55 protein-coding genes, 1 tRNA gene and 1 other RNA gene (2 of these 57 cut by a window edge) are annotated in these 55135 nt (G+C 67.4%); 32 read left to right on the top strand and 25 right to left on the bottom strand.

Annotated features, from left to right (window positions below; genetic code table 11):
* From HF680_RS06000 to HF680_RS05985, 4 genes are all read left to right on the top strand, one after another.
* A protein-coding gene (locus HF680_RS06000) for a DcaP family trimeric outer membrane transporter (protein WP_185224421.1) crosses the window boundary here: on the top strand, positions 1 to 1266 show its 3' portion. Its footprint begins 90 nt before the window's first position; 1266 of the gene's 1356 nt are visible here — the last part of the coding sequence; its start codon lies beyond the left edge, outside the window; it ends in the stop codon at positions 1264 to 1266.
* Positions 1267 to 1270: 4 nt separating this feature from the next.
* Positions 1271 to 3226: an acetate--CoA ligase gene (gene acs, locus HF680_RS05995; protein ID WP_185224420.1), complete on the top strand. Its 1956-nt coding sequence runs from the start codon at positions 1271 to 1273 to the stop codon at positions 3224 to 3226.
* A 68-nt stretch (positions 3227 to 3294) separates the two neighbouring features.
* Positions 3295 to 4290 (top strand): bile acid:sodium symporter family protein, encoded by a 996-nt coding sequence (locus HF680_RS05990; protein ID WP_185224419.1) that lies wholly within the window; start codon positions 3295 to 3297, stop codon positions 4288 to 4290.
* A gap of 39 nt (positions 4291 to 4329) precedes the next feature.
* Positions 4330 to 4403: transfer RNA gene (locus tag HF680_RS05985), tRNA-Gly, on the top strand.
* Between the two features lie 44 nt (positions 4404 to 4447).
* Here the strand turns inward: HF680_RS05985 and HF680_RS05980 are convergent.
* The 5 genes from HF680_RS05980 to HF680_RS05960 all read right to left on the bottom strand — a co-directional run bounded on the left by HF680_RS05980 (position 4448) and on the right by HF680_RS05960 (position 8073).
* The gene (locus HF680_RS05980; protein ID WP_185224418.1) at positions 4448 to 5410 is read right to left on the bottom strand and encodes a TraB/GumN family protein; all 963 of its coding nucleotides are present in this window, start codon (positions 5408 to 5410) and stop codon (positions 4448 to 4450) included.
* Positions 5411 to 5454: 44 nt separating this feature from the next.
* Positions 5455 to 6105, bottom strand: a complete 651-nt coding sequence (locus HF680_RS05975) for a hypothetical protein (RefSeq protein WP_045809575.1) — start codon at positions 6103 to 6105, stop codon at positions 5455 to 5457.
* Complete coding sequence (locus HF680_RS05970) at positions 6102 to 6308, bottom strand: helix-turn-helix transcriptional regulator (protein ID WP_039244055.1); 207 nt, start codon at positions 6306 to 6308, stop codon at positions 6102 to 6104. Before HF680_RS05970 ends, HF680_RS05975 begins: the two co-directional genes overlap by 4 nt.
* A 3-nt stretch (positions 6309 to 6311) precedes the next feature.
* Positions 6312 to 6770: a hypothetical protein gene (locus HF680_RS05965; protein ID WP_052689435.1), complete on the bottom strand. Its 459-nt coding sequence runs from the start codon at positions 6768 to 6770 to the stop codon at positions 6312 to 6314.
* A gap of 85 nt (positions 6771 to 6855) precedes the next feature.
* A complete protein-coding gene (locus tag HF680_RS05960; protein WP_045809574.1) occupies positions 6856 to 8073 on the bottom strand; it encodes a DNA recombination protein RmuC in 1218 nt (405 codons plus the stop codon).
* A gap of 120 nt (positions 8074 to 8193) precedes the next feature.
* Here HF680_RS05960 and HF680_RS05955 point away from each other — a divergent pair, with 120 nt between their 5' ends.
* Positions 8194 to 8556: a hypothetical protein gene (locus tag HF680_RS05955; protein WP_052689434.1), complete on the top strand. Its 363-nt coding sequence runs from the start codon at positions 8194 to 8196 to the stop codon at positions 8554 to 8556.
* Positions 8557 to 8561: 5 nt separating this feature from the next.
* On the opposite strand, the gene recR is transcribed toward HF680_RS05955, so the two are convergent.
* Positions 8562 to 9164 (bottom strand): recombination mediator RecR, encoded by a 603-nt coding sequence (gene recR, locus HF680_RS05950; protein WP_045809573.1) that lies wholly within the window; start codon positions 9162 to 9164, stop codon positions 8562 to 8564.
* Entirely contained in the window at positions 9164 to 9493 is a 330-nt protein-coding gene (locus tag HF680_RS05945) for a YbaB/EbfC family nucleoid-associated protein (protein WP_045809572.1), read from the bottom strand. Before HF680_RS05945 ends, recR begins: the two co-directional genes overlap by 1 nt.
* A gap of 155 nt (positions 9494 to 9648) precedes the next feature.
* Here HF680_RS05945 and HF680_RS05940 point away from each other — a divergent pair, with 155 nt between their 5' ends.
* Positions 9649 to 10263, top strand: a complete 615-nt coding sequence (locus tag HF680_RS05940; protein ID WP_185224417.1) for a malonic semialdehyde reductase — start codon at positions 9649 to 9651, stop codon at positions 10261 to 10263.
* A gap of 72 nt (positions 10264 to 10335) precedes the next feature.
* Here the strand turns inward: HF680_RS05940 and HF680_RS05935 are convergent, their stop codons facing one another.
* Positions 10336 to 11070, bottom strand: a complete 735-nt coding sequence (locus HF680_RS05935) for a c-type cytochrome (protein ID WP_045809570.1) — start codon at positions 11068 to 11070, stop codon at positions 10336 to 10338.
* Positions 11071 to 11212: 142 nt separating this feature from the next.
* On the opposite strand from HF680_RS05935, the gene HF680_RS05930 reads away from it, so the two are divergent.
* Positions 11213 to 11935, top strand: coding sequence for a 3-deoxy-manno-octulosonate cytidylyltransferase (locus HF680_RS05930; protein WP_082064316.1), 723 nt, complete (start codon positions 11213 to 11215; stop codon positions 11933 to 11935).
* Between the two features lie 293 nt (positions 11936 to 12228).
* On the opposite strand, the gene nudC is transcribed toward HF680_RS05930, so the two are convergent.
* On the bottom strand, positions 12229 to 13149 hold the full coding sequence (gene nudC / locus HF680_RS05925; RefSeq protein ID WP_185224416.1) for an NAD(+) diphosphatase: 921 nt from the start codon (positions 13147 to 13149) through the stop codon (positions 12229 to 12231).
* Between the two features lie 47 nt (positions 13150 to 13196).
* On the opposite strand from nudC, the gene ffs reads away from it, so the two are divergent.
* Together ffs and HF680_RS05915 are read left to right on the top strand one after the other, a co-directional pair.
* Positions 13197 to 13292: signal recognition particle sRNA small type (gene ffs, locus HF680_RS05920), an RNA gene on the top strand.
* A gap of 340 nt (positions 13293 to 13632) precedes the next feature.
* Positions 13633 to 15465, top strand: a complete 1833-nt coding sequence (locus tag HF680_RS05915; RefSeq protein ID WP_185224415.1) for a DNA polymerase III subunit gamma/tau — start codon at positions 13633 to 13635, stop codon at positions 15463 to 15465.
* Between the two features lie 9 nt (positions 15466 to 15474).
* On the opposite strand, the gene HF680_RS05910 is transcribed toward HF680_RS05915, so the two are convergent.
* Both HF680_RS05910 and HF680_RS05905 read right to left on the bottom strand, forming a co-directional pair.
* The gene (locus HF680_RS05910; RefSeq protein ID WP_045809566.1) at positions 15475 to 16029 is read right to left on the bottom strand and encodes an ActR/PrrA/RegA family redox response regulator transcription factor; all 555 of its coding nucleotides are present in this window, start codon (positions 16027 to 16029) and stop codon (positions 15475 to 15477) included.
* Positions 16030 to 16118: 89 nt separating this feature from the next.
* Positions 16119 to 17573 carry an ActS/PrrB/RegB family redox-sensitive histidine kinase gene (locus HF680_RS05905; protein WP_231576538.1) on the bottom strand — a complete coding sequence of 485 codons (1455 nt, stop codon included), beginning with the start codon at positions 17571 to 17573 and terminating at the stop codon, positions 16119 to 16121.
* 44 nt (positions 17574 to 17617) lie between these two features.
* On the opposite strand from HF680_RS05905, the gene HF680_RS05900 reads away from it, so the two are divergent.
* The 4 genes from HF680_RS05900 to HF680_RS05885 all read left to right on the top strand — a co-directional run bounded on the left by HF680_RS05900 (position 17618) and on the right by HF680_RS05885 (position 20726).
* Complete coding sequence (locus HF680_RS05900) at positions 17618 to 18241, top strand: SCO family protein (RefSeq protein ID WP_045809564.1); 624 nt, start codon at positions 17618 to 17620, stop codon at positions 18239 to 18241.
* 80 nt (positions 18242 to 18321) lie between these two features.
* Positions 18322 to 19602, top strand: coding sequence for a polyhydroxyalkanoate depolymerase (locus HF680_RS05895; protein WP_045809592.1), 1281 nt, complete (start codon positions 18322 to 18324; stop codon positions 19600 to 19602).
* A complete protein-coding gene (locus HF680_RS05890; protein ID WP_045809563.1) occupies positions 19568 to 20290 on the top strand; it encodes a M48 family metallopeptidase in 723 nt (240 codons plus the stop codon). Before HF680_RS05895 ends, HF680_RS05890 begins: the two co-directional genes overlap by 35 nt.
* 58 nt (positions 20291 to 20348) lie before the next feature.
* Positions 20349 to 20726: a lysozyme inhibitor LprI family protein gene (locus HF680_RS05885; protein WP_205196071.1), complete on the top strand. Its 378-nt coding sequence runs from the start codon at positions 20349 to 20351 to the stop codon at positions 20724 to 20726.
* 72 nt (positions 20727 to 20798) lie between these two features.
* Here the strand turns inward: HF680_RS05885 and HF680_RS05880 are convergent, their stop codons facing one another.
* The 3 genes from HF680_RS05880 to HF680_RS05870 all read right to left on the bottom strand — a co-directional run bounded on the left by HF680_RS05880 (position 20799) and on the right by HF680_RS05870 (position 24612).
* Positions 20799 to 22892 (bottom strand): transglycosylase domain-containing protein, encoded by a 2094-nt coding sequence (locus HF680_RS05880; RefSeq protein WP_185224414.1) that lies wholly within the window; start codon positions 22890 to 22892, stop codon positions 20799 to 20801.
* 106 nt (positions 22893 to 22998) lie between these two features.
* Positions 22999 to 23622 (bottom strand): class I SAM-dependent methyltransferase, encoded by a 624-nt coding sequence (locus HF680_RS05875; protein ID WP_185224413.1) that lies wholly within the window; start codon positions 23620 to 23622, stop codon positions 22999 to 23001.
* A gap of 6 nt (positions 23623 to 23628) precedes the next feature.
* Positions 23629 to 24612 (bottom strand): alpha/beta fold hydrolase, encoded by a 984-nt coding sequence (locus tag HF680_RS05870; protein ID WP_185224412.1) that lies wholly within the window; start codon positions 24610 to 24612, stop codon positions 23629 to 23631.
* A 108-nt stretch (positions 24613 to 24720) separates the two neighbouring features.
* Between HF680_RS05870 and HF680_RS05865 the strand changes: the two genes are divergently transcribed.
* Positions 24721 to 25851: an aromatic ring-hydroxylating oxygenase subunit alpha gene (locus HF680_RS05865; protein WP_185224411.1), complete on the top strand. Its 1131-nt coding sequence runs from the start codon at positions 24721 to 24723 to the stop codon at positions 25849 to 25851.
* 46 nt (positions 25852 to 25897) lie between these two features.
* On the opposite strand, the gene HF680_RS05860 is transcribed toward HF680_RS05865, so the two are convergent.
* Positions 25898 to 26914 (bottom strand): adenosine kinase, encoded by a 1017-nt coding sequence (locus tag HF680_RS05860; RefSeq protein WP_185224410.1) that lies wholly within the window; start codon positions 26912 to 26914, stop codon positions 25898 to 25900.
* A gap of 92 nt (positions 26915 to 27006) precedes the next feature.
* Here HF680_RS05860 and HF680_RS05855 point away from each other — a divergent pair, with 92 nt between their 5' ends.
* Positions 27007 to 27888 (top strand): ATP-grasp domain-containing protein, encoded by an 882-nt coding sequence (locus tag HF680_RS05855; protein ID WP_185224409.1) that lies wholly within the window; start codon positions 27007 to 27009, stop codon positions 27886 to 27888.
* A 25-nt stretch (positions 27889 to 27913) separates the two neighbouring features.
* Here HF680_RS05855 and HF680_RS05850 read toward each other — a convergent pair whose 3' ends face one another.
* Positions 27914 to 29377: a methyl-accepting chemotaxis protein gene (locus HF680_RS05850; RefSeq protein ID WP_185224408.1), complete on the bottom strand. Its 1464-nt coding sequence runs from the start codon at positions 29375 to 29377 to the stop codon at positions 27914 to 27916.
* A gap of 225 nt (positions 29378 to 29602) precedes the next feature.
* On the opposite strand from HF680_RS05850, the gene HF680_RS05845 reads away from it, so the two are divergent.
* Positions 29603 to 30091 carry a MarR family winged helix-turn-helix transcriptional regulator gene (locus HF680_RS05845; RefSeq protein ID WP_185224407.1) on the top strand — a complete coding sequence of 163 codons (489 nt, stop codon included), beginning with the start codon at positions 29603 to 29605 and terminating at the stop codon, positions 30089 to 30091.
* On the opposite strand, the gene nth is transcribed toward HF680_RS05845, so the two are convergent.
* A complete protein-coding gene (nth, locus tag HF680_RS05840) occupies positions 30088 to 30834 on the bottom strand; it encodes an endonuclease III (RefSeq protein ID WP_045809554.1) in 747 nt (248 codons plus the stop codon). The two genes, HF680_RS05845 and nth, sit on opposite strands and share 4 nt — an antisense overlap.
* Entirely contained in the window at positions 30831 to 32147 is a 1317-nt protein-coding gene (locus tag HF680_RS05835; protein ID WP_185224406.1) for a flavin monoamine oxidase family protein, read from the bottom strand. Before HF680_RS05835 ends, nth begins: the two co-directional genes overlap by 4 nt.
* A gap of 121 nt (positions 32148 to 32268) precedes the next feature.
* On the opposite strand from HF680_RS05835, the gene HF680_RS05830 reads away from it, so the two are divergent.
* The 5 genes from HF680_RS05830 (at position 32269) to HF680_RS05810 (ending at position 36865) form a co-directional block, all read left to right on the top strand.
* Entirely contained in the window at positions 32269 to 33354 is a 1086-nt protein-coding gene (locus tag HF680_RS05830) for an HlyD family secretion protein (RefSeq protein WP_045809552.1), read from the top strand.
* On the top strand, positions 33351 to 34961 hold the full coding sequence (locus HF680_RS05825) for a DHA2 family efflux MFS transporter permease subunit (protein ID WP_045809551.1): 1611 nt from the start codon (positions 33351 to 33353) through the stop codon (positions 34959 to 34961). Before HF680_RS05830 ends, HF680_RS05825 begins: the two co-directional genes overlap by 4 nt.
* A complete protein-coding gene (locus tag HF680_RS05820; protein ID WP_045809550.1) occupies positions 34961 to 35578 on the top strand; it encodes a TetR/AcrR family transcriptional regulator in 618 nt (205 codons plus the stop codon). The genes HF680_RS05825 and HF680_RS05820 overlap by 1 nt, the downstream gene beginning before the upstream one ends.
* 46 nt (positions 35579 to 35624) lie before the next feature.
* On the top strand, positions 35625 to 36398 hold the full coding sequence (locus HF680_RS05815; RefSeq protein WP_045809549.1) for a creatininase family protein: 774 nt from the start codon (positions 35625 to 35627) through the stop codon (positions 36396 to 36398).
* A gap of 68 nt (positions 36399 to 36466) precedes the next feature.
* Positions 36467 to 36865 (top strand): phasin family protein, encoded by a 399-nt coding sequence (locus HF680_RS05810; RefSeq protein WP_052689433.1) that lies wholly within the window; start codon positions 36467 to 36469, stop codon positions 36863 to 36865.
* On the opposite strand, the gene HF680_RS05805 is transcribed toward HF680_RS05810, so the two are convergent.
* From HF680_RS05805 to ftsY, 3 genes are all read right to left on the bottom strand, one after another.
* Positions 36862 to 37467, bottom strand: coding sequence for a MarR family winged helix-turn-helix transcriptional regulator (locus HF680_RS05805; RefSeq protein WP_185224405.1), 606 nt, complete (start codon positions 37465 to 37467; stop codon positions 36862 to 36864). The two genes, HF680_RS05810 and HF680_RS05805, sit on opposite strands and share 4 nt — an antisense overlap.
* Positions 37468 to 37565: 98 nt before the next feature.
* Positions 37566 to 38186, bottom strand: coding sequence for an inner membrane-spanning protein YciB (locus HF680_RS05800; protein WP_045809546.1), 621 nt, complete (start codon positions 38184 to 38186; stop codon positions 37566 to 37568).
* A 1-nt stretch (position 38187) separates the two neighbouring features.
* Positions 38188 to 39123, bottom strand: a complete 936-nt coding sequence (gene ftsY, locus HF680_RS05795) for a signal recognition particle-docking protein FtsY (protein ID WP_045809545.1) — start codon at positions 39121 to 39123, stop codon at positions 38188 to 38190.
* Between the two features lie 523 nt (positions 39124 to 39646).
* On the opposite strand from ftsY, the gene HF680_RS05790 reads away from it, so the two are divergent.
* The 3 genes from HF680_RS05790 to HF680_RS05780 are packed head-to-tail and all read left to right on the top strand — an operon-like array spanning position 39647 to position 43131.
* A complete protein-coding gene (locus HF680_RS05790; protein ID WP_045809590.1) occupies positions 39647 to 41686 on the top strand; it encodes an NAD(+) synthase in 2040 nt (679 codons plus the stop codon).
* A 51-nt stretch (positions 41687 to 41737) separates the two neighbouring features.
* Positions 41738 to 41962, top strand: coding sequence for an alkylphosphonate utilization protein (locus tag HF680_RS05785; RefSeq protein ID WP_185224404.1), 225 nt, complete (start codon positions 41738 to 41740; stop codon positions 41960 to 41962).
* Positions 41963 to 42003: 41 nt separating this feature from the next.
* Entirely contained in the window at positions 42004 to 43131 is a 1128-nt protein-coding gene (locus HF680_RS05780; RefSeq protein WP_185224403.1) for a CobW family GTP-binding protein, read from the top strand.
* Between the two features lie 314 nt (positions 43132 to 43445).
* On the opposite strand, the gene HF680_RS05775 is transcribed toward HF680_RS05780, so the two are convergent.
* A complete protein-coding gene (locus HF680_RS05775) occupies positions 43446 to 44498 on the bottom strand; it encodes a 1,9-bis(guanidino)-5-aza-nonane synthase (RefSeq protein WP_185224402.1) in 1053 nt (350 codons plus the stop codon).
* 213 nt (positions 44499 to 44711) lie between these two features.
* Positions 44712 to 45977 (bottom strand): type III PLP-dependent enzyme, encoded by a 1266-nt coding sequence (locus tag HF680_RS05770; RefSeq protein ID WP_039245976.1) that lies wholly within the window; start codon positions 45975 to 45977, stop codon positions 44712 to 44714.
* 204 nt (positions 45978 to 46181) lie between these two features.
* On the opposite strand from HF680_RS05770, the gene HF680_RS05765 reads away from it, so the two are divergent.
* The 8 genes from HF680_RS05765 to HF680_RS05730 all read left to right on the top strand — a co-directional run bounded on the left by HF680_RS05765 (position 46182) and on the right by HF680_RS05730 (position 54427).
* On the top strand, positions 46182 to 47405 hold the full coding sequence (locus tag HF680_RS05765; RefSeq protein WP_185224401.1) for a DUF2254 domain-containing protein: 1224 nt from the start codon (positions 46182 to 46184) through the stop codon (positions 47403 to 47405).
* 91 nt (positions 47406 to 47496) lie between these two features.
* Entirely contained in the window at positions 47497 to 48306 is an 810-nt protein-coding gene (gene phnC / locus HF680_RS05760; protein ID WP_017506638.1) for a phosphonate ABC transporter ATP-binding protein, read from the top strand.
* Positions 48303 to 49331: a phosphate/phosphite/phosphonate ABC transporter substrate-binding protein gene (gene phnD / locus HF680_RS05755; RefSeq protein WP_185224400.1), complete on the top strand. Its 1029-nt coding sequence runs from the start codon at positions 48303 to 48305 to the stop codon at positions 49329 to 49331. The genes phnC and phnD overlap by 4 nt, the downstream gene beginning before the upstream one ends.
* The gene (gene phnE / locus HF680_RS05750) at positions 49328 to 50140 is read left to right on the top strand and encodes a phosphonate ABC transporter, permease protein PhnE (protein WP_185224399.1); all 813 of its coding nucleotides are present in this window, start codon (positions 49328 to 49330) and stop codon (positions 50138 to 50140) included. Before phnD ends, phnE begins: the two co-directional genes overlap by 4 nt.
* Before the next feature lie 79 nt (positions 50141 to 50219).
* Positions 50220 to 51287 carry a substrate-binding domain-containing protein gene (locus HF680_RS05745; protein WP_185224398.1) on the top strand — a complete coding sequence of 356 codons (1068 nt, stop codon included), beginning with the start codon at positions 50220 to 50222 and terminating at the stop codon, positions 51285 to 51287.
* Between the two features lie 120 nt (positions 51288 to 51407).
* The gene (gene galU / locus HF680_RS05740) at positions 51408 to 52286 is read left to right on the top strand and encodes a UTP--glucose-1-phosphate uridylyltransferase GalU (protein WP_017506634.1); all 879 of its coding nucleotides are present in this window, start codon (positions 51408 to 51410) and stop codon (positions 52284 to 52286) included.
* 101 nt (positions 52287 to 52387) lie between these two features.
* Positions 52388 to 53185 (top strand): enoyl-ACP reductase FabI, encoded by a 798-nt coding sequence (locus HF680_RS05735; protein WP_162237597.1) that lies wholly within the window; start codon positions 52388 to 52390, stop codon positions 53183 to 53185.
* Positions 53186 to 53242: 57 nt separating this feature from the next.
* On the top strand, positions 53243 to 54427 hold the full coding sequence (locus tag HF680_RS05730; RefSeq protein ID WP_235968872.1) for a benzoate/H(+) symporter BenE family transporter: 1185 nt from the start codon (positions 53243 to 53245) through the stop codon (positions 54425 to 54427).
* Positions 54428 to 54441: 14 nt separating this feature from the next.
* On the opposite strand, the gene HF680_RS05725 is transcribed toward HF680_RS05730, so the two are convergent.
* Together HF680_RS05725 and HF680_RS05720 are read right to left on the bottom strand one after the other, a co-directional pair.
* Positions 54442 to 54837: a DUF3597 family protein gene (locus HF680_RS05725; protein WP_039245841.1), complete on the bottom strand. Its 396-nt coding sequence runs from the start codon at positions 54835 to 54837 to the stop codon at positions 54442 to 54444.
* Positions 54838 to 54894: 57 nt separating this feature from the next.
* Positions 54895 to 55135 carry the 3' end of a glutathione S-transferase N-terminal domain-containing protein gene (locus HF680_RS05720; RefSeq protein ID WP_185224397.1) on the bottom strand. Its footprint extends 461 nt past the window's final position, so 241 of the gene's 702 nt are visible here — the last part of the coding sequence; its start codon lies off the right edge, out of view; the stop codon is at positions 54895 to 54897.

The following is a 55135-nucleotide window of genomic DNA, read 5'->3' as shown; positions in this document are numbered from 1 at the left end:
GAGGCGCGCATCGCTCAGCTAGAAGCCCAGTTGAACGCCCTGAAGTCCGAGATCGTCGCCGCCCGAACCCAGCAGGCGGCGCAACAGCAGGACATCATCCGCCTGGAGACCCGCCCCGCCGCGCCCGCCCCGGTCCAGCAGTCGTCGGCGCTGGCGGCGCCCGGCGAAGGGTTCCGCATCGGCGACCACACGGTCAAGTTCGGCGGCTTCGTCAAGGTGGACGCCTACGCCACCCGCTATTCCGGCGGCGATCCGGTCAATGGCGACGCGCTGCGTGAATTCCACATTCCCGGCTCCATTCCCATCGGCGGCGCCGATGAGGATACGGCGACCGACTTCAACGCCCGCCAGACCCGGTTCTGGCTGACCACCGACGGCATGGTCGGCGGTCACAAGATCGGCACGCGGATGGAGATGGACTTCCAGACCCTGCCCGGCGCCGGCGACCAGCGCACCACCAGCCCGGCCAACCCGGCCCTACGCCGCGCCTTCATCACCATCGACAACTGGCTGATCGGCCAGGAGTGGACCAACTTCCAGAACACCGCCGTCCTGCCTGAATCCGCCGACTTCATCGGCGCGGCCGAGGGCACGGTCTTCGCCCGTCAGGTCCAGGTCCGCTACACCCGCGGGCCCTTCTCGGTCTCGGCCGAGAACCCCGAGACGACGGTGACCCCCTTCGGCGGCGGCGGCGCGCGCATCGTCGCCGACGACAACAGCATCCCGGACTTCACCGCCCGCTATGCGGTGTCCAGGCCCTGGGGCGACTTCCAGTTCGCCAGCCTGCTGCGTCAGCTGAAATACCAGAACCCCGCGACGAACATCGATTCCACCGCGACCGGCTGGGGTCTGTCGGCCTCGACCAAGATCAAGGTCGGCGCCAAGGACGATCTGCGCCTGATGGTGACGGGCGGCGAGGGCATCGGCCGCTATGTCGGTCTGAACTTCTCCAACGACGCCGTGCTGAACGGCTCGGGCGATCTGGATGCGATCGGCGTGGTCGCCGGCTTCGCCGCCTATCGCCACGTCTGGGCGCCCGGCTGGCGTTCCAGCCTGATCTGGTCGGCGCAGAAGGTGGACAACGACCTGGCCTTCACGGGCCTGGCCGCCAACCGTTCGGCCCAGAGCTTCCACGCCAACTTGATCTGGTCGCCGGTTACGGCGTTTGATGTCGGGGCCGAGCTGATGTTCGCAGACCGCGAGATCGAAACCGGCGCCAGCGGCGACATGACCCGTCTGATCCTGTTCGCCAAATACGGATTCTGATTTGATGCCGGAGACGTCTCGCGTGCCTGATCCCGCCCTCTATCCCGTCCCCGCCGACTGGGCCGCCAAGGCCCATATGGACCGGGAGGCGTATGAGGCGGCGCGGATCGCCGCGCGCGAGACGCCTGACGCCTTCTGGGCCAAACAGGCAAAGCGTCTGGACTGGATCACTCCGCCGACCCGGATCAAGGACGTCTCCTTCAACAAGGAAGACTTCCGCATCCGATGGTTCGAGGACGGCGTCCTGAACGTCTCGGCCAACTGCATCGACCGTCACCTGCCCCACCGCAAGGACGAGACGGCGATCATCTGGGAAGGCGACGATCCCGCCGACAGCCGCCACATCACCTTCGGGGAACTGCACGCCGAGGTGTGCCGCATGGCCAATGTGCTGAAGGCGCATGGGGCCAGGAAGGGCGACCGGATCACCCTGTATCTGACCATGATCCCCGAGGCCGCCTACGCCATGCTGGCCTGTGCGCGGATCGGCGCGGTGCATTCGGTCGTCTTCGGCGGCTTCTCGCCCGACAGCCTGTGCGGCCGGATCGAGGACTGCGGCTCAAACCTGGTCATCACCGCCGACGAGGGCCTGCGCGGCGGCAAGCGCATTCCGCTGAAGGCCAATGTCGACGAGGCCCTGACGAAGGTGAAGGTCGACGCCGTCCTGGTCATTCGCCGCACCGGCGCGGACGTGCCGATGATCGAGGGTCGCGACTTCGATTACGGCCTGGAAGCCGCCAAGGTTGACGCCGACTGCCCGCCCGAGCCGATGAATGCCGAGGATCCGCTGTTCATCCTCTACACCTCCGGCTCGACGGGTAAGCCCAAGGGCGTGCTGCACACCACGGGCGGCTATCTGTTCTGGGCCGCCTGGACGCACGAGATCGTCTTCGACTATCGCCCGGGCGAGGTGTTCTGGTGCACCGCCGACGTGGGCTGGGTCACGGGCCATTCCTACATGGTCTATGGCCCCCTCGCGAATGCGGCGACGACCCTGATGTTCGAGGGCGTGCCCAACTATCCCGACGCCGGACGTTTCTGGCAGGTGGTGGACAAGCACAAGGTCGAGATCTTCTACACCGCCCCCACGGCCCTGCGCGCCCTGATGCGCGAGGGCGACGGCCCGGTGAAGGCCGCCTCGCGCGCCTCGCTGCGGCTGCTCGGCACGGTGGGCGAACCGATCAACCCCGAGGCCTGGCGCTGGTATCACGAGGTGGTCGGCGACGGCCGTTGCCCCATCGTAGACACCTGGTGGCAGACCGAGACGGGCGGCCATCTGATCACCCCCCTGCCCGGCGCCACCGACCTGAAGCCCGGATCGGCGACCCTGCCCCTGCCCGGCGTCGAGCTTCAGATCGTGGACGCCGAGGGTCAGCCGCTGGAGGGCGCCGTCTCCGGCAATCTGTGCATCACCGACAGCTGGCCGGGCCAGATGCGCACCGTCTATGGCGACGATCAACGCTTCTTCGACACCTATTTCTCCACCTATCCGGGCCGCTACTTCACCGGCGACGGCTGCCGCCGGGACGAGGACGGCTACTACTGGATCACCGGCCGGGTGGACGACGTCATCAATGTGTCCGGCCACCGGATGGGCACGGCCGAGGTCGAGAGCGCGCTCGTTCTGCACGACGATGTCGCCGAGGCGGCGGTCGTCGGCTATCCCCACGACATCAAGGGCCAGGGCATCTACGCCTATGTCACCCTGAACAACGGGGTCGAGGCGACCGAGGATCTGAGAAAGGCGCTGGTCGCCCACGTTCGACACGAGATCGGCCCCATCGCCGCCCCCGATGTCATCCAGTGGGCGCCGGGTCTGCCCAAGACTCGGTCGGGCAAGATCATGCGCCGCATCCTGCGCAAGATCGCCGAGAACGAAATCGGCGCGCTGGGCGACACCTCGACCCTGGCGGATCCGTCGGTCGTGGACGATCTGGTCAAGAACCGCGCCGGGGCCTGAAGACGCGGGTTCAATGCGCAGGCTGATGCGCCTATCTGTGCGTCACCCCGCCGCCGCCTGAGCCGTCCATGCCTCGTTTCCTGTCCCGCCTGCCGATCGACGGCTATCTTCTGGCCCTGATCGGCATGGTGATCCTGGCGGCGCTGTTTCCCGCCAGCGGACAGGCGGCCGTCGTCATGGACGGGGTAGTCAAGGCCGCCATCGCCCTGCTGTTCTTCCTGTATGGCGCGCGGATGTCGCCGGCGGCCATCGGCGCGGGGCTGCTGCACTGGCGGCTTCAGGGCACGGTCTTCCTGTCGACCTTCCTGCTGTTTCCGCTGCTGGGGCTGGGCCTGGTCTTTCTGATGCGGGGGTCGCTTCAGCCCGATCTGCTGACTGGGATGCTGTATCTGTGCCTGCTGCCGTCCACGGTGCAGTCGTCCATCGCCTTCACCTCCATCGCCGGCGGCAATGTCGCGGGCGCCCTGACCAGCGCCAGCCTGTCGAACCTGCTGGGCGTGATCGTGACGCCGCTGCTGGTCGCCCTGCTGATCGGCGGCGCCAATGGCGGCATCCATCTGCAGTCCATTTTCGACATCGGCCTGCAAATCCTGGCCCCCTTCGCCGTGGGCCAGCTGTGCCGCCCCCTGCTGAAGGACTGGCTGACCCGCCACGCCAAGCTGACAGGGCTGGTGGACCGCGGCTCCATCCTGCTGATCGTCTACGCCGCCTTCAGCGAGGGCGTCGTCGCCGGCGTCTGGTCCCAGGTCGCTCCGCTGGATCTGGCCAAGGTCATCGGCCTGAACATCGCCCTGCTGGCCATCGTCCTGGCCCTGACCCTTTTCGCCGGGCGCGCGCTGAAGTTCGACCGCCCCGACCGGATCGTCATTCTGTTCTGCGGCTCCAAGAAGAGCATGGCCACCGGCATCCCCATGGCCGGCATCCTTTTCGCCGGTCACGCCGTCCCGCTGATCGTCCTGCCGATCATGCTGTTCCACCAGATCCAGCTGTTCGCCTGCACGATCATCGCCCAACGCTATGCCCGCGAGAATGAAGCACGCGCCCAGGGTCCGGTCTTACCTTGAGCGCCGTTCAGCCTTGAGATAGACCGGCCTCAGGCCATCGCGGGCATGATGTAGTGGTAGCCTGAAAGCTTCCCAAGCTTTTCGTGCGGGTTCGATTCCCGCTGCCCGCTCCAGCCGATCGGCGAAGGCGCGACGACGCCGCCGCGCCTCCTTTCATTCAGTTCGCCGCTTCGACCGTCACGCCGCGCTTTTGCAGGATGGCCTGGACGCTGTCGTCGCCGGTCAGGTGGGCGGCGCCGACGGCGATGAAGGCGGTTCCGGAGCCTTCGAGCAGGGTCTGGATCTGGTTGGCCCAGTCGGTGTTCCGATCGACCAGAACGGCTTGATACAATGCCGGCGAGGCCGCTTTCATTTCCGTGATCGTGACGCGGTCCAGCGTGGCGACATCGCCCCGGGCCCAGGCCTCGACCATTTCATCCAGCTTGGTGGCGGCGTTCTCATAGTCCTTCAGGGTCTCGCGCAGGAAAGCCAGCTGCACATCGTCGGGCAGGCCGGCCAGGATGCCGATCTGTTTGTCGATGGTCTCGAAGCCGTGGATCGGCTTGCCCGCCGCCTCGGCCCGCGCCTTCAGCACCAGCTCGACGCCGGACTTTGGGTCGTAGCCGGCCTTGATCAGCGGCGCGACCGACAGGCTGAGCGCCGCCAGCCAGGGCTTCATCGGTTGAAGCTGGGCGGCCGAGGCGCCCATGACCTGGGCGGCCGCGTCCAGTTCGGCGTTTTCTTGCGGCGTCAGGCGGCTGGACAGGGGCGTCTCGGGCGACAGACCATGCTGCTGGATCAGCGGCATGATGGCGGCCTGGTCGTCGGGGTTGCTGATCTCGAACCAGATGTCCGAGGCGCTGTCGAAGGCGGCCTCGACACGGGGGCTGGACCAGCCGGTCGTCGGGCGAAGCACATGGACCGAGCCGAACAGATACAGGGTCGAATCCGCATCCCTGACCACCCACAGGGCAGGGCCTTCGCCCTGGATCGGCGCTGGCGCGGCGGGCGCGGCGGTCTGGGCCAGGGCGTCGGCCGGGACGCCGGCGATGGCGACGAACAGGGCCAGGCCGCCGGCGACGCCCACGGCGCCGCGCGCCAGGCTGGAAACGGACGACAGAAGACGATCGGTGAAGGTCATGAGAGGTCTCGCTGTTTTCGAAAGGGAAGGAGAAGAAGGACCGATCAGGCCAGGCCGCGACGCACGCTGATCCACACGGAGCAGCCCAGATAGAGCGCCATCAGCACGGCGTAGATGTCCCAGGCCGTGATGGCGGGCGCGGCGCCCAGACGCTCGGCGGCGGCCCAGAAGAACAGGACCAGCTGGCCCGCAAAGAAGGTGACGGCCGCCGCCTCGATCACCGCCCGACGCAGAAGCTCGTCGGCCTGGCGATAGACGCGCACATTCATTACTGTGTGGAGCACCAGCAGAAGGCCGATGGCACTGAGGCCGAGCAGAGGATTGACGCCCGCCAGGCTGAAGACGACCGGCAGGGTCAGGATGACGCCGGAAAAGCCCATGACCAGCGCCTGAAACCGGGCCAGAGCCGTCTCATCCGGCGAGGCGGGACCGTCCAGATTATACATCCGGCCGAGGCGGTCGGGGTTCAAACTGACGTAAAGCGCCCACAGCGATCCCGCGACCAGGGCCAGACCGACCAGCATCGCCAGGCCATCCGACCAGCGCAAGTCCATGTCGGTCGGTCCGAATCCGCCGGGCGCGATCCTGGCCAGCCAGGCGCCGACGCCGTAACCGATCACCCCGAAGACGGCGCCGAAAACAAAGGCGCGAACCCAGCGCGGCCAGGATGCGGGAGAGAGGGTGGAAGGCTTCATTTCGTCGGCTCCTGATCGTCCGAGAAGATGGATTCGATGGGCTGGCCGAAGACGCGGGCGATCTTGAAGGCCAGCGGCAGGGAGGGGTCGTAACGGCCGGTCTCCAGCGCGTTCACGGTCTGGCGCGACACGCCCAGATGTTCGGCCAGCTGCGCCTGGCTCCAGTCGCGCTCGGCGCGCAGGACCTTGAGACGATTGTTCATGGCTCAGCCCCGCATCCGCGCCAGCCACCACCACACCCAGACGACGGTGTAGCCGATCAGGATGGGAGCGATCATCAAGGCGGCGCCGGCGGACACATAGTCGATGGGCGCACCGCCCGAGCCGATCTGGCGCGCGATGATGTCGCGCCACGGTCCGGCCGAGGACAAAATCAGGCCGACGCCGCTGACGCACATGCCCGCCGTGCCGCCCCAGTACCAGGCCGCCTTGTGCGCCTCCCGCGCAGCCTCATCGATCACGCGCATCCATTCGGCGCCGATCCACAGGGCGCCGGCCATGATGGCGGCGGCGAAGACTGCGGTCACGATCAGTTCGCCCATCTCGGGCGCGATCCATCCCGAACTGGAGGCGTAGCCGACCGCGATGCCGCCGAGGAAGGCGAACAGCAGGCCGCCGCCGAACGTGATCACCGTCGCCTTGATTACCGGCCGCCACTTGCGCATCCGTCAACACCCCTTGTCCTATTGACAAGCTACATTGACATTCCTGCTCGGACGCTGTCAAGCGCCCTTTCCACGCCGAGCCTTTTTATTCGACCTTGGCGGCGGCGATCAGTTCGGGACGGGCGATGGCGCGGGGCGCGGTTTCGACCGGCGTCAGATCCGGCAAGGCCTTGCCCTCGTGATCGACCTGCAGATCCTCGAACCGGCGGGCGGAGACCATGACCTGGCTTTCCAGCGAACCGACGAACTGATTGTACTTGCCGACGGCCGTATCCAGGGCGCGTCCGACGGCTGAGGCATGACCGCCCATGACCGACAGCCGCTTGTAGAGTTCGCGGCCCAGGGCGGCGACCTTGTCGGCATTGGCCGCCTGCTCTTCCGCGCGCCAGCCATAGGCCACGGCCTTGCACAGGGCGAACAGGGTCGAAGGGGTGACGATGACGACGCGGGAGGCCATGGCCTGGGTCATCAGGTCCGGCTCGTGGTCCAGAGCCGTGACCAGGAAGGCATCGCCGGGCACGAACAGGACGACGAAATCCGGGCTAGGCTTGAACTGGTCCTGATAGGCCTTGGACGACAGCTGGCGCACGTGGGTCTTCAGGCTGGCGGCGGTGCGCAGGCCGACCGAGCGGGCGCGCGCCTCCTCGTCGCCCTCTCCGTCGTCGAAGGCCAGCGGGACCTTGGCGTCGATCACGAACATGCCGCCGCCGGGCAGGCGGACGATGAAGTCGGGGCGGTTCTGGCGGCCCTCGTCGTCGGCGCTGGAGGTCTGTTCGGTGAAATCGAACCGCCCCGCCATGCCGGCGGCCTCCAGGACGTTACGGCACGTCTGCTCGCCCCAGCGGCCGCGACGGCCCGTATTGCCGCGCAGGGCCTCGGTCAGCTTGCGCGCCTCGTCGCGCGTGGCGGACGAGGCCGTCATCAGCTGGGCTAGTTGTTCACGCAGCCCCCCGGTCTCCTCAGAGCGCGTCTTCTCCAGCGCGGCGACATGCTCCTGAAACTTGGTCAGGGTGTCGGCGACGGGTTTCAGCTGGGCGGCCATCCGCTCGCGCGCCAGCTGATCCTGGGCGCGAAAGGTTTCGGTCGCGCGGCTGACCATCTGATCCGCCACGACCTGGGCCGACTGCGCGGCCTGGGCCTTGAGCAGTTCGCCCATGGTCACACGGCTTTCCTCGACCAGATCGATGCGGGCCTCCGCCGCCGCAAGCGCGCCGCTTGTCCTCTGCCAGCCCATATAGGCCCACAGAAAACCGCCCGCGAAGGCGGCGGCCAGGACAGCGAGGATCGGCACAAGCATGTTCATGCTCCGTTCCTAGCGGGAGTCGCCATCAATGAGAAGCGGGGCCCTTCCGGCGCCGCTTGCCCGGAACGTCGCCGTTGCGATGACGTTGGTGTCTCAGCCATTTGCACGAAGGACCCGCTCATGACCCCGGAAAAGCCCCACCGCCACGACACCGCCGCCGATGCGGTGCACGACGGCCGGCCGGTCGACGCCGAACTGGCGCGCAGCGGCCGCAAGAACCCGCGCATCGCCGTCATCCTGGCGATCTCGACGCTGGCGGCGGCCATTCTGCTGCTGGGCCTGTGGTTCGTGACCAACGGGGCGTTCGATTCAAAGAACGCGGAGACCGGGCCCGAGGCGGCCGCCGCCGAAACCCAAGCCTTCGCCGGCGACAGCCAGACGCCGCCGGCCGCCGATGCGCCGACGGATGAAACGGGCCGCGCCGTGCCGACCCCGACGGGCGAAGCGCCGAACGTCAACGCCCCGACGGTTCCTTCGAACTAACTCGGTCAGGCCGGGCGGCGGGCGCGAAGGGCCTGGACGATGGTGCCGTCGTCCAGCCAGTCCAATTCTCCGCCGACCGGCACCCCGCGCGCCAGCGAGGTGATCTCCACATCCGGACCGGCGATCCGCTCGGCGACATAGTGGGCGGTCGTCTGGCCATCGACCGTGGCCGGCAGGGCCAGCACGACCTCCCGCACGCCCCCGCCCCTGACGCGCCCGACCAGTTCCGTGACCCGCAGATGCTCGGGCCCGACACCGTCGAGAGCGGACAGCAGTCCGCCCAGCACATGATATTTGCCGCGAAAGGCGCCGGATCGCTCCATCGCCCACAGGGCCCCGGCCTCCTCGACCACGCAGATCAGACTGTTGTCTCGCGCTCCATCCGAACAGATGGCGCAGGGGTCGCGCGTATCCGGCGCGCCGCAAACCGAGCACGACACGACCTTTTCCGCCGTCTCGGCCAGCGACGCCGCCAGCGGGACCAGCAACTGCTCGCGTCGCTTCAACAGCGCCAGCGCCGCGCGCCGCGCCGAGCGCGGACCCAGGCCCGGCAGTTTGGCGAGAAGGGAGATCAGCCGTTCGATCTCCGGCCCGGCGGAGGCGGCCATCAGAACAGTTTCGGCATTCCGGGAATGTTCATCCCGGCCATTGGGCCTGCGGCCTCGCGCATCAGGGCGTTGTTCTGCTCATCCAGCTTTCGCTTGGCGTCGGCATGGGCGGCGACGATCAGATCCGCCAGGATCTCGCCCTCGCCCGGGCTCAGCAGGCTGTCGTCGATCTTGATGGCTGTAATCTCGCCAGGGCCCTTGAGGGACACCGAGACGAGGCCGCCGCCGGAAGAACCCTCGGCGATCGTTTCGGCCATCCTGGCCTGGGCGTCCTGCAGCTTTTGCTGCATCGCCTGGGCCTGCTGCATCAGTTGGGTCAGATCTTTCATGCCCTCTAGATAGGGCGAACAAAGCCCGGGCGACAGAGGGGTTGTGCGCGGTGCGCGATATCGAAACCCAGCCTTTCGGGATTGGCGCTTGCGGCTGTTGCAAAACGCCCTAATTGGCACCTGTACTCGTTGCTATTTGAGTCAGGACGCATCCCATGGCCTATGACGCTACTCACCAACGCGACGTCCCGCTGTCGGACGCCGCCCTGTCGCAACTGTTCACCGAGGCGCGCACGCGCAACGGCTGGACCGACCGCCCCGTCGCGCCGGAACTGCTGCACAAGCTGTATGACCTGACCAAGTTCGGGCCCACGGCGGTCAACGGATCGCCCGCCCGCTTCGTCTTCATCACCTCGCCCGAGGCCAAGGCCCGCCTGATTCCGCTGATGAGCGAAGGCAATCGCGACAAGACGAAGCAGGCCCCGGTGACGGTGATCGTCGGTCAGGACATGGACTTCCACGACCACCTCGACGCCCTGTTCCCTCACGCGCCGGGCGCCAAGGCCTGGTTCGCAGACGAGGCCGGCCGGCGAGAGACCGCCTTCCGCAACGCCTCGCTGCAGGGCGGCTATCTGACCATCGCCGCCCGCGCCCTGGGCCTGGATGTCGGCCCGATGTCCGGCTTCGACGCCGCCGGCGTGAAGGCCGAGTTCTTCCCCGACAGCCATGTCGAGCCGAACTATATCCTCAACCTCGGCTATGGCTCGGACGAGAACCTGTTTCCACGCTCGCCGCGCCTGTCGTTCGACGAGGCCGCGCAGATCCTCTGAGCCGAGCGCTCAGCCCGAAATGAAGAAGGGCGGCCCGTCGGGCCGCCCTTTTGTCGTTCATCGCCGCAGCGATCAGGTGTTGGGCGGCGCAGACGCCGTCGCAGCGGGCGGGGCCGCCGGGGTCGCCTGAGACGCGGCGGGGGCGCCGGCGGCCGGGGTGGTCCCGGTCGCTTCGGTCGCCGCAGCGCCTTCGGTCACCGGAGCCTCGCCCGTCGCAGGCGCGCCTGCGGCCGGCGCGGCCGCGCCAGGCTGACGGGTGGGATCCGGCGCCGGAATGGCGAAGCCGCCCGAGCCCTGGGTGCGCAGCCAGGCGATCAGATTGATGCGCGTCTGGGTGTCGCGGATGCCGGCGAAGGACATCTTGGTGCCGGGCACATATTTGGCCGGGGCCGTGATGAAGCTGTTGATCTGGTCATAGCCCCAGGTCGGCGCCTCGGCCTTGTGCTTGGCCATGGCGTCGGAATAGGCGAAGCCCGGACGGTGCATGACCGGACCGCCGATCACGCCCCACAGGTTCGGACCGATCTTGTCTGCGCCGCCCTGGTGCGCGTCATGGCAGGCCTGGCAGCGGGCGAAGGCGGCCTCGCCGGCGGCCAGATCGGCGGTCGGCAGCACCGTGCCCCAGTCGGGCGCCAGTTCGGCGGCTTCACCGCCGGCGGCCTCTTCCGGCGCATCGACGAAATAGCCCATCTTTTCGGGGGCTTCCGAATGATAGACGAGGCCCGAGGCCTGCTGGACGACCAGGATGACGAACGCCGTCCCCAGAGCCGCGCCGAAAATCTTGTTCCACTTAAGATCGCCGCTCATACGCCTGGTCGTTTCCCTCTGCCGGCCGGGCCCCTCGAAAACACGCCCCGGACATAATCTTGCTTTGGCGTCTCTGGCACGGTAGCGCCGCCTTCGCAACCGGCCCAACGCGCGACGGGCCACACAGGCGTCAGGGAAGTCGATGAATCCGTTGATAATGATACCGGCTCGCATGGCCGCCACCCGGCTGCCGAACAAGCCGCTGGCCCTGATCGGGGACACGCCGATGATCGTGCGCGCCTATCGTCAAGCCGAGGCCTCGGGCCTGCCGGTCGTGGTCGCCGCCGGAGATCCCGAGATCGTCGAGGCGGTGGAAGCCGCAGGCGGCCGCGCCGTCCTGACCGACCCGGCCCTGCCCTCGGGCTCGGACCGCATTCGCGCCGCCGTGGACGCCATCGACCCCGAGGGCGATTTCGACGCCGTCATCAACGTTCAGGGCGACATGCCCTTCGCCAGCCCCGGTCTGGCCGTCGCCTGCGCCGCCATTCTGCACGGCGAGCCGACCTGCGACATCGCCACCCTGGTCGCCGCCGAGGCCGACGGGTCGGACCGGACCAATCCCGACGTGGTCAAGGCGGTGCTGGCCCTAGGCGAAGGCGAACGCCAGGCGCGCGCCCTCTATTTCACGCGCTCAACCCTGTATGGCGACGCGCCCGTCTGGCGCCACATCGGCGTCTATGGCTATCGCCGAGAGGCGCTGAAACGTTTTTGCGCCGCGCCGCCGTCGCCGCTGGAGAAGCGCGAGAAGCTGGAGCAGCTGCGTGCGCTCGAAATGGGCATGCAGATCTGGGCCGCCGTCATCGATGAAGCCCCCCTCTCCGTCGACAATCCGGCAGACCTGGAGGCGGCGCGGGCGCTGGCCTGACGCCGGAATTGCACCCGGCGAAAACGGTGCAATGGCGTGCAATTTCGGCGGATAGAACTGTTTTTACTCAGGAATAGTTTGCGCCGAGTTGCACCGGTGCAATTCCGTCTGCGATGCTGGTCGCGCGACGATGTCAAAGACCCGTCGGCATCATAGGCCGGGCCGGGACCCTGTATGGCAGACGGTCGATGCGAAGCCGTAAACCCCTGAAACGACGCCGATTCGTTCTCTGGGTTAGGATGGAAAGTCATTAAATGCCCTCCCTCCCCGTTGCGGGAAGGGTGAGGCGGTCGTCAGGGCTCCTCGACCCAGGCCTGGATCAGGCTGTGGGCGATGGCGAAGGGCGGCGGGGCCTGGATGCTCGGATGCTCGCCCGCCAGCACGGCGCGCGCCTCGGCCCGCGTCAGCCAGGCGACGGCTTCCAGCTCGGTCTGGTCAGGTTGCGCCTGATCGTCCGACACCTCCGCGATCAGGCCGATCATCAGCTGAGACGGGAAGGGCCAGGGCTGGCTGGAGTGATAGGCCGTGGCGATCACGGTCAGGCCGGCCTCCTCCTTCACCTCGCGGGCGCAGGCCTCCTCGATGGATTCGCCCGGCTCCAGAAATCCGGCAAGCGCCGACATTCGTCCGGCAGGCCAGGCCGCCTGGCGTCCCAGCAGGCAGATGGGCTCGGCCCCGCCCTTATAGACCGGCAGCATGATGGTGACCGGATCGACGCGCGGGAAATGCTCGGTCCCGCAGGCCGGACAGACCCGCTTCCAGCCGCCCGACGCCGTCTCGCCCAGCGTGCCGCAGTTGGCGCAGAAACCGTGTTTGCGTCGCCAGTCGAACAGGCTCTTGGCGCCGCCGGCCATGGCCGCATCCGCCGCCGGCAGGATCGCCGCCGCCGCACGCATCTCCTGAAAGGCGCCCAGCCCGGCCAGCGGCCCGTCGGTCGGATCGATGGAGCCTTCGAACTCGATGGCGAAGACGGGTTCGTCGTTCCACAGGCCCAAAAACGCCTCGCGGTCCCGCACCAAGGTGCGCGCATGACGCATCTGCAGCCATGCCAGCCTCGGCCCCTCGCCCGTCTCCTCGATCAGCGGCCGCCCTTCCCAGAGCGCCAGGGCCTGGGCGTAGGGTTTGGCGGCCTGCTTGGCCAGCCAGTCGGGATCATTCCTCAGGTCGCCGGCCCGATCGAGCGGATTGCCGGCGAAGGTGTTCTGATGGGCCATGCGGGTTTGTAGCTCTTGATTCCGGCGTCCGCACCCGTCATATCTCCGCTTGGAGATCGCGGGCGAAGGCTTCGCCAATCTGGTCAGGGCCGGAAGGCAGCAGCCACAACGAATTCCCCTTCGGGTCGCGGTCTCTACTTCCTCTTTTTTTGGCGCTACCGCTCGCCTTTTGGCGCTACCGCTCGCCGCACGGCGGCTCGCTGCTTGAGCGCGTTTGGTGCGCTAACGCCATTTTCCTTTCGTCATTCCGGGCGTAGGGCCTCTTGGCCCGAAGACTGGGAACCCAGCGGCGCGCGTGAGCGCGAACCTGTCGCGCACTCCGCTTTCAAACCTATGCGGCGGAGAGATTTCGCCTTCGGCGCCGCTGGGTTCCGGGTCTCCGCTTCGCTGCGCCCGGAATGACGAAAGAGAAGATGAACCTGCGCTTGAACCGACGCTGGAATCGCTTCTTCCCGCCCGTCACCCGCTGTAAGACTTCCTCCCATGACGGACAGCGATACGAATCTCGACGGCCCGCCCTGGGAAGAGGATGACGTCGCCCCGCGCGACGAGAACACCGACGACATGTTCGGCGGGCCCGCCGCGGCGGCGCCTGAGCCTGTCGTCGCGCCTGCTCCCGCTCCCGTCGAAGTCGAAGCTCACGCCGATGACGGCGCCGCCTATCAGGTGCTGGCGCGCAAATACCGGCCGCGCACCTTCGAGGATCTGATCGGGCAGGAGGCGATGGTGCGCACCCTGACCAACGCCTTCGCCACGGGCCGCATCGCCCACGCCTTCATGCTGACGGGCGTGCGCGGCGTCGGCAAGACGACCACCGCCCGCCTTCTGGCCCGCGCCCTGAACAACGAGACCGACGTCATCGACAAGCCGTCGCTGACCCTGAGCGCCCACGGCCGGCACGACGCCGCCATCATGGCCGGCCAGCACATGGATGTGATGGAGATGGACGCGGCGTCGCACACCGGCGTCAACGACATCCGCGACATTCTGGAAAGCGTCCGCTATGCGCCCGTCGAGGCGCGCTACAAGGTCTATGTGCTGGACGAGGTCCACATGCTGTCGACGCAGGCGTTCAACGCCCTGCTGAAGACGCTGGAAGAGCCGCCGCCCCACGCCAAATTCATCTTCGCCACCACCGAAATCCGCAAGGTGCCGGTGACGACCCTGAGCCGTTGCCAGCGCTTCGACCTGCGTCGGGTCGAGCCGGAAATCCTGGTCGAGCATCTGGGCCGGATCGCCGACCGAGAAGGCATGAAGATCGAGACCGACGCCCTGGCTCTGATCTCGCGCGCGGCCGAGGGGTCGGTGCGCGACGGCCTGTCGCTGCTGGATCAGGCCCTGGTGCAGGCCGAGCGGGGCGAGACGGTCAAGACCGAGACGGTGCGCGACATGCTGGGTCTGGCCGACCGGACCCAGACCATCGCCCTGTTCGAAAGCGTCATGGCCGGCCGTACGCCCGAGGCGCTGGAGAGTTTCCGCACCCTATATGGCTTCGGCGCCGATCCGGTGCAGGTGACCAACGACCTGTTGGAACATTGCCACGCCGCCTCGGTCGCCAAGATGCTGGGCCCGAACGCGACCCGCCTGCCCAATGATCAGGCGCAGAAGCTGGCGGCCCTGGGCGCGGCCATTCCGGCGGCGACATTGTCGCGCACCTGGCAGATGCTGCTGAAGGCGCTGGACGAGGTGCGGCGCGCGCCCAATCCGGCCGATGCGGTGGAAATGGCCATCGTGCGCCTAGCCTACGCCGCCGACCTGCCGGGACCGGAGGAGGCGCTGAAGCGGCTGCAGTCCGGCGAACTTATCGGCGGCGGCTCGGCCCCGCGTGGCGGCGGCGGAGGCGGCGGCGGAGGAACCTCGGCGCAACTGGCCGCTCGCCCGGTGATGGCGCCCGCCCTGCCCGATCCTCAGACTTTCGAACAGGTCGTCGCCCTGATCGGCGAGAAGCGCGAGGTCGGGCTTCAGATGGATGTCGAGCGGTATGTGAAGCCGGTCTCGTTCAAGCCCGGCGCCATCGTTTATGAAAGCGTCCAGGGCGCGCCCATCGAACTGGCGCGCAAGCTGTCGGCCCGCCTGCGCGAATGGACCGGCCGCACCTGGCTGATCGCCGCCAACGGCCAGGGCGGGGCCGAGACGGTCATTGAGATCCAGAAAAAGGCCCGCGCCGCCGAACGGGCCGAGGTCGAGGCCAATCCCTTCGTCCAGGCGGTGCTCCAGGCCTTCCCCGGCGCCAAGCTGGGCGAGATCAAGACCATCGCCCCGACCGTGGTCACTCCTGAAATCCCCGACGTGGTCGAGGACGACGACGAGGATTGAGGGTTCGGCCTACCGCGGCGCGCGCTTGGCCAGGATGCGTTGCAGGGTGCGGCGGTGCATGCCCAGGCGGCGCGCCGTCTCCGAGACATTGTGGTCGCAAAGCTCATAGACGCGCTGGATATGTTCCCAGCGCACGCGGTCGGCGCTCATCGGGTTTTCGGGCGGTTCGGGCGAATCGCCGGTGGCGAGCAGGGCCTTGACCACGTCGTCGGCGTCGGCAGGCTTGGACAGATAGTCGACGGCGCCGGCCTTGACCGCCACGACCGCCGTGGCGATGGCGCCGTAGCCGGTCACCATGACGATGCGGGCGTCCTCGCGCTTCTCGCGCACCGCCTCGACGATCTTCAGGCCGTTGCCGTCCTCAAGCCGCATGTCCAGCACGGCGAAGGCCGGCGCCTTGTCGCGCAGCAGCTGCATCGCCTCGGCGACGGATTCGGCGGTCGTCACCTGAAAGCCGCGCGCCTCCAGCGCCCGCCCCATGCGGGTGCGCAGGGCCTGGTCGTCATCCAGCAGCAGCAGGGTTTTGTCGGGCAGGGCGGCGATGCGGGCTTCGAGTTCTGACATGCGTTTCTCTCTCCTGCCGCTTCAAGTCGGGACGGGTAGCGCGCGGGTCAAGGCCAAGGTTCCACCTGCGACGCTTCGACCCAATCCGCTTATGCCGCGACCTCCAAGGCGGGCCGCGCCCAGCGCACCGCCACGCGTGCGCCGCGCAGTGAACCCTTGGCGTCCGACTGCGGCAGGCCCTGGCCCACGCTGACCGACCCGCCGGTCCGTTCCAGCAGGGTGCGGGCGATAAAGAAGCCCAGCCCCATGCCGCCCTGGCTGGGGGCGATGGGCGGCTCGACCGTTGCGCGCGGTTTGGACGGACGGGCCGCGGCGGCGATCTGGGCGGCCAAGGCTTGGCGCGCCTTGCCCTGAGGCCGGCTGGTCACATAGGGCTCGCCCAGCCGGGGCAGAATGTCGCCTGCGAAGCCCGGCCCATCGTCCAGAATCTCGATCTCGATCCAGCCGGCGTCCACCACCGCCTGGACCCGCACGGTCGTCTTGGCGAAATCGGCGGCGTTCTCGACCAGGGTGGACAGGCCGTGGATCACCTCGGGCATCCGGCGCACGCGCGGCGCGGGCTGACCCGGCGGCGTCTTGACCAGAACGTCAAAGGCTAGGTCGAAGCCCCGGTGCGGCTCCACCACCTCTTCCAGCAAGGCCTTCAGAGAGACGTCGGCATAGAGGGCGTCGTCGCCCTCGGGCTGCTGCGACAATTGGGTCAGGATGCCCCGGCACCGTTCGGCCTGTTGCAGGATCAGGGCCGCATCCTCGGCCGCGTCGCTGTCGGGGGCCGAGGCGCGCTGAAGCTCTTTCGCCACCACCTGAATGGTCGCCAGCGGCGTGCCAAGCTCATGCGCCGCCGCCGCCGCCAGTCCGCCCAGCGCCGCCAGCCTCTGTTCGCGTTGCAGCACGTCCTGGGTGGTCGCCAGGGCCAGTTCCAGCTTCTCCGCATCGGCCGCCACCCGCCAGGCGTAGCCGGCGGTGAAGACCACGCCGGTCACCAAAGCCATAGCCATGCCGAGGCGATACAGGGTCGGCAGGTGGAAGTTCTCGTGTGGTCGCCACGGCAGAGGCTCGGACCAGAAGAACAGCACCCCGACCGCGATCAGGGCCAGCACGCCCAGCATCAGGGCCTGACGCGCCGGCAGGGCCGCCGCCGCGATGGTGACGGGCGCGACCAGCAGCAGGCAGAACGGGTTCTCCAGCCCGCCGGTCAGACCCAGCAGCACGCCCAGCTGGAAAATGTCGAAGCCCAGGTGGATCGCCGTCGTGCGCCCGTCCGGCAGGCTGGCCTCCAGCCGGCGCACCCGCGCCATGGCCCCCACATTCACAGCCGCGCTGATGGCGATCACGATCAGGCAGGGCCAGAGCGGCAAGGGAAAATGCAGCCCCTGATGCGCCGTCAGGATCGCCGCGCTCTGGCCGATGATCGTCAGCCAGCGCAGAACGATCAGGGTCCGCAGCGAAAACCCCCGACCGCGACGCGGCGCGTCGCCCCAGCCGTTCAACGGCTCCGAAGAGGATACGCCGTGCGGCGCCATGCGGGCTTCTGTCGAGGTCACACGCCTTCTATAGACCGATCACATCCGTTTCGTGAGAGGCCGTCATGCCGCGTCGTTCCATCCTGCTGTTCGCGGGCGCCTGCATCGCCATCGCCGTGGCGCTGGCCATCATCACCGTCGTGGTGGTCAGCGGTCGTGCGCCCACGTCGGACGGCGCCGAGGTGACGTCGACCGGTCAGCCTCTCGTCGGCGGCGACTTCCAACTGGTCAATCAGGATGGACAACCCGTCGATCAGACGATTCTGAACGGCAAATGGAGCCTGGTCTTCTTCGGCTTCACCTATTGCCCCGAGTTCTGCCCGACCACCCTCGCTGAGCTGGGCGCGGTGCAGCAGCGGCTGGGCGACAAGGCGGACAATCTGCAGATCGTCTTCGTCAGCATCGACCCTGAACGCGACACGCCCCAGGCGCTCAAGGACTATCTGTCATCCGACGGCTTTCCCAAGGGGACCATCGGCCTGACGGGCACGCCTGAACAGGTGGCGACAGCGGCCAAGGCCTACCGCGCCTTTTATCAGAAGGTCGGCGAGGGCGAGGGCTATACGATGAACCACTCTCTGACCGTCTATCTGATGGGTCCGGACGGAAAGTTCCGCACCGCCGTCGCCTATGGAATGGGGCCGGACAAGACGACCAGGATCATCGAACAGGCGATGGCGCGGGGTTAGCGGCGACCCCATAATCCTTTTGCAGGGTGATGCATTATATGTTGCCCTGCACAAACGGCGCTCGGCCGTATCGGATCGTCATGCTCTACGCCTTTCATGAACTCGCCTACCAGTCGGCCCTGCCGTTTCGGGTCGGCGCGCAACTGGCCCGCAGCTTCTGGACCTCGCCTTTCAACCCGGCGGCCGACACCGCCATCGGCCGCACGGCCTACGCCTCGGCCGAACTGTTCGAGAGCGTGACGCGGCGCTACGGCAAGCCGGCCTGGAAGCTGGAAACCATCGACATCGGCGGCAAGCCGGTGCGCACCACCGAACAGGTGATCTGGCAGAGCCCGTGGTGCCGCCTGGTTCGCTTCGCCCGCAACATCGGCGATCTGAAGCGCGCCAAGAAGCCCGCCTCCGGCCCGGCCGTCCTGATCGTGGCCCCGCTGTCGGGCCACTACGCCACCCTGCTGCGCGGCACGGTCGAGGCCTTCCTTCAGGACCACGACGTCTATGTCACCGACTGGGTCAACGCCCGCCAGGTGCCGATGCTTGAGGGCCGGTTCGACTTCTTCGACTACATCGACCACGTCCGCCTGATGCTGGCCGAGATCGGCGGTCGCGCCCACGTCGTCGGCGTGTGCCAGCCCGGCCCGCCCGTTCTGGCCGCCGGCGCGATCATGGCCGAGGACGAGGACGAAAACCGCCCCCTGTCGATGACCTTCATGGGGTCGCCCATCGACGCGCGCCTGTCGCCGACCGTGACGAACCAGCTGGCCGAGGAAAAGCCCTTCACCTGGTTCAAGTCGAACATGATCCACACGGTGCCACTGCCCTATGCGGGCTTCGGACGGCGCGTCTATCCGGGCTTCGTCCAGCTCTACAGCTTCATGTCGATGAACGAGGATCGCCACCGCGACGCCCACTGGAACTATTTCACCAGCCTGATCGCCGGCGACGGCGACGAGGTCGAGAAGCACGAGGAATTCTACGACGAATATCTGTCGGTGCTGGACCTGACCGAAGAGTTCTATCTTCAGACCATCGACATCGTCTTCCAGCAGCACCTGCTTGCGCGGGGCCTGCTGGAACATCGCGGGCGCAAGGTCGATCTGTCCAGGATCACCGACATCGGCCTGATGACCGTCGAGGGCGAGAAGGACGACATCTCCGGCGTTGGACAGACCCAGGCCGCGCATGGCCTGTGCCCCAACATCCCCGAGGATCGCCGCGTCCTCTACGTCCAGCCGGGCGTGGGCCATTACGGCGTGTTCAACGGCCGTCGCTTCCGTGACGAGATCTATCCCCGCGTGCGCGATTTCATCGCTAAGAACGAGGCCGCCGGTGGCGTACCGCAACGGTCAGCGGCTGCCGCTTGACGAAAGCGGGGCCGGATCTGGTCCCGTTCTAAGACTGTCGGTCAATCCGCGCGCCCGGCGTCTGTCGGTGCGGATCGACGCGCGCGCCGGCGAGGCCGTGGTCATCGCCCCGACCGAGCGCGGCCTGAGCCAAGCCGTCGCCTTCGCCCGATCCAAGGCCGTCTGGATCAGCGAACGCCTGGCCGTCCGCCCCAAGAGCCGCCCGCTGGAACCGGGCCAGGTCATCTCCCTGCGCGGCAGGCCCGTGCGGCTTGAGGCCGTGCCCGGCGCGGGCGCCGCACGCCTGGTCGAGGACGCGACGATCATCCGCTCGGGCGGCGAAGGGGAGGCATACGCCCGCCGCGTCGAGAACCTGCTGAAGCGCGAGGCGCGCGATACGCTTCTGGAACGCACCGACCACCATCTGCGTGCGCTGGGCCAGGGCCCGGTCAAGATGGGCATCGCCGACACCCGGTCGCGCTGGGGCTCGTGCAGCCCGCACAACCGCACCATCCGCTACTCCTGGCGCGTCATCATGGCCCCGCCCCCGGTCATCGACTACCTCGCCGCCCACGAGGTCGCCCACCTGGTCCACGCCGACCACAGCCCGGCCTACTGGTCCGTGGTCGAACTTCTGGTCGGGGATCACAAGCCCTGGCGCAAATGGCTAAAGGATTACGGCGGGGCGCTGCACGCCGTGGGACGCTAGGCGGAAACCCTGGCGGCCGGGCGCGTTTCACCATGGCCCGTCCACTCAGGAACGCCCCATGAAAACGATGATCACCCTGTCGATCGCGCTCGGCCTCGCCGCTGCCGCCGCTTCGTCCGCCAGCGCCCAGTCGCAGGCTACGATGAACGCCAACGCCGCCCAGGAACTGCAGCGCGCCGATCGGGCGCTGAACAGCCAGTACACGATGACGATGGGAAGGCTGTCGCCCGCAAGCCGCACCCTGCTGCGCACCGCCCAACGCACCTGGATCAGCTTCCGCGATCAGCAATGCCGGTTCGAGGCGTCCGGCGTTCAGGGCGGTTCCGCCTATCCGATGGTGCATTCGACCTGCCTGGCGCGTCTGACGACGGAGCGGACACGCCAGTTGCGGACCCTCAGCCAATGTCAGGAAGGCGATCTGTCCTGCCCCCGCTGACCCAGGCCTGAAATGCAAAGGGAGGCGACCGCCGGGTCGCCTCCCTTTTTTTACGCGCCGTTGGCGTCGCGATCAGAAGAACAGGGCGTCGCCCTTTCGCTCCGGCGCCGGACGGCCTTCGGGCTGCTGCGGGTTCGGCGCATCGCGATAGCTGCCCTTGGGTGACGCCGGGCTGGACGGCTGGGGCGACGGCGGCTGCATCGGCGCCTGTTCGTCCGGGACATAGGGTTCGCCGGCCAGGGGATCGACGGGTTCGATGGGCAGGCCGTTCTGATCCAGGCCGCTCATCAGATCGCCGACCGGATCGGGCGCGACCCAGCCCTCGGGCATGGGCGGACCATTGGGGATGGCGGGGGCGTCCAGGCGCGGCAAGGCCGCCTCCATGAAGCCCTTCCAGATGGCGGCCGGCGACGAGCCGCCGGTCACGCCGCGCATGGCGGTGTTGTCGTCCTTGCCCACCCAGACGGCGGTGACGAAGCCGCCGGTATAGCCGACGAACCAGGCGTCCTTGTAATCCGAGGTCGTGCCGGTCTTGCCGGCCAGGTCGCGGCCCGAGATCGCAGCCGACCGACCCGAGCCGCTGGTCACCACGCCGCGCAGCATCTGGTTCATGTAGTACAGCGACGGATTGTTGATCGCCTGGCCGCTCTGGCCCGACTGGCGCTGATAGATGACGCGGCCCTGGGGCGTGCGGATGCGGCTGATGCCATAGGCGTCGACGCGGCGCCCGCCGTTGGCGAAGGCGTCATAGGCGGTGGCCATCTCGATCGGCGAGACCTCGACCGCGCCCAGCGCCATCGCCGGCTCCAGCCCGATGCGGCTTTCTATGCCCAGACGCCGCGCGGCGCGCGCCACGCTGTCGCGCCCGACCTGATCGGCGACATAGGCCGCGACCGTATTGGTCGACTGGGCCACGGCCTGGGCCAGGGTCATGTTTCCGCTGAAGGTGCCGGAATAGTTGCGAGGCGACCAGTTGCCGATGGTGATCGGCTGATCGACCACCGGGGTCTGGGGCGTATAGCCGGCCTCGACCGCCGCCAGATAGACGAACGGCTTGAAGGCCGAGCCCGCCTGGCGCCTGGCGTCGACGGCGCGGTTGAACTGGCTGTCGGCATAAGAGGAGCCGCCGATCATGGCGCGCACCCGGCCGTCGCCGTCCAGCGCGACCAGGGCCGCCTGCTGCACGCCCTTGCCGGCGTCGCGGTCCAGGATGCGGCGCACCGACCGCTCGGCCGCCGTCTGCAGCGTCAGGTCCAGAGTCGTCTCGACCACCATGTCCTCGGTCGGCTCGCCGACCAGGCTGCGGATCGACTTGTCCAGCCAGTCGATGAAATACTGGGCGTGCTGGGTCGCCAGGGTGCGCGAGACGATGACCGGCTGGGTCACGGCCTGTTCGCGCTGGGCCGCGGTGATGACGCCGGCCTCTTCCATCTCGTTCAGCACGACGGTGGCGCGGGCGGCTGCGCGTTCGCTCTCGGACACCGGCGAATAGCGCGAGGGCGCCTTCAGCAGGCCGGCCAGCAGCGCGGCCTCTCCGACCGTCAGGTTCTTGGCCGACTTGTCGAAATAGCGCTGCGACGCCGCCTCGATCCCATAGGCCCCGGCGCCGAAATAGACCCGGTTCAGATACAGGGCCAGGATCTCCTTCTTGGAGAATTTCATCTCCAGCCAGACGGCCAGCATCAGTTCCTGCACCTTTCGGCGCATGTTCTGGTCGGGCGTCAGGAACAGGTTCTTGGCCAGCTGTTGCGTCAGGGTCGAGCCGCCCTGCACCACCCGCCCGGCGCGGACGTTGGTCGCCATCGCCCGCATCATGCCGATGGGGTCGAAGCCGGGGTGGTGATAGAAGCGCCGGTCCTCGATGGCGATGAAGGCGGCCGGCACATAGTCCGGCAGCGCGTCCAGATCGGCGGGCGGCGCCATCTGGGTGCCCCGGGTCGCGATCAGCGCCCCATTGCGATCCAGATAGGTGATCGAGGGCTGGCGATCGACCTGGTACAGGCTGGAGGTGTCCGGCAGGCCGCGCGCAAAGACGGCGAAGAAGACGACCAGGAAGATCAGCCCCCAGACCGCCAGCACGGCGCTCCAGTAGAACAACCTTCCCAAGGCCGACCGGCGGGGCTTGCCCTGCGCCTGTGGTCCGCCCGCATTCACCGGTCCCGCCATGTCCGTCCTTCAGATGCCGCGCTGGGCGAGTTTTCGTTCATCGGCTGTGTATCGCGTATGAACGCGCGCCGAAACGGTGCCGCCGACTTCACGGGATCGTGAGCGGCTATTTCGCCGAAAGAAAGGCGCGGCGGGCCAGCCACACGCCGCTTTTTGCCCCATCATATTCCACGCGCAATCCGGCGTCGGCCAGCAGGGCGCGATAGGCCTCCGGGTCCAGACTGGCGTGATAGAGCGGCTCGCCCCGCCACTGTCCGATGGTCTCGCCGTGCGCCTGACCAGAGGTGAACATCAGCCGCCCGCCCTCGGCGACGCACGCGGCCAGCGCCGGCAGCACCCTGCTCTGATCGTCGGGGCTGAGATGAAACAGACTGTGCCAGGCCAGAACGCCGTCAAACGGACCCGCCGGAAATTCAGCGCGCATATCCGCGACCGACCACACGCCCGTCGGCAGCGTCGCCTGAGCATGGGCGATCAGGCCCGGCGACGCATCCATGCCCGTCACCTGATGTCCCCGCTCCAGCAGGGCGGCCTCAATCGGCCAGCCCGAACCGCAGCCGACGTCCAGAATAGATGCGCCTGCAGGCAAGTCCGCAACGAACCGATCCAGCCAGACCGCTTCGTCCACCCCGCCGTCGCCGGAATAAAGGGTCGCGCCCCGATCCCGGACCCAGTCGTCGGCCTTGTCCCGATAAAGGCCGACGATCCGTTTCGCGGACGGGTGGGTCACGACGGCCTATTTCGCCACGAAGGCATCCAGGTCGGCGTAGAAGGCCTGGGGCTGGTCGAACATGATGAAGTGAGCGCTGTCGTCGATCCGTTTCAGCGTCACGCCCGGCAGGCCGGCATAGGACATCTGATAGATGCTGTCGGTGATCTGGGGCGTCATGCGCGGATCGTTGAACTTGGCGTACACCACCTCGGTCGGTGCGGTGATCTTGGACAGTTCGGGACGCAGGTCCGTCGTGATCAGTTCGCGGAAGGCGGCGGCCGAGACCTTCTGGTCGCTTTCGCGCATGTCTTCCAACGCCTCGGCGCGACGGCTTTCGGTGTTGATCATGCCGTTGATGCTGGTGGTCGCCTGGGCGACATAGGCCTCGCGCGGGCTGTTGGCCTGGGCGGCCCAGATCTGGTCCGCAACCGGGGTCACGCTTTCGGCCGAGGCGCCCGGCGCAGCGAACATCGCGCCCATGAAGGGGATCATGTCCACGACCATCAGCTTGCCGACCGCATCGGGATGGCGCGCGGCCAGCATCATGCCGATGGTCCCGCCCATCGAATGGCCGACGACGACAGGCTTGGTCAGGCCCCTTTCGCGGATATAGCGGGCGATCTCTTCGGCGACAGGCGCAGCGACGGGCGACGGCGTCGCGCCCTGCGCATTGCCCTCGGCCGGCGCGCCGGCGAACCCCTGCACATGAATGCGGTGCACGCGCCAACCCACGCCGTCCTGCGCCGTCAGATGATCCACCGTCCCCTGCCAGACCTCGGGCGACGAGCTGAGCCCGGGGATCAGGATGATGTCACGACCATCCATATCGCCATCGACGCGAACGTGGATGCGGTCGGACTGGAAATCGGCGTGCTGATGGCCGTGGGCGTGACCCGCCTCCGCGTGGGCGCCATGCCCGTCCTGCGCCAGGGCGGCCGGTGCGACGCACAGCAGGGCGGCGGCCGCTGCGGCGCCGACGGTGCGGTTCAGAATGGATACGATGGTCATGATCAAACTCCCCTTTGACGCCCGCTTATGCCCCGCCGACTTTGATATGTAAAGTTCTCTGTCAGACGACATGAGACAGGCGCCGCGCGGCTCTGTTAGACAGTCGGCATGAAGCCCGCCGACGCCGCTCCCGTCCAGTCCCCCCAGGTCGAACCCGCCCCTTCAAAAGCCGGCGCGCAGCCGTTCGGCAAGGGGTTCGTCACCGACGCCTGGTATTTCGTCGCCCTGGGCCGCGACGTCGCCCCGGCCAGCCTGAAACGCTACGAGATCATGGGCGAGCCGGTGCTGATCGGCCGCACCCGCGCCGGCCAGGTCTATGCGATGCGCGACATCTGTCCCCACCGCGCCGCGCCCCTGTCGGCCGGCAAGCTGGTGGAGAAGCCCGGAGAGGGCGAGACGGTCGAATGCCCCTACCACGGCTGGCGCTTCCGCCCCGACGGCGTCTGCGCCGCCATTCCTTCGCTGGTCGAGGATCAGGCGTTCGAGGCGAACCGCATCCGCGTGCGGTCCTATCCGGTGCGCGAGAGCCAGGGCATCGTCTTCGTCTGGATGGCGTCGGACGCCCGCAATCCGATGGAGCCGGACCATGAGCCGCCGGTCTTCCCCGGCGTGGTCGGCGGCGAGGCCAAGCTGGTCGAGGCGATGGATTTCGACAGCCATATCGACCACGCGGTCGTCGGCCTGATGGACCCCGCCCACGGCCCCTACGTCCACCAGCAATGGTGGTGGCGGTCCGAGCATTCGATGCACGAGAAATCCAAGGCCTTCGCCCCGACCGAATTCGGCTGGGCCATGGTGCGCCATGCGCCGTCGTCGAACAGCCGCCTCTACAAGATCCTGGGCGGGGCGCCCGCGACCGAGATCACCTTCCGCCTGCCGGGCTTCCGCTGGGAGCATATTCAGGTGGGCGAAAAACAGGTCCTGGCCCTGACCTGCCTGACCCCGATTACCGACACCAAGACGCGCATCACCCAAATCTTCTGGTCCGACCACTGGGTGTTCGGCCTGGCCAAACCCTTCCTGCGGATGGGGGTGGTGGCCTTCCTGAAGCAGGACGGCGGCATGGTGAACCTGCAGAACGAGGGCCTGCGCTACGACCCCGCCCTGATCTGGATCGACGATGCCGACAAACAGGCCAAATGGTATCAGCAGCTGAAGCGCGAATGGGCCAAGAGCCGCGCCGAGGATCGGCCGTTCGTCAATCCGATCCAGCCTGTAACGCTGAGGTGGAAAAGCTGAAGACGAACGCCTGCTCCCCGCATCGTGGGGAGGAGACACCGGGTTATTACAGCTTCAGCCCGTGCTCGGCGGCCAGATCGACCAGCTTCACCATCGGGCGCGGGCCCCAGTGGGCGATGACTTCAGAGGCGGCCAGAGAGCCCAGCTTGCCGGCCTCTTCCAGCGTCAGGCCGCGCGCGAGGCCCAGCAGGAAGCCGGCGGCGTACTGGTCGCCGGCGCCGGTGGTGTCGATGACTTTGGCGACCGGATAGGCGGCGACGACGACGCGGTCCTCGCCCTTGATCACGACTGAGCCCTGCTCGCCGCGCGTCACGGCGGCGATCTCGACGATGGCGGCCAGTTTTGCGGCGGCGGCGTCGAAGTCTTCGGTCTCGAACAGGGCGCCCAGCTCGGCTTCGTTAGCCAGGACGATGTCGGCGGACTGGGTGATGAAGTCCAGCAGTTCGGCGCGCCAGCGGGCGACGACGAAGGTGTCCGACAGGGTGATGGCCACCCTGCGGCCGGCCTTGTGCGCGGCGGCGGCGGCGCGTTCGAAGGCGGCGCGGGCGGGCGCCGGGTCGAACAGATAGCCTTCCAGATAGACGATCTCGCTGGCGCCGATCAGGGCCTCGTCGATGTCGTCGGCATACAGCTGGTTTGCGGCGCCCAGGAAGGTCGCCATGGTGCGTGCGCCGTCCGACAGCACATTGATCAGGCAGCGACCGGTGCCGAAACCCTGATCCGCCCCGCCCGTCAGGACCGGCGTGTCGAAGTGAACGCCGGCGGCGCGGATGTCGTGGGTGAAGACCTCGCCCAGCGTATCGTCGGCGACCTTGCCGATATAGGCCGCGCGGCCGCCGAACGAGCCGACGCCCGCCACGGTGTTGCCGGCCGATCCGCCCGAGGCCTCCACGCCCGGCGCCATGGCGTCATACAGGGCGGCGCTGCGTTCGGCGTCGACCAGCTGCATGGAGTTGGGCGCCAGGTCCTGGGCCGTCAGGAAGGCGGCGTCGCAGGGGCTGAGGACATCGACGATGGCGTTGCCGACGGCGCAGACGTCATATTGGGCGGTGTTCTGGGTCATGGTCGCGCCTTAGCCGGTCAACGCCCGCACGTCACCCGAAATCACATACGGAAGCCCTTATATGCCGGCCCACGCTTCGGTATGAGGACCGCATGACCCAGATCGCCGTCCTGACCCCCGATCCCGCCGACAAGACCTATGTCGGGCGCTGGCCCGAGGTGCTGGAACGGTTGAAGGCGACGTTGGAGAGCACGGGCGCGACGGTCACGGCCACGCCCTGGACCGATCATGTCGAGGACGCGTCGGGCCTCAAGGGCTATGACCTGATCCTGCCGGTCATCGCCTGGGGCTATCACCGCGATCATGGGCGCTGGCTGAAGGCCTGCGCGACGTGGCGCGAGGCCGGCCTGGCGGTCGCCAATCCCGCCGAGGTGCTGCGCTGGAACTCGGACAAGGCCTATCTGGCGCGGCTGGCGGACAAGGGCGTGCCGATTTCGCAGACGCGCTGGACCGACCGCGTGACCCAGCATCAGGTGGACGCCGCCTTCGTCGAGACGGGTGCGCCGGTGCTGATCGTTAAACCCACGGTGTCGGCCGGGGCGTTTCGCACCCTGCGCCTGACGCCGAGCGAGGTGTTGAGCGATGCGCCCGAGGGCGCGGCGATGATCCAGCCCTATCTAAAGTCGATCGAGACCGAGGGCGAGACCTCGCTGCTGTTCTTCGGCGGCCGGTTCAGCCATGCTGTCAACAAGCGTCCCTTGGCGGGCGACTTCCGCATCCAGGTCCAGTTCGGCGGTCTGTACAGGGCCGTGACGCCGGACGCGGCGGCGATGGCCTTGGCCGAGCAGGTGCTGGCCGCCATCGATGAGCCGCTGCTCTACGCCCGCATCGACATGGCCCGCGACGACGCCGGTCGATGGGTGCTGATGGAGGCCGAACTGATCGAGCCGGACTTCTACCTAGACCACGACCCCGCGAACGGCGCCGGCTTCGCCGAGGCCGTGAAAGCGCGGTTGGAGGCCGCCTCGCGCTGAACCCGGCCCGAACCGGGCCTGGAGCTCAGAACTCTTTCCAGTCCGATTGAACGGCGGCCACGGCCGCCCGCCCGCCGCCGCCAGCCGCCATGCGGGCGCGCGCAGGGGCGGCGTGGGCCCGGGCGAAGCTTTCGACGCGCGCCTTCATCTGCTGGACGGGGGCCGAGTGAATCGGCGTCGGGGCCGCGGCCACTTGGCTGGTTTCGAAGCGGCCGACCAGTTCGGCCAGTTCGGCGGCCTCGCGGCTCAGGCTCAGGCTGGCGGCGGTGGACTGCTCGACCATGGCCGCGTTCTGCTGGGTGACCTGGTCCATCTGGTTCACGGCGGTGTTGACCTGGGCCAGACCCACCGCCTGTTCCTGGGTCGAGGCGCGGATCTCGCTCATCAGGGTCGTGATCTCCTCGATCCGGCCGGCGATGCCGGTCAGGGCCTCGCCCGACTGCCGCACCAGAACGACCCCGTCCCTGACCTGGCTGGAGCTTGCCGAGATCAGCGTCTTGATCTCCTTGGCCGATTCCGCCGACCGTTGGGCCAGGGCGCGCACTTCGGAGGCCACGACAGCAAAGCCGCGACCCGCCTCGCCCGCACGGGCGGCCTCGACGCCGGCGTTCAGCGCCAGGAGATTGGTCTGGAAGGCGATCTCGTCGATCACGCCAATGATCTGGCTGATCTCGTTGGACGAGCGTTCGATCTCACCCATGGCCGCGACGGCCTTCTGGACGACGACGCCGCCGGTCTCGGCCTGGGTCCGCCCCTGGGTGACGACAGTGTCGGCGGCCTGGGCGTTCTCAGCCGTCTTGCGCACGGTGGCGGTGATCTGGTCCAGCGCGGCGGCTGTCTCTTCCAGACTGGCGGCCTGCTGTTCGGTGCGGCGCGACAGGTCTTCGGCGGCGCTGCCGATCTCCTGCGCGCCCGACTGCATCGACCCGGCGTTGACGCCAATGACGCTGACCGCCTGATCCAGCGTCGCCATGGCCTGGTTGAAGTTGTCGCGAAGGATTGCGTAGTCGCCCGGGAAATCGTCCTGAATACGATAGGAAAGGTCGCCGGCGGCCATGGCCGACAAGCCCTTGGCCGTGCCTGCGACAACAGCGGCCTGGACCTGGGCGGCCTGACGATCGGCCTCGACGCGGCGCTCGCGCTCTTCCTCGACGGCGGTGACGTCCGTGGCGAACTTGACCACCTTGTAGGGGCGTCCGTCGCTGTCCAGAATTGGATTGTAGCTGGCCTCGATCACCACCCGCTGGCCGCTCTTGCCGTAGCGCACAAACTTGTCCGCCACGAACTCACCGGCGTTCAGCTTTCGCCACAACTCGGCATAGGCTGGCGTCTGCGCCTCAGTCGGATCGACGAACATCCTGTGGTGACGTCCGACAATCTCAGCCGGCTCATATCCAACCACCGATAGGAAGTTCTGATTGGCCTCCAGAATGACGCCATCCAGATCGAACTGGATGACTGCTTGAGAGCGACTGACGGCAGCCATCATGTTGCGCAGCTCGTTGAGCGTCTTGTCATCTCTGGTTTTGGCGAAAAGTCGCAATGCAAAAATCTTTCGTGCTGAGATGAACGTTAATGCCACGTCAACACTTTAAATCGGGTGTCAGCATGGTTAGCGCGCTAAAGGCTCAACCTGGGGGAGAATATTCCTCTGCGGTCTAGCTTTAGCCGCCTTAAAGCCGCTACGCCGCCTGCTGGTTCCATGAGGTCATATTTGTCGCAACGCCCTACCCTGCTGTCGTCAGATCAGCGCAGCGCCCTTCAGCTCGACGTCGCCATGACGCTGATGGTGACAGCCAAGCGGTGGAGGTTACGTGTCGCCGATCTGTTCCGAGAGTCCGGTCACACGGGCGCGCCGACCGTGGTGCTTTATTTCCTGGCGGACGAGCCCAAGGGCCTGACGCTTTCCGAGTTGGCGAACAGGATGGAGCTGTCCGGCGCGTCGCTGACCCGTCTGGTGCAAAGACTCGAGAAGGACGGCATGGTCAGCCGGCGTCGGATGATCGGCGACGGCCGGTCATGGCTGATCCAGATGGAGCCGGCCGGGCGCGCCGAAATCGAGGCGTTCGAGATCCATGCCGCGGCCATGCGCGAACGCATGTTCGAAGGCGTTTCGGACGAGGATATGGCTGCCGCACGTCGCGTGCTGAAGGCCTTGGCTGAGAAGCTGACCCACGGCCCCGACGCCGCTCCGGGGATCTAGCCCGCCGCCTCGCCCAGCGCCATCAGGCCTGCCCGCGACGGGCACAGGTCGGCGATGATGCAAGACAGGCATTTGGGTTTGCGCGCCGTGCAGGTGTAGCGGCCGTGCAGGATCAGCCAGTGGTGCGCCTTGGGCAGCCAGTCCTCCGGCACGACCTTGAACAGCTGGGCCTCGACCTTGTCCGGCGTTCCGGCATTGGCCAGGCCCAGCCGGTGCGAGACGCGAAAGACGTGGGTGTCGACGGCGATGGCCGCCTCGATCCCCAGTTCGTTCAGAACCACCGAGGCCGTCTTGCGCCCCACGCCGGGCAGGGCCTGAAGATCGGCGCGGTTCAGCGGGACCTCGCCGCCATGCTGGTCCAGCACGATGCGGCTCAGCGCGATGACGTTCCGCGCCTTGCCGCGATAAAGGCCGATGGAGGCGATGTAGGGGATCAGCCCCTCCTCGCCCAGGGCCAGCATCTTCTCCGGCGTGTCCGCGACCTTGAACAGCCGCTCGGTCGCCTTGTTGACCGACACGTCCGTCGCCTGGGCCGACAGGGCGACGGCGACGACCAGGGTGAAGGGATTGGAGAAATCCAGTTCGGTCTTGGGCTCGGGCATGACGCCGGACAGGCGTTCGAAGATCGCCTCGACGCGGTCTTCGTCGGGCGGCCAGCGCAGCATGGGTATGGCCGCCCCGGTCATCACGGCCGGGCGTTTGGCAGGCTTGGCGGCGGGCTTTCTGGCCTTGGCGGGCTTCATGCCTCGCTGTCGTCCTCGGGGCGGCGCGGGTCAAGACCCAGGCCCTTGAGCGCTTGGGCGGTCAGGGCGGCGTCGGCGGCGCGCTCGCCCTCCATCCAGGCGCCGTGGGCCGTGCCGTAATAGACCGGCGCGGTCGCCTCGCCGGCCAGGAAAATGCGGTCCTCGACCGACGTGCGCAGCTTCGCCCGATCCGCCGCATGGCCCGGCAAGGCATGGGAATAGGCCCCGCGCGACCAGGGATCGACGCCCCATCCGCTGATCGCGACCGCCTCCAAGCGCCGGCGCATGTCCGACCCCAGAGCCGCGACCAGTTCGGACACGGCGAAGTCGAACAGGGCGGCCGGCCCCTGCGCCTCCAGCCCCCAGGCGAGGTCGGCCCCGAAATAGGCCTCGATCATCGGCCGCCCGAACGGCCGCAGGTGATAGCCGCCGGTCTCGGCCGTATCGGTGCGGGTCCACAGCTGGGTGTCGGGCTGGAAATCGCCGGCGCCGCGCACCGTCATATGCACCTTGGACGCCAGGCCCAGCGGCACGCCCGCCGTCGCCTCGAGCAGGGCCGGAACCGGCGGATCGATGCGGATCGCCTCGCCGGCGATCAGGCTGTTGGGCACCGTCAGGATGACGATCCGCGCCGTCAGTTCACCGCGATTCGTTTCCAGCCGCAGCACCGGTCCCGAACGGTCGATGCGGCTGACGGCGCAGTCCGTGACCGTGATGGACGAAACAGCCTCGCCCAGCCGGGCGATCAGCCGGCCATAGCCCTCGCGCACCCGCCAGTTCACGCCGGTGTCGACATAGGCGTCATAATCCAGGCTGGACACCTCGGCGAACCGCGCGCCGTTCAAGGCGCCCGAGATGGCGTCCATGTGCGGGTTCCAGCGACTGTCGGGATCGAAGAAGTCCGACGCCGGGCGATCCTCACCTAGCGACGCCGCCTCGCTCACCCGCTGGTCGAAGGCGGCGAAGGCCTCGCCGAACGCGGCCTGATCCGCGCGGGTCATTTCGTGGTCGAAGGCCTGAGTGCGCCAGGGCGGCGGGGTCTGATCCAGCGTCAGCCCCTCGGACTCGACCCGTCCGGCCAGCACATTGTCGTCGGCCGAATGCAGCCAGCCGCACCCCATGTCCAAGCCTTCGCCCTCGGCCCGAACCGTCCAGGCGCGCCCCCCGATCCGGTCGCGGGCCTCCAGCACCAGAACCGACAGGCCGGGCCGCAACAGACGGCGCGCGGCGGCGATGCCGGCGGCGCCTGCGCCGATCACCACGACATCGACCCGGGACGGCAGCGGCTGGGAGGCGGAGATGCGGGCGTTCATGGGGTCAGGACATACACGAAAACCGGTCGTGATCGGCGCCGTTCCGGTCGCCTATTGATTTTTGGACGGCGCGGTCCATTTTAGCGCCGCTTCAAAACGCCGCACCTCCCCCGGATATTCCATGTCGCCTGAACTCAAGAAACGCCTGCCGCTGTTTGCGGCCGCCCTCGTCGGCCTGGCCCTGATCGTGGGCGGCATCGTCTGGTGGGTGAACGGCCAGCGTTGGGAAAGCACCGACAACGCCTTCGTCCAGGCCGACACCACCCTGGTCAGCCCCCAACTGTCCGGCCGGGTCACCGAGGTTCTGGTGGGCGACAACCAGCGGGTCGCGGCGGGCCAGATCCTGGTCAAGCTGGACGATTCCGACCAGAAGGCTCAGCTCGCTCAGGCCGAGGCCAATCTGGCCGCCGCCATCGCCGCCGTCGGCCATGTCGACGCCCAGGCCGAGCAGGAACAGGCCACCATCGCCGCCCGCGCCGCCTCGGTCGCCCAGGCCAACGCCCAGGCCGGCCTGGCCCGCGCCGAGGTCGATCGTTACGGCAAGCTGGCCGAACAGGGCTGGGTCTCGCAGCAGCGCATCCAGACCGAGCGCGCCTCGGCCGCCACCGCCGCCGCCAGCGTGCAGCAGGCCCAGGCCGCCCTGGTCGCCGAACAACGCACCGCCGGCGTGCTGAGCTCGACCCGTCAGCAGAGCGTCGCCGCCGTCGAACAGGCCCGCGCCGTGGTCGAACAGGCCCGTATCGCGCTGGAGCGCACCGTCATCCGCGCCCCGGTCGCCGGCGTCGTCGGCGCCCGCAGCGTGCGGCCCGGCCAGTATGTCAACGCCGGCACGCAACTGCTGTCAGTCGTGCCCCTGACCAACACCTACATCGTCGCCAACTTCAAGGAGACGCAGCTGGACAAGGTGCGCCTGGGTCAAACCGTGGAGATTTCCGCCGACGCCTTCCCCGGCCGCAAGATCGAGGGCCGCGTGGACAGCTTCGCCCCCGCCACCGGGTCCGAATTCGCCCTGATCCCGGTCGAGAACGCCACGGGCAACTTCACCAAGATCACCCAGCGGGTGCCCGTCCGCATCGTCGTCAGCGGCGCAGACCGCAGCCTGGCCCTGCGTCCCGGCCTGTCGGTGGACGTCAAGATCGATTTAAAGAGCCAGGGCGGCCAGAGCTTCGCCGAAGCCGCCACGACGACCGGAGCCACAGGCCAGTGACCGCCGCCAACCCCGCCGCAGATGGCGGGGCCCCTGTCGCGCAAAAGGGTCCCGTCGCCGGCCATCCCGAAATCAACTGGACCATGCTGCTGCTGGGCTTCGCCGGCATGGTGGTGGGCCAGTTCATGGCCATTCTGGACATCCAGATCGTCGCCGCCTCCCTGCCCCAGATCCAGGCCGGCGTCGGGGCCTCGGCCGACGAGATCAGCTGGATCCAGACCGCCTATCTGATCCCAGAGGTGGTGATGATCCCCCTGTCGGGCTTCCTGTCGCGGCTGTGGGGGACGCAGCGGCTGTTTCTGGTCTCCTGCGCCGGCTTCGTTCTGATGAGCGTCGCCACGGGCCTTTCGTCGTCGATCGACATGATGATCCTGTTTAGGGCCATCCAGGGTTTCGTGGGCGGGGCCATGATCCCGACCGTCTTCGCCGTCGCCTTCACCGCCTTTCCGCCCGACAAGCGCGTCACCGCCAGCGTGGTCATGGGCCTGATCGTGACCTTGGCGCCGACCGTCGGGCCGACGCTGGGCGGGCACCTGACAGAGTGGCTGAGCTGGCGATGGCTGTTCTTCATCAATGTGGGACCGGGCCTGCTGGTGCTGTTTCTGGTTGGGCGCTACGGCAACTTCGACAAGGGCGATCCGTCGCTGGCCAAGGGGTTCGACTGGTGGGGCCTGGGCCTGATGGCCGTCTTTCTGATGTCGATGCAGTTTGTGCTGGAAGAGGGCGCCAAAAACGACTGGTTCGACGATACTCACATCCTGCTTTTGACCGTCGTGGCGGCGGTCGCCGGACCGATCTTCATCTGGCGGTCCCTGACCTATCGCCAGCCGATCGTGGAGTTGCGCGCCTTTGGCAATCGCAACTTCCTGGTCGGGTTCATCATGACCTTCATCGTCGGGTTCGCCCTGTTCGGCGGCACCTTCCTGCTGCCGCTCTTCCTGGGCCGCGTGCTCGGCTATTCGTCGTCAGAGGTCGGCACCACCATGGTCGTGTCGGGCCTGGCCATGTTCGCCACCGGCCCCTTCGCCGGACGACTGGTGCGCAAGCTGGATGCGCGGGTGCTGATGTTCGGCGGCTTCATGCTGTGCGCCTGGGGCATGTGGGAGGCGCGCGTCGTCACCGACGACTGGGGCTTCTGGAACTTCGCCTCGGTCCAGGCCTTCCGCGGCGTCGGCGTGATGCTGGCCATGATCGCGTCCCAGCAGGTGACGATGGCGACCCTGCCGCCGCACATGGTCAAGAACGCCTCGGGGCTGGTGAACCTGTCGCGCAACGTCGGCGGCGCCTTCGGCCTGGCGATCCTGAACACCAGCCTGACGTCCAACACCGCCCTGCACATGAGCGAACTGACCAGCGCCATCGGTCAGGGGGACCAGGCGATGCGCAACATGATGGCCGGCATGGCCCAGCGGTTCGCCGGCTCCATCGACCCGGCCGCCTCGGCGATGAAGGCCATCTATGGGATGTTGCAGAAACAGGCGACGACGATGGCGTTCGGCGACGCCTTCGCCCTGCTGGCCATCCTTTGCGCGGGCGCGGCCTTCGTCACCCTGGCCGCCCAGCCAGTGAAGGCCCAGGCCGGCGCCCCGCCCTCGGACGTCCACTGATGGCGCGCCGTCTCGGGCAGGTCGATGAACGCAAGAGCGAGGCGATCCTGGACGCCGCCGCGACCCTGTTCGCCGACAAGGGGTTGCAGGCCAAGATGGACGAGATCGCCAAACTGGCCGGCGTCTCCAAACAGACGGTCTATAATCGCTTCGCCTCCAAGCTGGAGATCGCCCAGGCCCTGGCGTCCAAGCGGGTCGAGGACATCGTCGCCCCCCTGCGCGGCGCCGGCGATCCGCAGACGGTGCTCGACAACTTGGCCCTGACGCTGCTGAACCGGGTGTGCAGCGGCGACAAGGTCGGCTCGATGCGCGGGGTCGCCCTGGTCTCGGTCGAGGCGCCTGACATCGCCCACGCCATCTATGAGGCCGGTCCGCGTCGCAGCCTGCGCGAACTGGCCGCCTGGCTGGCGGAACAGACGCGGCTGGGCCGAATGAGCGTCGCCGACCCGGAAGAGGCGGCCGAGATGTTCGCCGGCCTTGTGCTGGGACACGGCCATCTGCGCGCCATGCTGGATGTGCCGCAGTTGGAGGCCGACAAGCGCGCAGGCCGCGCCAGAGAGGCCGCGCGCATCTTCATGGCCGCCCATCCGCCCGCCACGGCCGCCAAGACTTCCTGAGCCCGGCGCGCTACAGTCGCCCACCCTGTCGCTTGAGACCGCCTTCATGCTGATCCACCTGTCCTCCTGGCCCGAAATCGATGCGCGACTGAACGACGGCGGTCCGCTGTCCAGGACGGTGGTCGTGCCCATCGGCTCCAACGAGCAGCACGGGCCGACGGGGCTTCTGGGCACCGATTGGCTGTGCCCCGAAATCATCGCCCATGCGGCCGAGAAGACCGACGCTGACCTGATCGTGGCCCCGACCTTCAACATCGGCATGGCCCAGCATCACCTGGCCTTCGCCGGCACCATCAGCCTGCGCCCCTCGACCTTCATGGCCGCGATCACCGACTGGGTGTCGTCCCTGAGCCGTCACGGGTTCGAGCGGATTTACTTCCTGAACGGTCACGGCGGGAACGTCGCGACCATCGAGGCGACGATCTCGGAAATCTACGCAGAGTGGAGCTTCGTCGAGGACAGCCCGCCCTTCGTCCTGAAGCTGAAGAACTGGTGGGACCTGCCCGGCGTCAATGGCCTGTGCAACCGCCTGTTCCCGACCGGCCACGGCATGCACGCCACCCCATCCGAGATCGCGGTGACGCAGGCCGCCTATCCCGAGCGGATCAAGACCGCCGACTACAGCCCGCAGATCGCGCCGAACGGGCCGATCCGCGACGCCCTCGACTATCGCGCCCGCTTCCCCGACGGCCGGATCGGCTCGGACCCAGGCCAGGCCAGCCCCGAGAAGGGCCAGCAGATCATCGACGCGGCGGTCCCCGCCCTGTTGAGTGACATCGCGGCCTTCGCCGCAGAGACCCAACCGGGAGCGTCGCTCTGACCCGCAAGACGCCCACAGCCGCCAGCGCCGCCGTCGTCGGCGCCGAAATCCTAGCCGCCTCGGCCGAGGTGATCGCGGCCCGCACCGGCCTGATGGCGCAGGGCCTGACCAGCGCCAAGGGGCAGGACCTCAGGGAACTGTCGCTGATGAGTTCCGAGAAGACCGAGGCGCTGTCCGCCTCCGCCGACGCCATGGCCGCCAGCGCCGGGGCCATCGGTCAGCGGCTGGGGCGCGTGGCGCTGGACGAGAGCGCCCATGCCCTGCGGGCGGCGGCGGCTGTGACCCAGGCCCGCACCCCGGCCCAGGCGGCCGAGGCCCAGTTCAGCTACGCCATTAGCTGGTGGAGCCGGGCGGCGGCCCAGGCCATGACCCTGAACGGCGAACTTCTGAAGGCTCAGGCCGAGGCGCTGGCCCCGATCCACAAGACGGCGACCGCCAACGCCAAACGGCTGCGCAAGACGCGCTAGGTCGGCTCCACCAGCTTCAGCTTGGGCTTCTTGACCTTGGCGGGGCGGTCGGCCTTTTTGGCGGCCTTCTCGGCCCTCTTGGCTTCTTTCTCGACCGCCTTCAGCGCCTTCTTGGCCGCCTTGGCCTCGGCCTTGGCGGCGTCAGGGGCGGCGTCGGCGGCGGCGGCCAGATCGGCCAGCTGATTGAGGAAGGTCTCGCGCTGGCCCTTGGGCAGCAGGGCCATGATCCGCTTGTCGGCGGCCTCGACCAGCGGGCGGGCGGCCTCCAGACGGGCGGCGCCCTCAGCCGACAGACGCACCGCCTTGGCGCGCGCATCCAGGGTCGAGCGTTCCCGCTCCAGCAGGCCCTTGGTCGTCATGCGCGCGACCAGATCGGCCAGGGTCGAGCGATCGATGCCGGTCATCCGCACCAGTTCGGTCTGGGTCAGGCCGGCCTTGATCGAGACCGCCTCCAGCACCGCGAACTGGCGCTGGGTCAGGCCGTCGGCGCCGGTCTCCTCGGCATAGATGTCGAGCGCCAGCTGCAAGGCGCGGTGCATCAGGTGGCTGGGCGAGGTGGCCAGGGGGCCGACCTTCCTTGCCGCTTTTCCCGCCTTCACCATCGCGCCGCTCCCCTGAAGTTTCGTCCGAACACGTATCAGCTCTGCTTTACGATTTGACGGGGAAAGCGCGTCGGTTCCGTGACAGTTCCGCTCGCGCCCTAGAGCCCCGTGTCGGGCGAGACGGGGGCCGGCTCGTCGTCCTTGATCAGGTGCTTCATGATGAAGAAGACCTGCCAGACGCCGAACACGGCCGAGGCGATCCACAGTCCGCCGCGGAAGGCGACCCATGTGTCGTCGGACTGGGTGCGCCAGACGATCTCGTTGATTATGCAGACGGCGGCGAAATACAGGCCGTAACGCAGGGTCAGCCCGCGCCAGCCCGCGTCGGTGATGCGGATCGCCTCGCCCAGCAGATATTTGAACGGATAGCGGTTCAGCGGCAGCGACCCCAGCAGAACGACCGCCAGCAGGCCGTTCTGGATCGACAGCTTGATCTTCAACAGGTTCGGATCGTGGAAGACGATGGTCAGCACGCCGAAGATCAGGGCGAAGCCGCCGGTCAGCAGCGGCAGGGGGGCCAGACGACGCTCGACCACATAGCCGACGATCAGGGCGATCAGCGAGGCGCCGACCAGGACCCACGTCGCCTGAACCAGGGCTTCCTGCCCGTCCAGACCGCGCGCGAATCGGTTGATCGCATAGGCGGCCATGAAGGCCACAAGCGCGCCGAAATCGACGGCCTGGCGGATGTTGGAAGCCTTTTTCGGCGTCTCGGTCATGTCAGTCTTCCAGTCCCACCAGTGAGCGGGAGAAGGCGCGGGCGTCGAACGGTTGCAAATCCTCGACCCCTTCGCCGACGCCGATCAGCATCAGGGGGGCGTCCGACGCCTGGGCCACCGGCACCAGCACGCCGCCGCGCGCCGTGCCGTCCAGCTTGGTCATGACTACGCCGGTCACGAAGGCGGTGCGGCCGAAGATCTGTTCCTGGGCCAGGGCGTTGCGGCCGACGGTGGCGTCCAGCACCAGCAGCGTGTCGTGCGGCGCCTCGGGATCGACCTTCTTCAGCACGCGGACGATCTTGAGCAGTTCGTCCATCAGGGCGGACTTGTTCTGAAGCCGGCCGGCGGTGTCGATCAGGACGACGTCATAGCCTTCGGCCCGCGCCTTGGTATAGGCGTCGAAGGCCAGGCCCGCGGCATCGGCGCCGTCGCGACGGCTCTCGAAGTCGGCGCCCGAGCGCTCGGCCCAGACCTTAAGCTGTTCGCGGGCGGCGGCGCGGAAGGTGTCGCCGGCCACGATCATCACCTTGGCGCCCTTGCCCGTCAGATCGGCGGCGATCTTACCGAGCGTCGTGGTCTTGCCCGATCCGTTCACCCCGACGAACAGAACGACATAGGGTTTGGGGCCGGACAGAGGGTCGAAGGTCGCCTGGCGCGGCGACAGTTCGGCGGCGACCGCCTCGGCCAGCGCCTCCTTGACCTCGCGCTCGGGCGCGTCCTTGCCAAACTTCAGCGCGCGAAAGCGTTCGACGATCCGGGCCGAGGCGGCCGGGCCGAGATCGCTCTCCAGCAAATGCTCCTCCAGCTGCTCCAGCGAGGCCTCGGACAGCGGTTCCTTGACGAAGGTGGCGACGACCTGATCGGTCATCTGTCTGGAGGAGCGCGAGAGCCCAGCGGACAGGCGCTGGAACCAGCCCTTTTTCGGCGTGTCGTTCATGCAGTGGCTTTAGCGGGGGCGAAGGCCAACGTCATCCGCATTCGCGAAGGTCGTCCGCGACGTTTCGGACGGTCGGCGACAAAAACACCGTCTAATTCGTCTAATTGGTCTGAAATCGAGGCCTCCCTGTCAGCGTGCGTGCGAAAGCGAGGAGTATACACCCCCGCAAAATCGACGATGGCGGAAGGTCGCGAGAAACCGGCAAGCCGTTGAAAGCGCGAGTTTTGGAGCCGCCGGTTAGGATGGCTGCCGTCATTTCGCTTTCGTCATCCTCCAGCAAGCCGGTGACGGCGCAGACCGTGGGACCCAGCAGCGCCGAAGGCGATGCGTCGGCTGGGCGAATGTTTGAAGCCTGGCGTGCACGACAGGTTCGCGCTCTCGCGCGCCGCTGCCCCCCCCCCCCGGTCGCTGCGCGTCGGAGGATGACGAAAGAGTACAGGCATGAAGTCGTTTCCGTCCCTTCATCATTCGCGCCTATATGAAGGCTGACGACCGGCGCGGGCCGGGTGATGCGGACGATCCGATGGCTGATGCTCTGTTCCATTCTCCCAAGACCCACGGCTTCGTGCGCGTGGCGGCGGCGACACCGGTCAGCCATGTGGGCGACCCCAAGGCGAACGGGCAAGATCACGTCGCGCTGATCCGTCAGGCGGGCGAGCAGGGCGTGGACCTGATGGTCTTTCCCGAGCTGTCGCTGTCGGCCTATGCGATCGACGATCTGCATATGCAGGCGGCGCTGCTGGACGAGGTCGAGCGGCAGATCGCCGTGGTCGCGGAGGCGACGGCCGAGGCGGACGTCGTGGCGGTGGTCGGGGCGCCGATCCGCAACGGCGACGCCCTATATAACTGCGCCGTGGTTATCGGGGCGGGCGAGGTGCTGGGGGTCGTGCCCAAGACCTATCTGCCCAACTACCGCGAATACTATGAGAAACGCTGGTTCGCGCCGGCGACGGCGCGCGCCGAGGACGTGATCGCGCTGAACGGCGAGACGGTGGATTTTGCGCCGGGCCTTTTGTTCGAGGCGGTCAACCGGCCGGGCTTCGTCTTCTCGGTTGAGATCTGCGAGGACTATTGGGCGCCGCTGCCGCCTTCGACACGGGCGGCGCTGGCGGGCGCGCGGATCCTGCTGAACCTGTCGGCGTCCAACATCGTCATCGGCAAGGCGGACGAGCGGGCGATGCTGAGCGCCAGCCATTCAGCGCGGACCCTGTCGGCCTATGTCTTCGCCGCCTCGGGCTGGGGCGAGAGCACCACCGACCTGGCCTGGGATGGGCAGGCGACGATCCATGAACTGGGGTCGAAGCTGGCCGAAGGCGAGCGGTTCGCCCTGGAGAGCCATCTGACGATCGCCGACGTGGACGTGGACCGGATCGGGCTGGACCGGTTGCGCAACGGCACCTTCGCCGAATGCGCTAGAAACGAAGGCGAGGCGGCGACGGTCGTGCCCTTCATGGCGCGCGAGGACCATGAGGCCAGCGAACTGATCCGGCCGCTGGACCGGTTCCCCTTCGTGCCGGACGACGCCGGGCGGCTGGATCAGGATTGCTATGAGGCCTTCAATATCCAGGTTCAGGGGCTGATGCGCCGCATGACGGCGACTGGCGCCAGGTCGCTGGTGATCGGCGTGTCCGGCGGGCTGGATTCGACCCAGGCCCTGCTGGTCGCGTGTCGCGCCTTCGACCGGCTGGATCTGCCGCGGACCAATATCCTGGGCTTCACCATGCCGGGGTTCGCGACCTCAGACGGGACCAAGTCCAACGCCTGGGCCCTGATGACCGCGCTGGGCGTCACGGGCGCCGAGATCGACATCCGCCCCGCCGCCGAACAGATGTTCAAGGACATCGGCCACCCCTACGCCGAGGGGCAGCCGGTGCACGACATCACCTTCGAGAACGTGCAGGCGGGCCTGAGGACCGACTATCTGTTCCGGCTGGCCAATCAGCACAAAGCCTTCGTGCTGGGGACCGGGGACCTGTCGGAACTGGCGCTGGGTTGGGCCACCTATGGCGTCGGCGACCATATGAGCCATTACAACGTCAACGGCGGGGTGGCGAAGACGTTGATCCGGCACCTGATCCGCTGGGTGGCGGCGGGCGACCTGATCGGCGCGGGCGCGCGCGACACGCTGCACGCCATTCTGGATACCGAGATCTCGCCCGAGCTGGTGCCGGCCAAGGATGGGGTGATCCAGTCGACGGAAGAAACCGTCGGCCCCTATGCGCTGAACGACTTCTTCCTGTTCTACATCAGCCGGTTCGGGATGACGCCGTCCAAGGTCGCCTTCCTGGCGCATCAGGCCTGGAGCGATGCGGGCGCGGGTGAATGGCCGGCGAATACGCCGGACGACGAAAAGGTCGAATACGATTTGGCGACGATCAAGGGCTGGCTGAGGAAGTTCCTGATCCGCTTCTTCCAGACCGCCCAGTTCAAGCGCTCGGCCCTGCCGAACGGGCCCAAGGTGGTCACCGGCGGATCGCTGTCGCCGCGCGGCGACTGGCGCGCGCCGTCGGACGGCAATGCGCGGGTGTGGCTGGACGAGCTGGACGCAAACGAACCGGACTGACCATCTCCTCCCCATTGCATGGGGAGGAGACGCGGCCCTAGAAGCTTGGCCATGACCGACGACGTGACCAAAGATTCCAACGGCAACCTCCTGGCTGACGGCGACAGCGTGACCCTGATCAAGAATCTGAAGGTCAAGGGATCGGGCGGGGTCACGCTGAAGCGCGGGACGCTGGTCAAGACCATCCGCCTGACCGGCGATCCGGACGAGATCGAGGCCAATGTGGAGAAGGTGCGCGGCCTGGTCCTGCGCACCGAGTTCGTGAAGAAGGCCTGACCCTCTTCCCTTCGCGCGATGCAGCCGCCATCTAGCGGCCTATGACCGACACCCTCGCCGCCCCGACCTCGACCGCTTCCGCCAACAGCAAGATTCCCGTCACTGTCCTGACCGGCTATCTCGGTGCGGGCAAGACGACGCTGCTGAACCGAATCCTGACCGAGGATCACGGCAAGCGCTACGCCGTCATCGTCAACGAGTTCGGTGAGATCGGCATCGACAACGACCTAGTGGTCGGCGCCGACGAGGATGTGTTTGAGATGAACAACGGCTGCGTCTGCTGCACGGTGCGGGGCGACCTGATCCGCGTGGTCGCCGGCCTGATGAAGCGCCAGCGTCCCGGCAAGCCGGCCTTCGACGCCATCATCGTGGAGACGACGGGCCTGGCCGACCCCGGTCCGGTGGCCCAGACCTTCTTCGTGGACGAGGACGTCAAGGCCAAGACCCAGCTGGACAGCGTCACGACCCTGGTCGACGCCAAACATGTGATGGCGCGCCTGGACGATTCCAAGGAGGCGCGCGAGCAGGTGGCCTTCGCCGACCGGATCATCCTGAACAAGGTCGATCTGGCGACCGCCGACGAACTGAACGCGGTCGAGGCGCGTCTGCGGGCGCTGAACCCGCTGGCGCCCATCGTGCGGGCTGAGCGCTCGAACGTGCCGCTGGATCAGGTGCTGGGTCTGGGCGCCTTCGATCTGGAGCGCATTCTCGAGGTCAAGCCGGACTTCGTGAACCCGCCGCACGGCGCGGACGGCCATGTGCATGACGAGCACTGCGGCCACGACCATCACGACCACGACCATGGGCACGATCATCATCACCACGACCACGCGCATGATCACGCCCACGGCGCGCGAGGCCACGCCCACCAGGACGACATCAAGGGCATCTCCCTGTCGCTGGATCGGCCGCTGGACGGGGCGAAATTCACCGCCTGGCTGGACCGGCTGCTGGGCGAGCAGGGTCAGAACATCCTGCGCGCCAAGGGCATCATCGACGTCAAGGGCGAGAACCGCCGCGTGGTCTTCCAGGCCGTGCACATGATCCTGGAAGGCGACCTGCAACGCGAATGGGGCGTCGCCGAACGCCGCTGGAGCCGCGCCGTCTTCATCGGCCGCGATCTGGACGAAGCCGCGCTGAAGGCCGGCTTCGAGGCCTGCGCCGCCTAACGTCAACCTGACCACGGTTGACCTACAGATTTAGATGATTCACACAAGGCAAGGGCCGCGTCCGAAAACGCGGCCCCGCCCATACTCTGCCGACCCTTTGCCGACTGCTGACCGGACCGACTTGCAGGTCAATCCGATCACCCTTCAGACGACGAATCGCCTGCCGTGCCGCTAATTCGGCAGGATTCAAGCGATCCGGCAACATTCTTTTAGCCTTCCCCCAACAGAACCTCGGGACAAAGGTTAAATGTTCTGTAAATGTTCCATTTACTGAAAGGGGTGCAGAGGCTCCACTTTCTCACTTGGAATAGGCCTTACTTCTCGAACAGCTTGTTCCAGCGGCGCTTGTCGCGGGCCTTCCAGGCGCCGCGGTGGTAGGCGTCGGAGCCGATCAGGGGGACGACCGTGGTGGCTTCGGCGAAGACCATCTGTTCGTGGGTGGTCTGGACCTTGCCCCAGGAGGCGGCCTCTTTCAGCGTCGAGGACGAGCAGGCGCCGTCGCGCACGTCGGCGACGGTGATCTGGACCGCATAGCGGTGCATCTCGGCCTCGACACCGAGGATTTCGGCGCAGACGACCGTGTCCTGGGCGAAGTTCTTGGGCACGCCGCCGCCGACCATGAACAGACCGGTGACGCCGGCGGCGATCTTGATGTCGGTCAGTTCGCGGAAGTCGGCGATGGCGTCCAGCATCAGATAGGGCTGACCGGCGGCGGCGCGTTCCTTCTGATGCTTGACCAGACCGAAGCCGGCCGAGCTATCGACGAAGGCCGGGCAGAAGATCGGCACGCCCTCTTCATAGGCGGTCTGGATCAGCGAGCCGGGCTTTTTCGCATTGCCCTCGCTGAGCCACTTGCCCATTTCCCAGATGAACTCGCGGCTGGAATAGCCGCGCGGCTCCAGGCGGTTGGCGATCTCCAGGATGGTGTGGTCGCAGGCCTGGAGCTCTTCCTCGTCGATATAGGTGTCGTAGATTCGGTCGATGTAGTTGTCGCGCAGGACGTTGTCGTCCACCTCGCCGGCCGCCTGATAGTGTTTGAAGCCCAGGGCCTCAAAGAAATCCATATCGACGATCGAGGCGCCGGTGGCGACCACGGCGTCGACCATGCCCAACTTCACCATGTCGCGGTAAACGTGCATGCAGCCGCCGGCCGAGGTCGAACCGGCCAGGATCAGCCAGGGCGAGCAGTCCTTGTCCTCGATGGCCATCGAGAAGATATCCGCAGCGCGGGCGGTGTCGCGCGACGAGAAGGACATTTTGCGCATCGAGTCGATGATCGGGCGCGCGTCGAAGCTGGTGATGTCGACGTGCTCGACGACATTCTGCAGCAGCTGGGCCTTGGTGTTCGATTGAACGGGAGCGTTCATTTCGGCGGTTTCCCTGTGATTTGAGCGCCCGTCGAACAAGCAGACGTGCCGGGACGGAGCGACCGACAGGACCGATAGACGCCCAACCATCGGCCGTCACCCTCGGACTTGATCCGAGGGCCGGACGTTCCGCCGCGCGTTCCTCGCAAGGAAGACGCAGACGGGCCGCTCCTCGGGTCTTGCCCGAGGATGACGGTTGCAGGTGCTAGCGTGCTACTTCCGGCGCGACTTGCGCTGACCGGCCTTACCCTTGGGACGTGACAGGCGCACGACCTTACGGGCGTTCTCTTCCGCCGTGGTGCGCACGGTGGGGATGGAACGCGGGGCCAGACCGTACAGCGAGGCCATCGGGGCGTCCTCGACCGCGGCGATGTCGTGTTCGCCATAGCCGTTGAAGCCGGTCGACATGGCGACGCCATAGGCGCCCAGCATGCCGATTTCGATGAAGTCGCCTTCGCGCACATCGGCCGGCAGCCAGAAGGGTCCCGGCATATGGTCGATGGAATCGCAGGTCGGGCCGTAGAACTGAAACGCCTTCAGCTCGCCCGCGCTTTCGCCGTCCCGGACCAGCTTGGTCGGGAAGGGCCAGCGCGAGTGGGTCGCGTCGAACAGCGAGCCGTAGGAGCCGTCGTTCAAATAAAGGGCGTCGCCCTTGCGCAGGTCGACACGGGCCAGGATCGACGAGGATTCGGCGACCAGCGCCCGGCCGGGCTCGCACCACAGCTCGGTCGTTTCCGACACCGGCATCTCGTTGAAGCCGCGATGGATGGCGTCGGCGTATTCGCTCATGTCCGGCGGGACCATGCCCGGATAGACGGACGGGAAGCCGCCGCCGACATCGACGATATCGACGATCACGCCCGCACGGCTGATCGACCGGCCGACCTGGGCCATGGCGGCCTGATAGGCGGTCGGGCGCATGCACTGGCTGCCGACGTGGAAGGAAACGCCCATCAGGCCGTCCTTGACCGCCTGGCGCGTCGCCATCAGCAGGGCCGGCGCCTGATCCGACGACACGCCGAACTTGCCCGACAGCGTATAGGCGGCGCCGTCGGCCGAGACGGCCATGCGCACGATCAGGTTCAGGTCGTCCGCCCCGCCGGTGGCGTCGAGGATCTTGTTCAGCTCGTCGATGCAGTCGAGCGAGAAGGTGCGCACGCCGTGATCGAAATAGGCCTTGGTGATCGCAGAGCGGCTCTTGACCGGATGCATGAAGGCCAGGCGAACGTCATGGCTGACCGAGCGAACCAGCTCGATCTCGGCGATAGACGCCACGTCGAAGCCGCGAACGCCGGCCTCGATCAGGGTTTCAACGACCCAGCGCGAAGGGTTGGCCTTCACAGCGTAGAAGACGTCGGCCTTTAGATTATCCTGGAACCAGCGCGCCGCTACGGAAACCGAACGCGGCCGCACGAGGGCGACGGGACGTTCAGGGGACCGCTCACGGACCAGGTCCAGGGGAAGCTGATACGTGCGCAATTCACGTAACCCCCTGCTAATTGTTAAACCCAGACCGGCGTTAGCGGCGCAGACAGGACCTACGGGGTCCGCCGGAGAGCGCGATATGGGGACGCGCGACTGTCATGTAAAGAGGTTTTTTCATGGCGGGGCCAGCAAGAAGCTGTGCGAAGCGTCGGGGAAACTGGCGACCAACGGCTGCGTTAGGCTTTCGAGGGGACCGTCATGAATCGCTGGATCTTTCTGTTTCGTCGCCTGTCGCGGCAACTGTGGTGGCGCGCCAGCCTGTATGCCGCTCTTGGCGTGATCGCCGCATTGGCCGGGGCGTGGGGCGCGCCGTTCGCCCCCGACGTTCTGGCCGAACGGTTCGGCGGCGATTCCGTGGAGGCGGTGCTGACGATCTTAGCGTCCAGCCTTCTGGCGGTGGCGACCTTTTCGCTGGGCGCCATGGTCACCGCCTACACAAGCGTGTCGAGCGCAGCGACTCCACGAGCCGCCGCCCTGATCACCGGCGACGAAAGCACGCAAAAGGCCCTGTCCACCTTCGTCGGGGCCTTTCTCTACGCCATCGTCGGCGTCACCGCGATCAACGCCCAGTATTATGGTCCGGGCGGACGAGCGATCATCTTCGTCTTCAGCCTTGGCGTCGTGGCGTTGGTGGCCTTTCGTCTTCTGACCTGGGTAAGCCGCCTGACCAGTCTGGCGCGGCTCAGCCATACCGTCGAGCGGGTCGAGGCCGAGGCGGCCAAGGCGCTGAAGGCGGACGCGGAACGACCGCGAATGGGCGCTGCGTCGGGCACGTTGTCGCAAGGCCGGATCGTCGCGGCGGCGTCGACCGGCTACGTCCTGAACGTCGATGTCCAGCACCTGCAGACGCTGGCGGAACGGGCGGATGCGCGGGTCCAGATTCTGGCGCGGCCTGGCGCCTTTCGCATGCGGGGCGAACCCTTGGCGCGTCTGGACGGCGACAAGATCGCCCCAGATGCGGTGCTCAGCGCCTTCATCCTAGGTCGGGAACGGTCGTTCGATCAGGATCCGCGCTATGGCCTGATCGTCCTGGGCGAGATCGCCGACAAGGCGCTGTCGAGCGCCGTCAACGACATCGGCACGGTCGTGTGCGTCGTCGGATCAGGCGTTCGGCTGCTGGATCAGTGGGCCGATCAGAGAACCGAAAAGGTGGCGGAGTGTGACCGCGTTCTGGCCGAGGCGCTGGACGCCTCCGAGCTGCTGGACGACATCTTCGGCCCGGTCCTGCGGCATGGGGCCCACGATCTGACGGCCGCCATCAGACTGCGCAAGGCCCTGGCGTCGCTGTCGGTCCATCCGGTTCTGGCGGGTCCGGCGCTGGCCATGGACGCCCGGCTGCTACAGGCGGCGCAGCCCCAGAACGCGGCGGACGGGGCGCTTCTGCGGCGTTGCGGCCTGGGCGAGACCGTAAGGGCGGACTAGACGAAATCCTACGCCCCGTGCGATTAAGACTTGCCCAAGCGTGATTTCAGCTTATTGCGGCGCCCCTTCGCCATAGCCTCCTAGCGAGTTCATGAGTTCATCCGCAGCCGCCGCCGCCCCTGGGCTAGTCCTGGCGCGTGACGTGTCGAAGACCTTCGGATCGCGAAAGGCGCTGGACGGCGTCTCGATTTCCGTGGCCTCCGGCGAAATGGTCGCCCTGATCGGTCCGTCCGGTTCGGGCAAGTCCACCCTGCTCCGCTCCATCACCGGCCTGCAGTCGATCGACGCCGGCGCCGGCACCATCCAGGTGTTCGGCGAGACTGTGCAGAAGGACGGGCGGGTCACCGGCGCCGTGCGCAAGGCGCGCAGCAAGCTGGGCATGATCTTCCAGCAGTTCAATCTGGTCGGTCGCCTGAGCCTGTTCTCCAACGTCATGCTGGGCGCGCTGGGGCGTCTGCCCGGATGGAAGGGCCTGCTGGGCCTGTGGCCGCAGGCGGACAAGGACAAGGCCATGGCGGCCCTGCACCGCGTCGGCGTCAGCGACTACGCCGCCCAGCGCGCCAACACCCTGTCCGGCGGTCAGCAGCAGCGCGGCGCCATCGCCCGCGCCATCGTGCAGGGCGCCAAGGCCATTCTGGCCGATGAACCCGTCGCCTCGCTGGACCCGGTGTCCGCCCGCAAGGTGATGGAACTGCTGGTCGAGCTGAACAAGCGCGACGGCATGGGGGTGATCGTCACCCTGCACCAGGTCGACTACGCCATCCGCTACTGCGACCGCGTCATCGCCCTGCAAGGCGGCAAGATCGTCTATGACGGCCCGTCCACGGCGCTGGACCAAAAGCGCCTGATCGAAATCTACGGTCCCGAATTCGAGGACGCGTTCTGGGAGACCAAGGCATGAGCCTGTCGCGCATTTCCCCCAAGCCCAAGGCTTTTGGCCGCCTGTTTGCTGCGGCCGGCGCCGCCGTCATGATCCTGGGCCTGGCGGCCTGCGGCGGCGGCGAGGACAAGAAGGCTGCGGGCGGCGCAGCGAGCGAGATCACCTTCTCGATCCTGTCCGCCGAAGGCCAGGCCTCGGCCGGCCCGCTGTGGCAGCCGCTGCTGGACGACATGTCCAAGGCCATCGGCGTGCCAGTGAAGCCCTATTTCGGCTCAAACTACACCGTCCTGGTCGAGGCCATGCGCGGCAACCACACCCAGGTGGGCTGGTTCTCGGCCAAACCTGAGGTCGAGGCCATCGACCGCGCCAAGGCCGAGGTCATCGCCCGCACCGTCAACCGCGAGGGTCTGGACAGCTATCAGTCCACCCTGATCGTCAAGAAAGGGTCGGGCATCACGCTGGATCAGGTCATGGCGTGCGGCAAGAAGTACAACTTCGGCATCGGCGACGCCCAATCGACGTCGGGCACACTGGCCCCGCTGACCTTCCTGTTCAATCCGCGCGGCGTGGTCCCCAGCCAGTGCTTCAAGACCGTGCGCTCGGCCAACCACCAGGCCAACGCCTTCGGCGTGGCGACCGGCGTGATCGACGTAGCCACCTCCAACAGCGTGAACACCATCTTCATGCGCAAGGAGAACCCGCAGCTGGCCGGCCAGATCGAGGAAATCTGGACCTCGCCGCCAATCCCCGAAAGCGGCATCGTCGTGCGCGAGGACCTGGATCCGGCGCTGAAGGAAAAGATCCGCAGCTTCTTCCTGACCTATGGCCAGGGCGAAGGCGCCGAGGCCGAGCGGCAGCGCAAGGTTCTGGCGGACCTGGAATATTCCCGCTTCACCGCCGCCGACGACAGCTATCTGGACCCGATCCGCGAAATGATCGCCGACCAGAAACTGGGCGAGGCCCGCGCCAAGGGCGATACGGCCGCCGCCGCCGCCGCCGAGCGCGAGCTTCAACGCCTGCGCAGCCTGCGTGAGGTCCGGCCTTGACCGCAGTCGCGTCTCCTGCCGTCGCGATTCCGGCGGCGCCCAAGAAGTCCGTCCTCGCCTGGGTCGCCGACGTCCTGGTGTGGGGCGGCGTCGCCGCCGTGCTGCTGTACAGCATCGACGCTGTCGATCTGGGCAACATCTCGCGCCTGTTCGCCGGCAACGACAGCACCCAGCTGTTCGTCCACGATCTGCTTCGTCCCGACTTCAGCGACTGGAAGATGTTCGTCGCCAAGATGTGGGAGACGGTGCAGATCGCCCTGTGGGGCACCTTCCTGGCCGTGATCCTGGGCATTCCGCTGGGTCTGGCGGCGGCGCGCAACATCGCGCCCGTCTGGGTCGTGACGCCCGTGCGCTGGATCATGAACCTGCTGCGTTCGGTGCCGGATCTGGTGATCGGCCTGCTGTTCGTGACCGCCGTGGGCCTGGGGCCTTTGGCGGGCGTCCTGGCCATCACCCTGAATACGGCCGGGGTTCTGGCCAAGCTGTTCTCGGAAGCCGTCGAGTCGATCGACAAGGGTCCGGTCGAGGGCGTGCGCGCCACCGGCGCGGGCAAGTTGCACGAGATCGTCTGGGGCGTCCTGCCTCAGGTTGCGCCGCTGTGGACGTCGTTCGCCCTGTACCGTTTCGAATCCAACAGCCGGTCCGCGACTGTGCTGGGTCTGATCGGCGCGGGCGGCATCGGCCAGGTGCTGTTCGACAGCATGAACGCCTTCGATTTCCGCGCCGTCTCGGCCATCGTGATCGTCGTCGTGGTCGCCGTGACCCTGATCGACACCCTGTCGCAGGTGATGCGCCGCCGCCTGCTGTAGCGGCGGCGGTCCCTTTCGCGGGACTGTCATAATCCTCTGCTCTAAGCATCGCGAAATCGATGCTCAGGGAGAGCCTTGGATGATCCGCACACTGAAACTGGCGGCTTCGGCCGCCGCCCTTCTGGCCCTGGCGGCCTGTGGCGATAACGGCGGGGGCGGCTCCGCCTCCGGCGCGCGCTCCGGCATCTGGGCGGCCGGTTCGTCGACCGTCTTCCCCTTCGCCACGCGGGTCGCCGAGACCTTCGCGCGCGGTTCGGGCGGCGCGGCGCCGCGCGTCGAATCGCTGGGCACCGGCGGCGGCATCCAGGCCTTCTGCCAGGGCGTCGGCCCGACCACCCCGGACATCGCCAACGCCTCGCGTCAGATGAAGCAGTCCGAGTTCGACCTGTGCGCCAAGAACGGCGTCACCGACATCGTCGAGATCAAGATCGGCTTCGACGGCATCGTCATCGCCACGGCCCGTAACGGCAACGGCTTCAACTTCGAACTGAATGACCTCTACGAGGGCCTGGCCAAGGAAGTGCCGGGCGCTGACGGTCAGTTCGTCGCCAATCCGGCCAAGACCTGGAACCAGGTCAACGCCGGCCTGCCGAACCAGCGCATCCAGGTCTATGGCCCGCCGCCCACCTCGGGCACGCGCGACGCCTTCCTGGAGCTGGGCATGACGCCGGGCGCCAAGCTGGTGCCGGCCGTCAAGGCGATCGAAGGCGACAAGGATCGGTTCGAAGCCATCGCCCACACCCTGCGCGAAGACGGCGCCTGGATCGATTCCGGCGAGAACGACAACGCCATCGTCCAGACCCTGACCCGCACGCCGGGTTCGCTGGGCGTGTTCGGCTATTCGTTCCTGGAACAGAACCTGGATACGGTGAAGGCCGAGACCATCGACGGCGTCGCCCCGACCGCCGACACCATCGCCAGCGGCGAATATCCGCTGTCGCGCAGCCTCTACATCTATGTGAAGAAGGCCCATATCGGCGTCATTCCGGGCCTGCAGCAGTTCGTGCAGGAGTTCCTGTCGGAAGGCGCCGCCGGCAAGGGCGGCTACCTGGCCGACCGCGGCCTGATCCCGCTGCCGGAAGACCAACTGCTGGCCCAGCGCGCGACCATCGCCGCCATGACCCCGATGGCCCGCCCCGCCAAATAAGGCGGAACCCGACCGCCGTTCCGCCCCTTCTTTCACCGGTTCGCCCCGTTGAAGCGCGAAGCGCTTCAACTGAAGCGCACGAGGCCGTAGAAGGGGCGGGATAGCTGTCAGGATGATTTGATGACCACCACGCCCGCGCGCCTGCGCAAGGCCGTACTGCCCGTCGCGGGCCTCGGCACCCGGGTCCTGCCCGGAACCAAGACGACCCCCAAGGAACTGCTGAACGTCGTCGACCGGCCGATCCTGTCCTACATCGTCGAAGAGGCGCGCGAAGCCGGGATCGAGCACATCGTCTTCGTCACCGGCCGCTCCAAGGGCGCCATCGAGGACTATTTCGATCACCAGATCGAGCTGGAAGCCCAGCTTCAGGCCAAGGGCAAGACCGACATCCTGGAGATGATGAACGCCGAACTGGCCTCGGCCGGGGAGATGAGCTTCACCCGCCAGATGCAGCCCAAGGGCCTGGGCCACGCCGTCTGGTGCGCGCGCGACATCATCGGCCACGAGCCCTTCGCCGTCATCCTGCCCGACGTGATCGTGGATTCTCAGCCCGGCGCCCTGAAGCAGTTGGCCGAGGTCTATGCCGAAACCGGCGGCAACATCATCGGCGTGGAATCCGTCCCCGAAGATCAGACCCACAAATACGGCATCGTCGATCCGGTCAGCCGCGACGGTTCGCGCATCGTCATGAAGGGCATGGTCGAAAAGCCCGCCGCCGGAACCGCGCCGTCCAACCTGTCGATCTCAGGCCGTTACATCCTGCAGCCGGAAATCTTCGACCTGCTGGCGACGCAGGAAAAGGGCGCGGGCGGCGAGATCCAGCTGACCGACGCCATGGCGCGACTGATGGCGGACCAGAGCTTCACCGCCGTGGAATATGCGGGCGTCACACACGACTGCGGCGACAAGATCGGCCTGTTGCGCGCCAACGTCGCCCTGGCCCTGAAACGTCCCGACCTGGGCGACGCCGCGCGCGAGGCGATCGCGGGTCTGCTCTGACGCTAGGGAAGGCGGCGGGGGTTCCGGTTTACGCCCGCCCCTGCTAACCCTCCGCGCAAATCATCAGGAGACGAACCATGGCGACTTCCGAAGGCTGGGACATGCCGACCGGCGACCTCATGAAGGGCAAGAAGGGCCTGATCATGGGCGTGGCCAACTCCAGCTCCATCGCCTGGGGCATCGCCTCGCAGCTGGCCGCCCAGGGCGCCGAGCTGGCCTTCACCTATCTGGGCGAGAGCCTGGAGCGCCGCGTGCGTCCGCTGGCCGAAAGCGTCGGCGCCAAGCTGCTGATCCCGGCCGACGTCACCGACGACGCCTCGATGGATGCGGCCTTCGCCGAGCTGGAAAAGACTTTCGGCACGATCGACTTCGTCGTCCATTCGGTGGCCTTCGCCAACAAGGACGAGTTGAAGGGCAGCTTCGTGGACAACACCACGCGCGACAGTTTCCTTCTGGCCATGAACATCTCGGCCTTCAGCTTCGTGGACGTGTCGCGTCGCGCGGCCAAGCTGATGCCGAACGGCGGCAGCCTGATCACCCTGACCTATCTGGGGTCCGAGCGGGTCATTCCGAACTACAACACCATGGGCGTGGCCAAGGCCGCGCTGGAGGCCGCGACCCGCTATATCGCGCGCGACCTGGGTCCCAAGAACATCCGCGTCAACGCCATCTCGGCCGGGGCCATGCGCACCCTGTCGCTGGCCGGCATTTCGGGCGGGCGCGGCCTGCACTCCAAGTCGGCGCAGTTCTCGCTGATCAAGGAAGAAACCTCGATGGAGGGCGTCGCGGGCGCGGCCCTGTGGCTGTGTTCGGACCTGGGCCGTTCGACCACAGGCGAAGTCGTCCACGTCGATGCGGGCTTCCACGCGGTGGGCCTGCCGGAAGACATCGAAGGCTGATCAAGGAGGGCTGATCCCAGCCTTCCGCCACCTGAAGCGACAGTTTAAGGCCGGGGCATGACTGCTCCGGCCTTTTCCATGCGCGCCCTGCCCGCCTCGGCCTTTTCGTCCGCCACGGTGGCGACGGTGATCGGGTTCGGCGGGACGGTCGCCCTGGTGGTCCAGGCCGGCCAGGCCCTGGGGGCGGACGCGGGCCAGATCGGGTCAATGGTGACGGCCCTGTGCCTGGGCATCGGCTTGCCAGGCGCGGTGCTGAGCTGGCGGCTGAAGATCCCCGTGGTGCTGGCCTGGTCCACGCCGGGGGCGGCCCTGCTGGCAGCCTCGACCCTGGGCCTGTCCTGGCCGACGGCCATCGGCGCCTTCGTCTTCGCCGCCTTGCTGATGATCCTGACCGGCCTGATCCCGGTGCTGGGGCGGCTGGCGGGGCGGATACCGGCGGCCATCGCCTCGGCCATGCTGGCGGGGGTGCTGCTGCCCTTCGTGCTGAGACTGTTCAAGGTGGCGCCGGACGAGACGGCCTTGGTCGTCGGGCTGATCGCGGTGTTCCTGATCTTTCGACGGCTGTGGCCGACCTGGGCCTTGCCCGCCGTGCTGGCGGCGGCCTTTGCGGTCTTGGCGATGCGGGGGCAGTTGGCCCTGCCGGCCGGAACCGGACTGTTCGGCCATCTGGAGCCGGTTGCGCCCGTGTTCGACTGGAAGGCGGCGGTCAGCCTTGGCTTTCCGTTGTTTCTGGTGACGCTGGCGGCCCAGAACCTGCCCGGGCTGGTGGTCCTGAAGAGCGCCGGCTATCCGCCGCCCGCCAACCGACTGATCCTGTCCACCGGGGTCGCCGGCCTGCTGATCGCGCCCTTCGGCGGGCACGGGGTCAATCTGGCGGCGATCACGGCGGCGATCTGCACCGGGACGGACGCCCATCCCGATCCCACAAGGCGCTGGATCGTGGGGGTGATCTATGGCGGTCTTTATCTGGTCGTGGCCCTGTTCGCCGCGCCGCTGGCCGGACTGTTCATCGCCATGCCGCCGGCCGCGCTGGCGGCGGTGACGGGTCTGGCGCTGATCGCGCCGCTGACCGGCGCGCTGCAAACCATGATGACGGAGGTCGGATCGCGCGAGGCAGCGGTGCTGACGTTTGCGGCGACGGCCTCGGGCCTGACCCTGTTCGGCGTCGGATCGGCCTTCTGGGGTCTGGTCGTGGGTTCTGCCGCTCTGGCCGCCATGCGCTGGATCAGACCGCCGGCCTGATCCAGCTGTAGATGCTAGTCGCGCAGCGAGGCCGGGACCTGGCCGCCGTTTTCGGCCAGCTTCTTCCAGACGGCCTTGGACAGGGCGATGTTCTGTTCGGCCGAGCCATGCTCGCCGGCGTGGACGTTCAGCTCCTCGGCCAGTTCCTTGCGCGCGGCCAGGCTGGAATCCAGGTCCAGCAGCTTAAGAAGATCGACGATCGAGGTCCGCCAGTTGCCGCCGCCGCCCTTGGACGCCGCCAGATCGCTGAGCACCGCCTCGACATCGACGGGCGGCAAGGCCGGCGCGGCGGTCGGGGCCGGCGCTGCGTTGGGCGCCGGGATTCCAGCCGTAGAGGCCGGCGGCGGAACGGGGGCCGCCTTCGGCTTGTGGCCCGTGATCTTGTTCCAGATCGAAGAGAAGATGCCCATCGGTCGCGCTCCTGTTGGTTGTGGGCAGACAACGCGACCGACCGAGCGAGGTTCAGATCAGTCGCGCGCCGGGATGTTGAGGCCGCGCTGGACGGCGGGGCGGGCCAGTCCGCGCTCCAGCCAGGCGGCGACGCGCGAGAAGTCGGCGAAGCCTACGATCTCGCCCGCTTCGTAAAAGCCGATCAGGTTGCGGACCCAGCCCAGGGTGGCGACATCGGCGATGGAATAGTCGCCGACAAGCCAGTCCCGGCCCTCAAGCCGCGTTTCCAGCACGCCGAGCAGGCGGCGGCTTTCGGCG

The sequence above is a fragment of the Brevundimonas huaxiensis genome, from assembly GCF_014218725.1.
Lineage (GTDB): Bacteria > Pseudomonadota > Alphaproteobacteria > Caulobacterales > Caulobacteraceae > Brevundimonas > Brevundimonas huaxiensis.
Note: the sequence above shows the minus strand (reverse complement) of the source record. Positions and strands in the feature narration are given on the sequence as shown.

Excerpts from the sequence above, each read along its gene's own strand:
- acs (WP_185224420.1), top strand. The coding sequence starts at position 1,271 with ATGCCGGAGACGTCTCGCGTGCCTGATCCCGCCCTCTATCCCGTCCCC.
- HF680_RS05990 (WP_185224419.1), top strand. The coding sequence starts at position 3,295 with ATGCCTCGTTTCCTGTCCCGCCTGCCGATCGACGGCTATCTTCTGGCC.
- HF680_RS05980 (WP_185224418.1), bottom strand. The coding sequence starts at position 5,410 with ATGACCTTCACCGATCGTCTTCTGTCGTCCGTTTCCAGCCTGGCGCGC.
- HF680_RS05975 (WP_045809575.1), bottom strand. The coding sequence starts at position 6,105 with ATGAAGCCTTCCACCCTCTCTCCCGCATCCTGGCCGCGCTGGGTTCGC.
- HF680_RS05970 (WP_039244055.1), bottom strand. The coding sequence starts at position 6,308 with ATGAACAATCGTCTCAAGGTCCTGCGCGCCGAGCGCGACTGGAGCCAG.
- HF680_RS05965 (WP_052689435.1), bottom strand. The coding sequence starts at position 6,770 with ATGCGCAAGTGGCGGCCGGTAATCAAGGCGACGGTGATCACGTTCGGC.
- HF680_RS05960 (WP_045809574.1), bottom strand. The coding sequence starts at position 8,073 with ATGAACATGCTTGTGCCGATCCTCGCTGTCCTGGCCGCCGCCTTCGCG.
- HF680_RS05955 (WP_052689434.1), top strand. The coding sequence starts at position 8,194 with ATGACCCCGGAAAAGCCCCACCGCCACGACACCGCCGCCGATGCGGTG.
- recR (WP_045809573.1), bottom strand. The coding sequence starts at position 9,164 with ATGGCCGCCTCCGCCGGGCCGGAGATCGAACGGCTGATCTCCCTTCTC.
- HF680_RS05945 (WP_045809572.1), bottom strand. The coding sequence starts at position 9,493 with ATGAAAGATCTGACCCAACTGATGCAGCAGGCCCAGGCGATGCAGCAA.
- HF680_RS05940 (WP_185224417.1), top strand. The coding sequence starts at position 9,649 with ATGGCCTATGACGCTACTCACCAACGCGACGTCCCGCTGTCGGACGCC.
- HF680_RS05935 (WP_045809570.1), bottom strand. The coding sequence starts at position 11,070 with ATGAGCGGCGATCTTAAGTGGAACAAGATTTTCGGCGCGGCTCTGGGG.
- HF680_RS05930 (WP_082064316.1), top strand. The coding sequence starts at position 11,213 with ATGAATCCGTTGATAATGATACCGGCTCGCATGGCCGCCACCCGGCTG.
- nudC (WP_185224416.1), bottom strand. The coding sequence starts at position 13,149 with ATGGCCCATCAGAACACCTTCGCCGGCAATCCGCTCGATCGGGCCGGC.
- HF680_RS05915 (WP_185224415.1), top strand. The coding sequence starts at position 13,633 with ATGACGGACAGCGATACGAATCTCGACGGCCCGCCCTGGGAAGAGGAT.
- HF680_RS05910 (WP_045809566.1), bottom strand. The coding sequence starts at position 16,029 with ATGTCAGAACTCGAAGCCCGCATCGCCGCCCTGCCCGACAAAACCCTG.
- HF680_RS05900 (WP_045809564.1), top strand. The coding sequence starts at position 17,618 with ATGCCGCGTCGTTCCATCCTGCTGTTCGCGGGCGCCTGCATCGCCATC.
- HF680_RS05895 (WP_045809592.1), top strand. The coding sequence starts at position 18,322 with ATGCTCTACGCCTTTCATGAACTCGCCTACCAGTCGGCCCTGCCGTTT.
- HF680_RS05885 (WP_205196071.1), top strand. The coding sequence starts at position 20,349 with ATGAAAACGATGATCACCCTGTCGATCGCGCTCGGCCTCGCCGCTGCC.
- HF680_RS05880 (WP_185224414.1), bottom strand. The coding sequence starts at position 22,892 with ATGGCGGGACCGGTGAATGCGGGCGGACCACAGGCGCAGGGCAAGCCC.
- HF680_RS05870 (WP_185224412.1), bottom strand. The coding sequence starts at position 24,612 with ATGACCATCGTATCCATTCTGAACCGCACCGTCGGCGCCGCAGCGGCC.
- HF680_RS05865 (WP_185224411.1), top strand. The coding sequence starts at position 24,721 with ATGAAGCCCGCCGACGCCGCTCCCGTCCAGTCCCCCCAGGTCGAACCC.
- HF680_RS05860 (WP_185224410.1), bottom strand. The coding sequence starts at position 26,914 with ATGACCCAGAACACCGCCCAATATGACGTCTGCGCCGTCGGCAACGCC.
- HF680_RS05855 (WP_185224409.1), top strand. The coding sequence starts at position 27,007 with ATGACCCAGATCGCCGTCCTGACCCCCGATCCCGCCGACAAGACCTAT.
- HF680_RS05850 (WP_185224408.1), bottom strand. The coding sequence starts at position 29,377 with ATGATGGCTGCCGTCAGTCGCTCTCAAGCAGTCATCCAGTTCGATCTG.
- nth (WP_045809554.1), bottom strand. The coding sequence starts at position 30,834 with ATGAAGCCCGCCAAGGCCAGAAAGCCCGCCGCCAAGCCTGCCAAACGC.
- HF680_RS05835 (WP_185224406.1), bottom strand. The coding sequence starts at position 32,147 with ATGAACGCCCGCATCTCCGCCTCCCAGCCGCTGCCGTCCCGGGTCGAT.
- HF680_RS05830 (WP_045809552.1), top strand. The coding sequence starts at position 32,269 with ATGTCGCCTGAACTCAAGAAACGCCTGCCGCTGTTTGCGGCCGCCCTC.
- HF680_RS05820 (WP_045809550.1), top strand. The coding sequence starts at position 34,961 with ATGGCGCGCCGTCTCGGGCAGGTCGATGAACGCAAGAGCGAGGCGATC.
- HF680_RS05815 (WP_045809549.1), top strand. The coding sequence starts at position 35,625 with ATGCTGATCCACCTGTCCTCCTGGCCCGAAATCGATGCGCGACTGAAC.
- HF680_RS05805 (WP_185224405.1), bottom strand. The coding sequence starts at position 37,467 with ATGGTGAAGGCGGGAAAAGCGGCAAGGAAGGTCGGCCCCCTGGCCACC.
- HF680_RS05800 (WP_045809546.1), bottom strand. The coding sequence starts at position 38,186 with ATGACCGAGACGCCGAAAAAGGCTTCCAACATCCGCCAGGCCGTCGAT.
- ftsY (WP_045809545.1), bottom strand. The coding sequence starts at position 39,123 with ATGAACGACACGCCGAAAAAGGGCTGGTTCCAGCGCCTGTCCGCTGGG.
- HF680_RS05790 (WP_045809590.1), top strand. The coding sequence starts at position 39,647 with ATGGCTGATGCTCTGTTCCATTCTCCCAAGACCCACGGCTTCGTGCGC.
- HF680_RS05785 (WP_185224404.1), top strand. The coding sequence starts at position 41,738 with ATGACCGACGACGTGACCAAAGATTCCAACGGCAACCTCCTGGCTGAC.
- HF680_RS05780 (WP_185224403.1), top strand. The coding sequence starts at position 42,004 with ATGACCGACACCCTCGCCGCCCCGACCTCGACCGCTTCCGCCAACAGC.
- HF680_RS05775 (WP_185224402.1), bottom strand. The coding sequence starts at position 44,498 with ATGAACGCTCCCGTTCAATCGAACACCAAGGCCCAGCTGCTGCAGAAT.
- HF680_RS05765 (WP_185224401.1), top strand. The coding sequence starts at position 46,182 with ATGAATCGCTGGATCTTTCTGTTTCGTCGCCTGTCGCGGCAACTGTGG.
- phnC (WP_017506638.1), top strand. The coding sequence starts at position 47,497 with ATGAGTTCATCCGCAGCCGCCGCCGCCCCTGGGCTAGTCCTGGCGCGT.
- phnD (WP_185224400.1), top strand. The coding sequence starts at position 48,303 with ATGAGCCTGTCGCGCATTTCCCCCAAGCCCAAGGCTTTTGGCCGCCTG.
- HF680_RS05745 (WP_185224398.1), top strand. The coding sequence starts at position 50,220 with ATGATCCGCACACTGAAACTGGCGGCTTCGGCCGCCGCCCTTCTGGCC.
- galU (WP_017506634.1), top strand. The coding sequence starts at position 51,408 with ATGACCACCACGCCCGCGCGCCTGCGCAAGGCCGTACTGCCCGTCGCG.
- HF680_RS05735 (WP_162237597.1), top strand. The coding sequence starts at position 52,388 with ATGCCGACCGGCGACCTCATGAAGGGCAAGAAGGGCCTGATCATGGGC.
- HF680_RS05730 (WP_235968872.1), top strand. The coding sequence starts at position 53,243 with ATGACTGCTCCGGCCTTTTCCATGCGCGCCCTGCCCGCCTCGGCCTTT.
- HF680_RS05725 (WP_039245841.1), bottom strand. The coding sequence starts at position 54,837 with ATGGGCATCTTCTCTTCGATCTGGAACAAGATCACGGGCCACAAGCCG.